Consider the following 55,356-nt stretch of genomic DNA (forward strand, 5'->3'; position numbering starts at 1 on the left):
GCGACGCCGAGATCCTCTCGGGCGGGTCGCTCTATTGGGTCATCAAGGGCGAGATCGCCGCGCGCGAAAAGATCATCGGCATCGAGCCGTTCCGCGACAAGGACGGCATCGGGCGCTGCCGGATCGTGATGCAGCCGAAGGTGATCCCGGTCTCGCCGCGGCCGATGCGCCCGTTCCAGGGCTGGCGCTATCTCGCGGACGATTCCGTACCGCCCGATCTCGGCAAGTCCGCCGCCGGCACGATCGCGGCGATGCCGGAGCCGATGCGGCGCGAGCTGCGCGATCTCGGATTGCTCTAGACCTCGATATTGTCGATCAGCCGGGTCGTGCCGAGCTTGGCTGCGACCAGGATCCGCAAGGGGCCGTCCTTGCGCGAGGTGACCTGTGCCAGCGTCTCGGCGTGGCGGGCCTCGAAATAGTCGAGCACGAAGCCGGCCGCCTTGATGGTCGCGGCGCCGCGCGCCATCGCCGACGCGATGGCCTCGCCGGCGCGAATGCGGCCGGCGCTGTCCTTCATGGCGCGGTAGAGCGTGGTCGCGGTCTGCCGCTCCTGCGGTGAGAGATAGACGTTGCGCGATGACATCGCGAGCCCGTCGCGCTCGCGCACGGTGCGGGAGCCGATCACCTTGACGCCGAGATCGAGGTCCCGCGCCATCTGCGTCACCACCCGCAGTTGCTGAAAGTCTTTCTCGCCGAAGATCGCAAAGTCCGGCCGGCATTGCGTGAACAGCTTGCCGACGACGATGGCGACGCCACCGAAAAAGTGGGGCCGGAAGCGATCCTCGAGGCCGGCCAGGGCCGGACCCTCCGGCACGATTCGGGTCGCAAAGCCCTCCGGATACATGGCCTCGACGCCCGGGTGCCAGACGATGTCGACGTCCTCGGCCGCGAGCTTGGCGATGTCGGCCTTCCAGGTTCGGGGATAGGCGCCGAAATCCTCGGTCGGGGCGAATTGAGTCGGGTTGACGAAGATCGAGACTACGACGCGGCTGGCGCGCCGCTTGGCGAGGCGCACCAGCGACACATGCCCGTCATGGAGCGCCCCCATGGTCGGGACCAGCGCGATCGTGGCCTTTCGCTTGCGAAGATTGTCGGCGGCGCGTCGGAGCGCAGGGACCGTGCGGGCGATCAGAGGGCTTCGTGACATCAGGACTCAGGGGGCTTGGGGATAGGTTGGGCGCGGCGTGCAGCCGGCTAACCTTAACAAGCAGCGATCGTGGACGCCATGCATCCGGATGCGGCACAGCATCCCGCGTAATGCCGCGCACGACGTCGCGACATTGTGGGCTGAATCGCAGACGCGAGGCGGCGACGCAATTCATGATGAAGACTAACGCACTGTGATTTCGCTATCCTGTCACGCATTTCACTTGACCGCAGACGCGGCCAACTTGAAGATATTGCTTAGGGGTGTTGAGGATCACCATGCTTGTGCAGGCTAGCCAAGGCCAATCCGGCTCGGCGCACGTCGTTGTGCTGGGCAACGAGAAGGGCGGCTCCGGCAAATCGACCACTGCCTTGCACATCGCGGTCGCGCTCCTGAAGGCCGGTCAGCGCGTTGCCACCATCGACCTCGACTGCCGCCAGCAAAGCTTCACCCACTACATCAACAACCGCGCCGCCTGGGCCCGTCGCACCAAGCTCGATCTCGAGCTGCCGGTGCATCGCTGCATCAAGCTCGGCGAGACCATGCAGATTGCCGAGAACGAGAACTCCGAGTTCCAGCAGTTCATGGAGGCGGTCTCTGCGGTCGAGAGCAGTTTCGATTTCATCGTCATCGATACGCCCGGCACCGACAGCTACCTGATGCGGCTCGCCCATTCGATGGCCGACACGCTGGTCACGCCGATCAACGACAGCTTCCTCGATTTCGACGTGCTCGGCACCGTCGACCCCGCCAACTATGCGGTCACCGGCGAGAGCCACTATGCCGAGATGGTGCGGGATACCCGCCGCAAGCGTCGCCAGCTCGACGGCTCGAGCACCGACTGGATCGTGGTGCGCAACCGCCTGTCCATGCTCGGCTCCCGCAACAAGCAGCTTGTCGCCGACGGCTTGAAGGATTTGTCGCTGCGGCTCGGCTTCCGCTACATCGACGGTTTCGCCGAGCGCGTCGTCTACCGCGAATTCTTCCCGCGCGGCCTCACTGCGCTCGACGAGATCGACGAGGCGACGCTCGGCATGCGGCCCAATCTCGGCCATCTCACCGCGCGGGAAGAGGTGACGAGCCTGCTCCGCCAGCTCAAGCTGCCGCTCGACGAGCGCGGCCGCCGCCGCGCGGCCAACCGCGCCGAGTGGTTCAGCCAGGTCGACAAGCCGCTCGAGGTCCACGACATCCTCGGCGCCTGATTTAGCGGTATATCGCTACTGCCAGCGGCCTGATAAGCCGGTCCCCCGCAGGAACTGAGCCCGCCCTCGGCCGTTTTCACTCTACGTTTACTGCGAAATTGAACCCAATCGAGACCGGTTGCATCGGATGGTGATCTGCACCCTGACGTAGCCGTATGAGAGGAGGATGCCCAAGAAACGTGTGCGGCGCACAATGAAAGGGCTGCCAGTTCACAATATTTGGCCTTCCTGTCACGCGGCTGTGACATATATTAGCGAATAGGCGACCAGGGGCCGAAGAGCCCCGGAAGAACACGATTTTCAACAGGGATTCAGGCCGCAAGAGCCTGAGGCTGAGGACGAAAATGAAGCGTGGAATTGCCGTTCTGGTTTCGGTCAGTGCCCTCTGCGGCATCGCCTATTTCACGGCGAGCAAGTGGGCCATCAGGCACGAGACCATCACCTTCTACGACGCTTCGCGCGACAACCGTCCCGTGCCCGTCGATATCGCGATCCGTCGCGACAAGGAAATGCAGGCCAATGCCGGCATGATCACGATGCCTGTCGCCGTGATCAACCATGGCAATACCGTCAAGAACACCGAGTACGGCTTCCTTGCTAACATTTTCGCTGCGCGCGGCTACCTCGTCGTGAGCCCGCAGCATGATTTGCCGACCGATCCTCCGATGGTGACCAAGCCCGGCGAGCTCTATGTCGGCCGGTTGCCGCAGATCCTGCGCGGCGTGGCCAATATCCACCTGGCGATGCAGGAGATGAAGAAGGTTCAGCCCAACGCCGACTACGAGAAGGTGACGATGGTCGGCCACTCCATGGGCGGCGACATCACGATGTACTTCGCCAAGCAGTATCCGGATGAGGTCAAGAAGGTCGTCACGTTGGACAATCTGCGCGTGCCGTTCGTGACCGCCGGCAAGTTCAAGATCCTGTCGTTCCGCTCCACCGATCCGCAGTTCAAGACCGATGCGGGCGTGATCCCGAGCGACGAGGAATGCGAGAAGGCCGGCATCCAGGTCGTGAAGACCGAATTCCAGCACAACGACATGCGCGACACCGGTCCGGATGTGGCCAAGAACTCGATCCAAGGCATGCTCGACAAATTCCTGAGCGCGACTGACAGCGAGGTAGGGCCGGTCGATACGCAATCGTCTCCACCTAAGATTCTCGAGCCCGGTCCGGTCGCTCTGATGGCGCCTGCCAAGAGCTGACGTTTCATCATAGTCAGAAACGACTTTCAAAGCCTCCGCCGGCGCTCGCCCGCGGAGGCTTTGCACATTGACCGGGCTGCACCCGCTAACCACATTAGCCGTTCACGCAGGGCCAAGGCATGTCGGGCGAACCCATCAAACCGCGCGGCCGCGATGCCGTCTCGCCGCAAGCAGGCGGCGCGGTGCCGCAGGCCGGGACGTCGACCTCGGACGATATCGCCGCCTTTGTCGCCAAGGCGCGTGCGCTGTCACCGCATGCTCCCGGCGCGAAAGGCCGGCTGATCTTCGCGCTGGATGCGACGATGAGCCGGCAGCCGACCTGGGACATGGCCTGCGCGCTCCAGGCCGACATGTTTCGCGAGACCGCGGCGCTCGGCAGTCTCGACATCCGGCTGGTCTACTATCGCGGCTTCAACGAGTGCCGTGCCACGGGGTGGATCTCCGACAGCGCCAGGCTCGCAACGCTGATGAGCAAGATCGATTGCCGCGGCGGCGACACCCAGATCGGCAAGGTGCTGAGCGAGGCGCGGCGCGAGGCGGTCGCATCGGGCGTGCGGGCCGTGGTCTTCGTCGGCGATGCGATGGAGGAGAAGGTTGACGAGCTCTGCGCCAAGGCCGGCGAACTCGGCATGCTCAAGGTGCCTGTCTTCGTGTTCCAGGAAGGCCATGACCCGGTGGCCGAGCAGGCGTTTCGCGAGATCGCGCGCCTGACCGGCGGCGCCTGGTGCCGTTTTGATCCCGGCGCGGCGGCACAGCTGCGCGAGCTGTTGCGGGCAGCCGCGGCCTATGCCGCCGGCGGGCGCGAGGCGCTGCTGAAATTGGCCAAGAGCGCGAGCGGTGCGGCCCAGTTGATCGGCCAGATGAAGTAGCAGGTTACGCTGGCGCGGCTTGCGTTGGCGGCGGCGCTGCGACCGGCGGCAGCAGGCGTCCCTGCAGGATCAGGCGCAGCGTGCCCAGCCCGATCAATCCGACCACGATGTTGGCGGCTCCGAACAGCCATGGCGCGAGCAGCGCGATCGCACCGGTGTCGCCGTGGCCGGCCATGCGGATCGGTGCGATCGCAAGCGCGGTGGCGCCGAAGGTGAAGCCCCAATACGACACCGAGAACGGCTGCTCCATGATCCACGGCAGCAGGCGAAGCAGCAGCAGCGCCATCATCAGTCCGTAGCCGACGAGGACATGCGCGACCATGTCGGGCACGCCGCCATTGATCGCGAGATAGGCGACGGCACCGACCGCGGGCGGCGCCAGCTGGATGCCGAGCGTCGGCCGCAGTGCGACTGGAAGTGTCGCGACCGTGTAGAGCCGATGCAGCAGCACGGATTCAATCGCGAGCCAGGAAAACAGCGCGATGCCGAAGGCAAGCTGTCCCCAATCGGGGTAGCCGAGCACCGAAGAAACCGCCGCGGTGACGAAGCCGCCGGCAACGGTCGGCAGATACAGGACCGGTGTCGTCGCGGTGTGATCGCGATTGCCGCGCCACAACAACCCCGTCCGCCACAGCGCGAAGCCGAGCGTGAACGCCGCGCCAAGGCCGAACAGGATTTCGGCGGCAAGGTGCGAGTAGGGCTCCGCCGCGATCGCGATCAGCATGGTGGAGACGCCGGCGAGACCAATAAAGCAGCATTGTACCGGATGATGGGCTTCACTGAGCGACTCGGCGCGCGCGAGGATCCAGCGCAGGATGAAGAGAACGAGCAGCAGCGCCCAGACGATGGAGGCGAGGGCGAGCAGGATCTCGCCGACGATCGCCGGCAAATGCCAGACCTGATGCGCGGCGCGCCAGGCATTGCCGAGGCCGGCAAGGCCAAGCACGATGCCGAAGAAGGCGGCCGGCACGATCGGCGGCTTGAATCCGCTACGCATTGTCTCCCTCAATCGTCGCGCCGGACTATCGGGCAAGCCGGCGTCCCATGTCATCTGCCAATTGCCGACGGGCGAAAGGACGCCATGCTTTTTGACAACAGGGCGCCTATATTCCGCCCATGACCCTGATCGCTGGCGCTGTCGCCGTTATCACGCTGTATCTGTTGCTTCAGATGTTCCGCGCCGCTAACCCGGCGGTGCTGGCGCGCACCATCAAGTTCGGCGGCGGCGTGGTGGCGCTGGCGGTCGCGGCCTTCACGGGCTTGCGGGGCGAGCTGGCCGTCGCGATCCCGCTCGGGATTTTCGGCGCCGGGCTGCTCGGCTGGACGCCGCTGACGAACGCCGGCTTCGGCAATATCGGCGGGCTGTTCGGTGGCGGCGCGGCGCCCGCGTCCGGGCAGGCCTCGCGCGTGCGTTCGCAATTCCTCGACATGCGGCTCGACCACGATTCCGGCCGGCTCGGCGGCCAGATCGTTGCCGGGCCTCACGCCGGGCGCGATCTCGACGAGTTCGATCTCGCCGGCCTACTGGCGATGATCCCGGCGTTCGACGCCGAGAGCGTGGCCTTACTTGAAAGCTATCTGGACCGCCGGTTTCCCGCCTGGCGTCAGCACGCGCAGGGCGATGCGGCAGGGGGGCAGCGCCGCACGGCGGCGAGCGGCAAAATGACGACGGAGGAGGCCTATCAGATCCTTGGCTTGCAGCCGGGAGCGGGGCGCGACGACATCAGCCGGGCCCACAAGTCCCTGATGAAGAAACTCCATCCCGACCAGGGGGGCTCGACGTATCTCGCTGCCCGGGTAAACGAGGCCAAGGATACTCTGCTTCGCACGCATAACGGCTAACTCCGGCACTACGCTACAAACGCCCGTACCGCGTGATCTCCGTTGGCTCTGTCTGTCGTCGCCCCGATGCCCGCCATTTCAGCGTGGCCGATCTCTTGAGTAAAAATTTAACCGTAAAACGTTGACGAGAGGTTGTCGCGGAACCGACTTTGGCTGGCCGCATGCCGAAAACAAAAATGCCCGCGCAAGGCGCGGGCATTTTTCGGAACGGTGCGGGAGATCAGTTGCGGACGGTGATGCAGGAGATGTCGGCGCGCTTCAGGGCGCGGCAGACGGCTTCGGCCTGATCCCGCTCAAGCCCGGCGAAGCGGGCGCGGTAGAGCTTGCGATTGTCCTTGGCGACGACAGGCTCGGTGAACGGATCGGCCTTGCTGAGCAGGCCGCGGGCCGAGCTGCGGGCGGCGTCGATGCGCTGCTGGGCTTCGTTCTCGCTCTCGAGCGCGCCGACCTGGACGATCCAGCCGCTGTGCGTGACGACCGGCTTGGTGGTGGCGCTCATCTGGATCGGCTGCGGCGCCGGGTCGGCGGAGGCGAGCTTCGGAGCGGCCGGGGCGGGCGCGGTCGCAGCCGGCAGCACGCCGAGGACGCCGTTGCCGGTGCCGAAGCCGGCCGGCTGGCGTGGCAGCTCGGTGCGGGCGACTTCCGCCTTCGGCGCTTCCGGTTGGCTCTGGATCTCGGGCTTGTTGATCAGATCGGCCCGGGCGACGACGGCGCCGGAGGTTTCCGCGACGTCGGAGCGGGAGGCAACCGTGTTGGTAATCTGCGGCGCGACCTGCGACGGGGCGGCGGAGGCGACCTTCACGGTGCCGGCCTTGACCTGCACCGTCTTGACCCGGACCGGCTTCATCGGTTCGGACGAGCCCGGGATGATCGAGAGCGGCTGGCTGGAGATCACGCCATTGGTGAGCGGCGCGGGCTCGATCTTGGATTCAGTCGGCCGAGCTTCAGGCTTGGGCTGAGCGGGTGGCATTGCGGCGGTGGCGGCCGCAAGCGTGGACAGGCGCGAGGCGAGACGCGACGGGGCTGCTTCGGGAGCAGGGGCGGCCGCGGCCTGGACCTGCGGAGCGGTGCGGGCCGGGGTATCCGACGCATCGGCGACCTCGGCAGCGGCGTCAGCGCCGCTACGCTCGGTAACCGCGGCGACGGTGTGGCTGGTCGCGCCCTTGTCGAGGTTCTCCGCGAGCAGGTTTCGCATGATGGCGTCGCGCGAACCGCCGCTGCGGCCGCCCAGCACCACGCCGATCAGGTGGCGGTTGCCGCGGCGCATCGAGGTCACGAGGTTGAAGCCGGAGGCGCGGGTGTAGCCGGTCTTGATGCCGTCCACGCCCTCGACGCTGCCGAGCAGGTGGTTATGGTTCCGGATCGACTGGCCGCGCCAGTTGAACGTCGAGGTCGCGAAATAGCGGTAGTAGCGCGGGAAGCGCTCCTGGATGGCGCGGCCGAGCGTGGCCTGATCGCGCGCGGTCGTGACCTGCTCGTCGTTGGGAAGGCCGTTGGCGTTCCGGTAGACCGTCTTGGACATGCCGAGCGAACGCGCCTTGCGCGTCATCATCTGGGCGAAGTCGTCCTCGTCGCCGGCGATCGCTTCCGCGATCACCACGGCTGCGTCGTTGGCGGAGCGGGTGACGAGACCCTTGATCGCGTCCTCGACACGGATGGTCTGGCCGGCACGCAGGTTCAGCTTGGTCGGATCCTGATCGGCGGCGTGCTGCGACACCGGCATCTCGGTGTCGAGCTTCATCTTGCCGGACTCGAGACGCTCGAACAGCAGATAGAGCGTCATGATCTTGGTCAGCGACGCCGGATGGCGAATCCCGTCGGGGCTCGTTGCCTGGAGCACGGAGCCGGAATTGCCGTCGACGATGATCGACGCGAATTTCGGGCTGGAGCTCTCGGACACGTCGCGCTGCACCCGGTGGTGCGCGTAGTGGCGGCGGTGACGCCGCGCCTCGGCGGCATCGGTGGTGAAGATGACCGCGGTGGTGACCGTAAGAAGCCCGAAAACCCCGACCCGCGCCAAGCGCGAGGAAGACAAGTTTTTACGAAGCATGAAACCCCGTCCCCGTTTCTGACTTGATCACCGGCCCGTGAGGCGAAATTGTGCCCAATGGACCCGGGATCATTACCTGCCCAGGCTGCCCCTCCGCTGGTGCTCGCCGCGGGGGACGTTGAACCTGAGCCGCTATTCTGGCTAAGGTGATGTTCTCAAACGGCTTTTGGCCGCTTGCGGAAGCTGAACACGTCCAGGGAATCAAGGTAGGGGTCCGCGGTTTCCAAAAGGTTAAGGAACCCTTGCGGGAAACCCCGGGAATCTCTTCGGTTTGGATCTAGTTTTTGTGCGACGCACAAGATTCTTGACTTTTTTGTGCGTTGCACTAATTGTGGGCAGAGTCAGGGAGCCGGGGCTTCCCGACGCGAGCCAGGGAAAAGGATTCCGAAATGTTCAAGGTTGAAGACTTTCAGAGCTACGGGAAAGAGCAGTTCGAGCAGTGCGTCGCCTCCGCGACCTCGGTGCAGCACGGCCTCCAGGCAATCGCCAGCGCCTACGGCGACTACACCAAGAAGTCGTTCGAAGACACCAAGTCCTTCGTCGAGAAGCTTTCCGGCGTGAAGTCGCTGGACAAGGCGATGGAAGCGCAGACCGACTTCGCCCGTTCCGCCTACGAGACCTTCGTCGCGGAATCGCAGAAGATTGCCGGCCTCTACAGCGACCTCGCCAAGCAGGCGTTCAAGCCGGTCGAGACCATCGTGTCGAAGTTCACCCCGGCCGCCAACTAACTTTTCCCGGACATCCTGGAAGCAAGAAGCCCGGCTGAACCAGCCGGGCTTTTTTGTTGTCGCGACCGATCCGTGCCAGAGCGCGGTCGGGTTCGCCGGCGGGACCAAGCAGAATTTGCCGGTGCTGCTCGCGCGATATTGCAGCACGCTTGGGGGCAGGGCGCTGCCGGTGTTCGCCGGCATGGTGTGGATCGGATGCTCACCCGCTCGATGCGCACAGCACGAATGAACGGCGCGTTGAATTGGGTCCGCGCCTCGCTGCTGATCTGCGAGGTGATGGTGGTGCCGGACGCGTCGAGCGATGCGGCTGACACAGGGCAGGGCGGACGCAGCACGGCCATCCTCGAAATTTGCGATTTTGCTCGATTTCGCGCCAAGCGATTGAACAGCAGGTACCGTAGAAGACCGGAGACGATCCCGCGCGAAACCGTCGCGGTCGCGTTAACGGCTAGGTTCCTGGTCAACCTGTTTCTAGACCGGCGCGGCGGAAATTTTTGTCAAACCGGTCCGGATTGATTAACCTTGGTCAGGATCGCCCGGATCGGGAATCGGGCCCGCCATAGCCGGACTTTTGCACGCTTGCGGCGAGGCGGGGGCAAGCCCATATTCCTGCAATCGATCTGGTTTGGACCGGACCGGTTGGAAGCGGCGATCCAAAAGCGCGGTGCGCCAGTGCGAAGCTCCGAAAGGCGGGGCCGCGCGGCGGGCCGTCATACGCTTCCGTGGGGAATTTGAACGCCTGAGCCATGTCGCAATTGACTTCCAGCCTTGACCTGTCTGCGGCCGCCGCCGCCCGCGCTCCCCGGATGAGCAACGACGAGAACCGTTCCGGCAGCCCGACGGGTCCGAACACCTCCGTCATCACCAAGGTCAAGCCGAAGACCAAGCGGCCGAACCTGTATCGCGTTCTGATCCTGAACGACGACTACACGCCGATGGAGTTCGTGGTCCACGTGCTGGAGAAGTTCTTCCAGAAGGACGTCGAGGCGGCGACCAAGATCATGCTGCACGTCCATCATCACGGTATCGGCGAGTGTGGCGTGTTCACCTACGAGATCGCCGAAACCAAGGTGACGCAGGTGATGGACTTCGCCCGCAAGCACCAGCATCCGCTGCAATGCGTGATGGAAAAGAAATAAGTCACCCCACGGCGCGTTCGTAGCCGGCTCTTGCTTGTGTATGTCGCAGTGTGATCGCCGCGTGATGCCTGCGCGCGATCTCCATCGCAGCCGGCAAAACTACGGAATTCTGCACCGGCGCCGATCCCGCCCAAATCGGAACGGGTTTTGCATCGAAAAATACCGCAGGTGGCTAGCTGCCGAGTCGCGGAACCGGTCTTTCGCCGCGGTCTTGTATAACTATATGTGACAAAGGTTGTTGTTGCCTGACCGGGCGAGGACGATCATGATGGTGGGGGCCATAGAGGACGCGAATGCCGACTTTTTCTCAAAGCCTTGAACAATCCCTGCATCGTGCGCTGGCGATCGCAAACGAGCGTCATCACCAATACGCGACGCTCGAGCATCTCTTGCTCTCCCTGATCGACGACTCCGATGCAGCCGCCGTCATGCGCGCCTGTAGCGTCGATCTCGACAAGCTCCGCACGAGCCTCGTCAACTATCTTGAGACCGAATTCGAGAACCTGGTGACGGATGGCGCCGACGATGCCAAGCCGACCGCCGGTTTCCAGCGCGTGATCCAGCGCGCGGTGATCCACGTGCAATCCTCCGGTCGCGAAGAGGTGACCGGTGCCAACGTGCTGATCGCGATCTTCGCCGAGCGCGAGAGCCACGCCGCATACTTCCTGCAAGAGCAGGACATGACGCGCTACGACGCCGTCAACTACATCAGCCACGGCATCGCCAAGCGGCCGGGCGTCTCCGAGGCCCGCCCCGTGCGCGGCGTCGACGAGGAGACCGAGACCAAGGGCAGCGACGACGCCAAGAAGAAGGGCGAAGCGCTCGAGACCTATTGCGTCAACCTCAACAAGAAGGCGCGCGACGGCAAGATCGATCCGGTGATCGGACGCAATTCCGAGATCAACCGCGCGATCCAGGTGCTGTGCCGCCGGCAGAAGAACAACCCGCTGTTCGTGGGCGAAGCCGGCGTCGGCAAGACCGCGATCGCGGAGGGCCTCGCCAAGCGCATCGTCGACAGCGAGGTGCCGGAGGTGCTGGCGGCTGCCACCGTGTTCTCGCTGGACATGGGCACGCTGCTTGCGGGCACGCGCTATCGCGGCGACTTCGAGGAGCGCCTGAAGCAGGTGCTGAAGGAGCTCGAGGCGCATCCCAACGCCATCCTGTTCATCGACGAGATCCACACCGTGATCGGTGCGGGCGCGACGTCGGGCGGGGCGATGGATGCCTCGAACCTGCTCAAGCCGGCGCTTGCCTCGGGCACGATCCGTTGCATGGGCTCGACCACCTACAAGGAATACCGCCAGCACTTCGAGAAGGACCGCGCGCTGGTGCGGCGCTTCCAGAAGATCGACATCAACGAGCCGACGGTGGAGGACGCGATCGCGATCCTCAAGGGCCTCAAGCCGTATTTCGAGGACTACCACCGGCTGAAGTACACCAATGAGGCGATCGAGGCTGCGGTGCAGCTCTCCTCGCGCTACATCCACGACCGCAAGCTGCCCGACAAGGCGATCGACGTGATCGACGAATCCGGTGCGGCGCAGATGCTGGTCGCCGAGAACAAGCGCAAGAAGACCATCGGCATCAAGGAGATCGAAACCACGATCGCCTCGATGGCGCGGATCCCGCCCAAGAGCGTGTCGAAGGACGATGCCGAGGTGCTCAAGCATCTCGAGCAGACGCTGAAGCGCACCGTGTTCGGCCAGGACAAGGCGATCGAGTCGCTCGCCGCTTCGATCAAGCTGGCGCGTGCCGGCCTGCGCGAGCCGGAGAAGCCGATCGGCTGCTACCTGTTCTCCGGGCCCACCGGCGTCGGCAAGACCGAGGTCGCAAAGCAGCTCGCGGCGTCGCTCGGCGTCGAGCTGCTGCGCTTCGACATGTCCGAATACATGGAGCGGCATACCGTGTCGCGCCTGATCGGCGCGCCTCCGGGCTATGTCGGCTTCGACCAGGGCGGCCTGCTCACCGACGGCGTCGACCAGCATCCGCATTGCGTGGTGCTGCTCGACGAGATCGAGAAGGCACATCCCGACCTCTACAACGTGCTGCTCCAGATCATGGATCACGGCCGGCTCACCGACCACAACGGCAAGCAGGTCAATTTCCGCAACGTGATCCTGATCATGACCACGAATGCGGGTGCTTCGGATCTGGCCAAGCAGGCGTTTGGCTTCACCCGCTCGAAGCGGGAAGGCGACGACCACGAGGCGATCAACCGGCAGTTCGCGCCGGAATTCCGCAACCGCCTCGATGCCATCGTCTCGTTCAGCCATCTCAGCGTCGAGGTGATCGGCACGGTGGTCGAGAAGTTCGTGCTCCAGCTCGAGGCTCAGCTCGGCGACCGCGACGTCACCATCGAGCTGTCCGAGCCCGCCAAGGCCTGGCTGGTTCAGCACGGCTATGACGAGCAGATGGGCGCGCGGCCGATGGCCCGCGTGATCCAGGAGCACATCAAGAAGCCGCTGGCCGACGAGGTGCTGTTCGGCAAGCTCAAGAGCGGTGGCCACGTCCGCGTCGTCCTGGTCAAGGACGAGGCCGACGAGACCAAGGAGAAGATCGGCTTCGAGTTCGTCGAAGGCCCGGTCACGCCGAAGCAGGAAAAGTTGCCCGGCGCCCGCAAGCGCCCGCCGGGCAAGCCCAAGCCGGGCGGCCCCGGCGGCTCGAAGGGGCCGACCTCCAAGGGGCCGCTGGTCAAGGCTTGATCGGCGCGTGATGAAATCGAAAAGGCCGGCTGTTCAGCCGGCCTTTTTGTTTGTGTCGCAGTGCGGGGCTTTAAGTGCCGGTGTCAGGCGCGGGTGCCGCAGGCGGCCGCGGTTTCTTCGGCGCGGTTGGCCGTGCGCGGGCGGGAGCGGACGGCTGCATCGTGACGATGACCGGATTCGGCTTGTGATCGGTTGCCGCGCCCGTCGCGGCATCGACCCCCATGCCGACGACACCGCCCAGCAAGAGATTGCCGGCAAAGCCGGCGGCGCCGCCGGTCTGTATGTCGCGGCTGAGCGGGACGATCTGCGGCTCGTAGCCGTCCTTCTGGAAGGTGATGGAGATGTCGGCGTTCCGCTTGACGACCACGGAGCAGGGCGTCGTGCAGGTGGTCGGAACCTCCATTCCGCTAACGACGGCTTCAACGCCTGAAGGTGTCGATGAAATGCTGATATTCTCGGTCGTGCCGCGCGTGACAGACGCGCAGCCGCCCAGCATGACGCTGAGCGCCACAATTCCAATTGAACGCATGAAATGCCCCTTGTCCCGTCCGCAGTGAAGCGCAACCAGGGCGGGAGGGCAATACGTCATTGGTCCAGATAGTTAAGCCACGCACCGGTTGTGCGGAGAAGGGGGGCGAACCTGCGCGTGGGCCGGTCTATTCGCCGCGCAGGCGCTGGTCGTCCTGCACGCGGACTTGCTCGGCGCCGCGCGCGCCTGCGGGCGAGAGCCGCAGCATGCTCAGCACCGCGCCGCAGAGCGCAAATCCGACGCCAGCGAGGAGCGCGACTCGGGTTCCGTCAATTGGATAGAGGCCGAGGAACAGCGCCACCAGCGCCGCGCCGGTGGTCTGGCCGAGCAGCCGCGCCGTGCCCAGCATGCCGCTGGCGCCGCCGGCGCGCTCGCGCGGGGCGGCTGCGATCATGGTGCGGTTGTTGGGGGTCTGGAACAGGCCGAAGCCGGCGCCGGCCAGCGCCATCCGCCAGATCACGTCGAGCGGCGTTGGCGCGGCAGGCAGGAGGGCCAGCGCGCCGAGCCCGCAGGCGAACAGCGTGAGGCCGATGCCGCCGAGCAGGCCCGCCGGATAATGCTCGACCAGGCGGCCGGCGAGGGGGGCCGTGAAGGCGATCGCGATCGGCCACGGCGTGATCAAGAGGCCCATATGCACGGCGGAATAGCCGAAGCGGCTCTGGAGATAGAACGGGATCGCGACGAAGGCCAGCATCTGCCCGCAGAACGACGCGATCGAGGTCGCGATCGACAGTGCGAACACCGGGATGCGCAAGAGGTCGACCGGCAGCAGCGGCGAGGCCATGTGTGTCTCGCGGTAGATCAGCAGCGCACCGGCGACGAGAGCGATGGCGAACTGGACGAGGCAGGTGAGCGCGGCCTCGCCATGGCCGACGCTGTCGATCGCGGCAATGCCGACGCCGAAGGTGATCGCGGAGAGACCCGCGCTCTGCCAGTCGAAGGAATGGCTCGCGGGCTTGGTGTGCGGCAGGCTGCGCAGGCCGAGCACCAGCGTCACCGCGCCGAGCGGCACGTTGATGGCAAACAGCCAGGGCCAGCTTCCGACCGCGAGGATGCCGGCCGCGAGCGTCGGGCCGACCGCGGCCGAGCAAGCGACGACAAGAGCATTGAGCCCGATGCCGCGGCCGAGCAGACTGCGCGGATAGGTGAAGCGCACCAGCGCCGCGTTGACGCTCATGATGCCGGCCGCGCCAAAGCCCTGGACGATGCGTGCGACCGTCAGCAGCGGCAGCGTATGCGCCAGCGCGCAGAAGGCGGATGCGAGCGTGAACAGCACGAGCCCGACCAGATAGACGCGGCGATAGCCGACGATCTCGCCGAGCGAAGCCAGAGGCAGCAGCGAGATGGTGATCGCGAGCTGGTAGCCGTTGACGATCCAGATCGAGAAGGCCGGGCTCGCGTCGAGGTCGGCCGCGATCGTCGGCAGCGCGACGTTGGCGATGGCGCTGTCGACCACCGCCATGATGATGCCGAGCGCAATGGTCAGGATCGCCTGGTTGCGCTGGGGCTGCGGCAGGCCGTCGGCATGCACTGTTGGGGCGGACGACATGGTAATCGTGTTCGGTTGAGGCGCAGTTGCTCGTTCGCAACTTGATCCGACCCGGGATGGTTCCAGCCAAAGCCGATGGCTATTTCGGCTTCTGCGGCTCCTGAATCGCTCTGAGGTAGTTTACCACGGCCTCGGCGTCGTCGCGGCCGAATCGAAACGTCGGCATGAAGCGGTGAATGCTGCTGTAGCCGTCCTGAAGGCGCTGCATGAAATCGGGATCGTAGAGCTTGTTCTCGCCGAGGCGGCGAAACGGCGGCGCTACCTTGTTCGGGCTCGTGCCGGTCTTGCCGACCGCGTGGCACCGCGAGCACATCCGCTGCAACAGTGCTTCAGCGTGCCGCTGCTCGAAGTCCGTGGCTTGACTACCGGTGCTCCATAGCACGGCAACGGCCAGCAGGGCCGGCGCGAACCTCTTCATCGAGCATTCCCCGTCATTCTCAGCGCGAGTTTGCCTTGCTCCAGACGTAGAGTGCGATCAAAACGATCGTTACCACTGTCGAGAAGATCAGAATGCGGCGATCCCAATCGATCCTCTCTCTCTCACCCTTTCTGAAAGTGAGGGCCGTAAACAGGGCCTTCATGGCAAATCGGCGCATCGGAAGCCTCGCGAGGGCCGTACGATGCCACGGCCGACGCGAGCGGGCTTGATGCAGCTCAAGCCCGGGCGCCCTACACTGCCGGCGGATTGCGGTCGGTGAAGGTCGTGCGCTGGTGCCAGTAGGGATAGGGCAGCGTCACCTTGCTCGCGGCATCGAGCTTTGCGACCTGGTCCTTGGTCAACGACCAGCCGACCGCGCCGAGATTTTCGCGCAGTTGCGTCTCGTTGCGCGCGCCGATGATCAGCGTCGAGACCGTCGGACGCTGGAGCAGCCAGTTCAGCGCAATCTGCGAGACGCTCTTTCCCGTCTCCCTGGCGACCTCGTCGATCGCGTCGACCACACGATAGACGTGCTCGTCCGGCACGGGCGGGCCGAAATCGGCAGTCTTGGGCAGGCGGCTGACCTCGGGCTTCGGCTGCCCCCGGCGGATCTTTCCAGTGAGGCGTCCCCATCCGAGCGGCGACCAGACCACGGCGCCGATCCCCTGGTCGAGGCCGAGCGGCATCAGCTCCCACTCATAGTCGCGGCCGATCAATGAATAGTAGGTCTGATTGGCGACGTAGCGCGGGAAGCCGTGCTTGTCGGCGACGGAGAGCGACTTCATCAGGTGCCAGCCTGAAAAGTTCGAAACGCCGACATAGCGGATCTTGCCGGCGCGCACGAGCACGTCGAGGGTGGCGAGCACCTCTTCAGGCGGGGTGAAGGCGTCGAAGCCATGGAGCTGGAACAGGTCGATGTAGTCGGTGCCGAGCCGGGCGAGCGAGCCGTCGATGGCCGCGAGCAGATGCTGCCGTGACGAGCCGATATCGTTGGGCCCGTCGCCGAAGCGGAACGTCGCCTTGGTCGAGATCAAAACCTTGTCGCGGCGGCCCTTGATGGCTTCGCCGAGAACACGCTCGGACTCGCCGAGCGAATAGACGTCGGCGGTGTCGAACATCGACACGCCGGCCTCGAGACAGATATCGAGAAGGCGGCGGGCTTCGCTCGCGTCCGTGGTGCCCCACGCAGCGAGGCGGCCGACGCCGCCGAAGGTGCCGGTTCCAAGACTCAGAGCGGGCACCATGAGGCCTGACCGGCCCAAGCGTCGGTATTCCATCGATATGCTCCTCGGCTGGCCGCTGGTTGATCGATGCGGCCTTGGCGCCGAAGTTAGCGCAAGCGAGCGCCTTGTCCTATCGCGCAGTCACATACCGGCCTTGCTCGGGAACGCTCTAGTCGTGCCGAAGCATGTCGTCGAACGCGGCATCGACGACGCGCGGGCCGACGGTTTCCACTGAAGCCTGCGTCTTGATTGCTGCTGCGACAGAGGGCGTGCAGGCGAGCTCAACGGTGCGCGCCTGCCGCGGCAGGAGCGCAAGGCTCCAGCCCACCACGACCAGCGCCGCGAGCCGGATCGCGATCATGCCCAGCAACAGTTCGGATCCGCTTGTCGTGGCGTGAGTCCTCATGCGAGCCAGCGTGATGCAGGCTGCCAACCAAGACAATCTGGAATTGCCGAGCGCTGCCTTCGCTCAGGACGAAGGCTTGCGGTGATGGCGGACCGGGATGGGCGTCCTACGCCAGGCAATGGCCGAGCAAGTCCGGATGCGCGGCACAGATGTGATGCGCGCCGGCGTCCCGCAGCTCGGCCTCGCTGCCATAGCCATAGAGCACGCCGATCGCGGTCATGCCGTTGGTGCGGGCGCCGACCACGTCATGGCTGCGGTCGCCGATCATGATCGCACTGGTGGGATCGACCCTGGCCTCGTCGAGGGCGTGGCGGAGCAGGTCGCGCTTGTCGACGCGCGTGCCGTCGAGCTCGGAGCCGAACACGCGTTCGAAATAGGGCTTCAGGCCGAAATGATCGACGATACGCGTGGCGTAGACCGCGGGCTTGCTGGTGGCGACGAACATGCGCGGTGTTGTCGCGGCCAGCGTCGCCAAGGTGTCCGTGATGCCGGCATAGGCCTCGTTTTCGAACAGGCCGATATCGGCAAAGCGCTCACGATAGAGCAGCAGCGCCCGGTCGGCGAGCTCGTCGGTGCCCGTCAGCTTTTTCAGGCTGGCATGCAGCGGAGGCCCGATGCACCAGGTCAGCTTGTCCTCGCTCGGCACCGCGAGGTTCAAGCGCTCAAGCGCGTATTGGATCGAGCGGGTGATCCCAGGCTTCGGGTTGGTCAGGGTGCCGTCGAGATCGAAATAGATTGTCATCATCAATGCGGAACCGGCGTGGAGACTGCCGCCCGTTGCTAATTGGATCAGGCCTCAAGTCAAGACCCTTGCATCATGCCGTCGTGCGCATTCGACGATCAGAATGCAGCGCGACCAAGCTGAATAATGCCTGGCGGCGCTGAGCTTGTTCCGGACAATGCAATCTCCCGGTATGCGTCGGTCGGCACAGGCTGCGGAGAGGTTCAGGAAGGCGGCGCTCGCGGACAGATTTGGCGAGGAAACCAGGAGCAATCTCGGATCCGGCGCCGTCAGCCGTCTTGTTGCCGCGGCATTTCAGACAATTCGAAATGGTTGGTCCGTCGAAATCGCGTTCACTGATGTCGCGCCCCGTTATAAAGCTCGCTATTGGCGGGACGTAAGCGTAGAGTCGCGTCATCACCGCCCTTCCCACGGCTTCCATCGGTGACTGAGGGTCACGAGCGCTCCCGCCGAACGAGGAAGAGCGTGCATGCCTCGATTTCGTCTGGCCGACTGGATCGTACCGCCGGTGATCGTCCCGATGTTTCTACTGCTTCTGGTGGCTGCGGCGGCTTTTCTGCGTGGATAGGACGCCACTGCAATATCTGGTGAGCGCGCGCGATCAAAGCGGCTACGTCAGCTTGGGTCGCACCACAACGGCTGCCGCTTTGAAGAAGGCGAGGGAGCTGTTGCAGGAAGGCTATCTCGACGTGCGGATATGCACACCGCAAGGCCGGATTCTGCTCTCCGATGAGTTCGACCAGTTCGAGGCATGAGGTGACGCCTGCGGTTCGTCACATGGCGCGCCCGGGTCCATCGCAAGAGAATGCCTCGTGTGAACGCCGCCCCGGAAAGGTATCTGGATGAAAACGCTCCTTGTCGTATTGACGCTCGGCGCATTCGCGCAAGGCGCTATCGCCGGTGAATCTGACTGCCGCGAGATCGAAAGCACGAGCGGACGGCTCGCCTGTTACGACGCCGCGTTTCCTCCGAAGGTGAAGAAGTCCATTGCCGTGGAAATCGACATATCTCGGGCCCCATACAAGGATCCATTCGTTGCGGAAGAGGCCCGAACCGCGGCGAAGCTGAAGAATATCTGTCGCGGTTGTTGAGGCTTGTAACCAGGCAGCGCGGGCGTGGCAGCGGGCTGACGGCGTGAACAAGCGCCATTAACGGGAGGATCTGTCATGTCACTTACACAATTTGGCGTCGATGACGGGCCACATACCATGGACGGGCTGCGACTGAGCGCGCGGGATGGCGCTAAGCCGGTCGAGGCGTTCATTGGCCGCAAGGTGATGGATATCTGGGTTGCCTCGGTCGCGCATCGTGTCGGCAAACAAAGCCTGTTCCGTGGTCAGTACAATGCGCTCGGCAAACTGAATCTTGCGTCGATCGAGCGCATCGTCAGTGCAAAGTACCAGCTTGGAGTCACGCTCAACCGCCAACACCCGTTTGTCGAGGTTCTGGTCTCGGACATTGAGGAAAGTGGTGAGGCCCTTGATCTGAGCGAGCTCGTGCGCGAGCCGTTGCCGCCGGCATTCCATCGGCTGGCTTGAGCCGGACAGGATGACCATCGAGCATGCCGCCGTCGAGATCGCCCGCAAACCCTGGGGCCGCGTCGATCTGCGTCCCTGGAGCAGCATCGACGCTTCGGCTGATCCGGTCGGTGAGTTGCGGCTTGGGCGTATCGACAAGCGTGCGCCCAGCCCGGCGCTCCTGCTCAAGCTGCTGTTCACCAGCCAGCCCTTGTCGATCCAGGTTCACCCGAATGACGAATTCGCACACGCCATCGGCTTGCCGAACGGGAAGACCGAGGCGTGGTACATCCTGTCGGCGCCGCCGGGCGCGCGGGTTGCGCTGGGGTTGAAGCGGAAACTCACGCCGCAGGCATTGCGCGCGGCAATCAGGGACGGCTCGATTGCGGGCCAAGTGCAATGGCGTCCTGCCGCGCCAGGCGACGTCATCTTCGTTCCCGGCGGCACGATCCACGCCATCGGCGCCAATATCGTGCTCGCCGAGATTCAGCAGCAGAGCGATACGACGTTCCGTCTGTTCGATTTTGGCCGGCAGCGCGAGCTGCATGAGGACAGTGCCGTGGCCGCCTCCGATGCCCGGCCGTCGCCAACGCAATTGCCTCCGCGGCGTCTCACCGACGGTCGTACGGTTCTCGTCGCGAGCTCGCCTTTCGTTCTCGAGCGGATCGATCTTCAAGCCAATTCGCATTGGGAGCTCGATACCGATCTGGAAGCCTGGCTCCTCGTCATCGACGGGAAGGGGCGCATCGGACGGGCGAACGTGACCGTCGGAGAGGCCATCTTCATTGAGGCCGACAGCGCCGGCATCGACATTGGCCCGAGCGGGATGAGCATCCTGCTCGCCTATCCGGGACCGGATCCCATCGCATCCTTGCTGCAGGATTGTACGGGACTGACGAAAAATTCCGCCGCCGCCCAGGCGCCGACATCAAGTGAAATCATCGAGGTACCGACATGACGCCGCTCCACCGTATCGCCGTCATCGGCAACTCGCTGCCTCGCCGATGCGGAATTGCAACCTTCACGACCGACTTGCACAAGGCGATCTCGATGTCGCGTGCGGATCTGGAGACCAGCATCGTGGCGATGACCGATCCCGGTCAGGCCTACGACTATCCTCCGGCGGTCGCTTTTCAGATCAAGGACGGCCATATCGACGACTACATGCGCGCCGCTGATTTCCTCAATGCCGGCCGGTTCGACATCGTGTGCCTCCAGCACGAATTCGGGATTTTCGGCGGCGAGGCCGGCGCCCATATCCTGGTGCTGTTGTCGCGCCTCACCATGCCGGTCGTGACGACGTTCCATACCGTGCTGGCGCGTCCGACGGCCAAGCAACGCGCCGTCGTGGAGCGTATCGTCGACGCGTCGTCGAAGGTCGTGGTGATGGCCAACAAGGGCCGGGAGCTGTTGCGTGACGTCTACCTGGTGCCGGACGACAAGATCGAGGTAATTGCGCACGGCATTCCCGATGTCGCATTCGTCGGGTCCGATGCAGCGAAAGCCAGGCTCGGATTTGCGGGAAAGTCGGTCATTCTGACCTTCGGCCTGCTATCGCCCAACAAGGGCATCGAGGTCATGATCGACGCCATGCCGTCGATCATGAAGCGCTGCACGGACGCAGTCTACGTCGTGCTCGGCGCAACGCACCCGAATCTGGTTCGAGACCAGGGCGAGGCCTATCGCGAGGGCCTGATGGCGCGGGTGCGTGAACTTGGCATCCAGGATCACGTGGTGTTCCTCGATCGGTTCGTCGATTTGGCAACGTTGCTCGAATTCATTTCGATGTGCGACGCCTATGTCACGCCCTATCTCAACGAGGCCCAGATGACGTCGGGGACGCTAGCCTACAGCTTTGGGCTGGGGAAGCCGGTGGTCTCGACGCCGTACTGGCACGCCCGCGAGTTGCTCACTGAGGGATGCGGAGTCCTGGTGCCGTTCGGCGATGCCGCCGCGATCGGCGGCGAAATCGCAAACTTGCTCACCGACGACGTGCGACGGCAGGCGATGTCTCGGCGCGCCTATGCCGCGAGCCGAATGATGACGTGGGAATGCACGGCCGAGCGTTACATGTCGGTCTTCGAGACGGCACGGCACGGTCACCGGCCCAGGGTGTTTGCGCGCTCCGACATGGGCTTGCCGGGACTGCGTGGCCCCGCGCCGCCGGATATGCAGATCGGCCACTTCCTGTCGATGTGCGACGATGTCGGCCTGTTCCAGCATGCGGTGCACTCGGTGCCCGATCGCGCACACGGCTATTGCGTCGACGACAACGCCAGGGCGTTGCTGCTGGCCTGCGCCCTCAACAATCCGGGCGAGCAACCGCTGTCGGAGGTCCTGACGGCCCGCTTTGCCGCCTTTGTGCAGCACGCGTGGAACCCCGACACCGGGCAGTTTCGCAACTTCATGGGCTTCAATCGCACCTGGCTTGAAGACAGGGGCTCCGAGGACAGTCACGGGCGAACCCTCTGGGCCTTGGGTGAGGCGGCGCGCACGGACGCGAGCCCGGCGCGGCGCCGGTGGGCTGCGGCCTTGTTCGCGCAGGCATTGTCGATCGCGGAGAGCTTTCGTTCGCCCCGCGCGTGGGCCTTCATGCTGCTGGGTTTGGACGCCTACTGCGCCGTGGCGCCGGACGATCTCCATGCCAGGGAAGTCCGGCATTCCCTTGCCGACAGGTTGATGTCCTGTCTGGCGTCGGTGGAGACGCCGGACTGGGTGTGGTTCGAGGAGGGGCTGGCCTATGACAACGCGCGATTGCCGCAGGCCCTGATGCTCGCGGGCATGGCGACGCAAACGCCTCAATATATCGATGCGGGATTGCGGTCGTTGCGCTGGCTCATGACGCAACAGACGACCGCGGCAGGTCAATTCCGGCCGGTCGGCACCTCTGGCTTCGGCGAGCAGCGGCAGCATCCCCGTGCCTTCGACCAGCAGCCGGTGGAAGCAACGGCGACGATTGCGGCCTGCCTCGCGGCGTGGCGTGCGGATGGCGATGCCGAATGGAAGGCCATGGCAACGCGAGCCTTCGCCTGGTTTCTCGGCAGCAATGATCTCTCGGTGGCGCTGGTCGATCCGCTCACCGGCAGTTGCCGCGATGGCTTGCACCCCGATCGCGCCAACGAAAACCGCGGGGGCGAGTCGGTCGTTTGCTATCTCCTCGGCCTTGCCGAGATGCGCCAGCTTGCGCGCGTCAACGCGAGCCTGACAAGGCCGATCGCGTTGCGCGCCGTGGGCGCCTGAACTTCACCTTCCCACCTAGCGAGCCGAGGATACCGTGTCACAACCTTCCTTCCTGAACCGGCAGGGACTTCATCTGCGCCCCGATCCAGCGCGGGTCATCGTGCGGCCGTTCAAGCCGGCGACCGAACCGCGCGATCTCAATCCGACCGACAAGATGCGCGCAAATCATATCGTCGAGCGGGTTCTCGCACTTAATTCGGAAGCCGTTGCGGCCCAGCTCGCGGACGTCCTCGATAATTTCGAGGGCCGACATCGCAATCTCCTGGAGAGGTTCGAGGCCCGCGCCGACGATATGGAGGATGCTTTCGCAACGCACGGTATCTTCTCGAAAGCCCAGCGCCAGCTGATCGGCGCCTATTTTCTCAGCGAGTATTCGTTCGAGGCCTCAGCCTTGTTCAATCCGAGCATCGTACCGCACCCCGATCAATCCGGTAGCCCGGAGGGCGGCAAACGCTTCATCCTCAGTCTCCGGGCGATCGGCGAAGGGCATGTGTCGTCGCTGACGTTTCGAACCGGAACGATCGCGGCTGACGGGAGCCTGACCGTCGATCCGACGGCTCGCCTTGCCTCGGTCCCGCGGATCAGCCATCGCGCATCCGGCCCGGACGGCGACCGGGTCGAGCTGACGTTCAGGCCCGAGGAGGATCTCAGCGAGCGTGTCATCTTTCCCGTGACCGAATCCCAATCGAACGGCATCGAGGATGCGCGCTTTGTCCAATTCAGCGACGGCGATCGGAAGACCTATTACGCGACCTACACGGCCTACAGCGGGCGGGCGATCCGGTCCGAATTGATCGAGACCAGCGATTTCATGTCGTTTCGACTGACGCCTTTGCGGGGCGCTGCGGCCCACAACAAGGGCATGGCGCTGTTCCCGCGCAAGATCGGCGGCAGCTATGCCATGATCGCGCGACAGGACAATGAGAACCTGTATCTGGTCTATTCGGACGACCTCTCCACATGGGAAGGCGGCCGGGCCCTTCTGAAACCGCAGTTTCCCTGGGAGTTCGTCCAGATCGGCAATTGTGGGTCGCCGATCGAACTCGACGAAGGCTGGCTGCTGCTGACGCATGGTGTCGGCCCTATCCGGAAATACTCGATCGGAGCGGCGCTGCTCGACAAGCACGATCCATCCAGGGTGCTGGCGCGTTCGAGCGAGCCGCTGTTGCGGCCTGAACCGTCCGAGCGCGAAGGGTATGTCCCCAACGTCGTCTATACCTGCGGCGCGATGAGGCACAATGACCAGATCATCCTGCCATATGCCGTGTCGGACACCTTCTCCAGTTTCGCAACGATCAGGATTTCCGCGCTCATGGATGCGATGCGACGCTGAGCGTTCGCAGTCGTTGACGTCACTTCCGTTTGCCAACAGGGTCAGAGGAGCCGTCATGGTTCGCCAAACAACCTACGTCGTGCAGGCGTTCAATGCCGGCAAGGGCGGGAATCTCAAGGCCGACTCTCCGATCGTCTGCAAATCGGAGAGCGGCGCGCTGCGAACGGCGGAGAGACTGGCCTTGAGCAAGCTCGGCGTCGTTGCGTTCTCGTCCAGCGGCGATGCCGAAATGGGTGACTATGACGATGAGCCGACGGTGTTTTTCCGGAAAGGCGAGCTTCCGGCCGGCTTCGACTAAAGTCCCTGGTTGCGATCGAGAAGATATTTTTCAGAGGAGCCTACATGAGCGAGCGACTTGAAACCCTGAAGAAGGCCCGCGATCGCATGATCGAGGACAGAGACGCGCATGCGAAAGTGCTGGCCGCTCCCTTTGTGCGCGACACGGCCGAGCGGGCGCGCAACAAGTTCGTCGAGATTCAGGCGCTGATCGACGCCCTCGACCGCGCCATCAGCGGCGAAAGCCTGGTGCCCGTCAAGAACTGAGGCAGCGCAACGGGAAATCAGCCGACATCTCGTCGCAGGGGAGCGGTCGCATGCCGATGGCTGCGACCCCTTATTGCTGTCTCGCCCATTCGACGATCGCCGCCGCATCCGCGCCGGCCTGGGTCTCCCAGGTGGCGATCGCGTCCGTCGCGGCGTTGCGGAGTGCGGTGACGAGGGACGGCGGCGCGGGCTCGGCGATGTTGACGCCGTTGTCGCGCATGCGCGCATAATTCTCGGTCGTGCGATGGGCCAGCAGCGCGAACTGGCTCTGCTCGGTCTCGGCCGCAGCCGCCATCACCTCGCGTTGCATCGGCTCGGACAGCTCCGCGAACGCCTCGCTGCGGACGAAGGCGATCGAGACCGGCATAGCATAGTTGATGGCCGTGAAATGCGGCAGGAAGTCCCAGAGCTTGCGTCCCGCGCCGCCGTCGCCGGAGGTGAGGAACGCGTTCAGCTGGTGCTCCTTCAATCCGGCGAGCGCTTTGTCCATCGGCAGGAACTGCGCATTGGCCCCGGCCGCGCGCATCACCGCGCTGGAACTGGCGTCATAGGCCCGCAGGTTCAGCTTTGGCAGATCGTCGGCGCCTGCGAGCGCATGATCCGACCAGAGGCCCGTCGCCGGCCAGATCGTCAGATAGAGCAGCTTGAGACCGCGGGCGGCGAACGCCTTTTCGTAGAGTGGGCGTGCCCGCGCATTGGTGGCGCGAGCGACGTCGACCGATTGCACCAGGAAGGGCAGGGTAGAAAGGGCGAGCACCGGGTCGAGGCCGGACAGTGCGCCCGCAAAGGCATCGCCGCCGGCGATCCGGCCCTCCAGCGCCGCGCGCGGCATCTCGCCCGAATTGATCTTGAGCTCGTTGTCGAAGGCGTTGGCCACGGTCACGAAACCGTTAGTGCGCACCGCGACGCGGTCGGCGAAAGTGGTGAGGCCAATCCCGGAAATGTTGTTTTGCGGATATTCCGTGGTCATCCGCCAGTTGACCTGCGCTATGGCCGGCGCGGCGGACAGGACCAGGGCGGCGAGGGCAAGGATCGCGCGGATCCGTTTGGCGGGGGAACGCATTGGGAGAAGCAGGGCAGGCAGCATATACTGGCAACTCGTCGAACCATGGCACGATGCCACAAGATGGCGGATCAGCTTCTCGCATGCCGCGCCGGCGTGCGCCACAGCGATGCTTGGGCAGCGTTGGCGAGAATTGCATCACTCGCCGTTGCCGTGCTGCTGACCTCTGCGACAGAGGTCGCGGCAGGGGACAACTCGCCCGCGGGGACCGACGTCGCGGTGCCGAGCGTCGAGGAGCTGGCGACGCCGCCGCAGAAGCCAGCGGATGCGCGCGAGAGCGACACGCGGGAGTCCATCTGCCTGATCGTCGAGGCGGCCGCGCGGGACGCCAACCTGCCGCTGGAATTCTTCGCCCGCGTGATCTGGCAGGAGAGCCGCTTCCAGGCCGATGCGGTGGGTCCGATGACCCGTAGCGGCGAGCATGCGCAGGGGATCGCGCAGTTCATGCCGGGCACCGCGAGCGAGCGTGGGCTGCTTGACCCGTTCAATCCGGTTCAGGCCTTGCCGAAGTCGGCCGAATTCCTGAACGAGTTGCGCAATCAGTTCGGCAATCTCGGCCTGGCGGCCGCCGCCTACAATGCCGGCCCGCGCCGCGTCCAGGAATGGCTGGCCGGTACCGGCCCGATGCCGGAGCAGACCCGCAATTACGTCTATGCCATCACCGGTGCGACGGTGGATGCCTGGGCGAAGGCCGGCGGTACCGGCAAGGGCCCGCCGAGCGCGCCGCCGACGAGCTGCCGCGATCTCATGGCCCTGTTGAAGCGCGCGCCGAATCCGTTCGTCGCCGAGCTCGAGCAGCATGTAGAGCTGGCCGCCGCGAAGATCTGGGGCGTGCAGCTCGCCGCCGGCTTCGACCGCAACAGGGCATTGGCGATGTATTCCCGCGCGGTCACGCGGCTGAGCGCGGTGATCGGCGAGCGCGACCCGAGCCTGCTGAGTTCGGTGATGCGCAGCCGCGGCACGCGCGCGTTCTACCAGGTGCGCATCGGCGCGGATACGCGCAGCGAGGCGGATGATCTCTGCAACCGCATCCGCAAGGCTGGCGGCGCCTGCTTCGTGCTGAAGAACCGCGGTGTGAGCGGGTAGGGCAACTCTCTCCCGCCGTCATTCCGGGGGCGCGCCCCTTGGCGCGAACCCGGAATCCATTGTTCAACAATCTCTGCGGCCTGATGGATTCTCAGATGCGCAATTGCGCATCATAGCTCGCGACTTCGTCGCGCCCCGGAATGACGGCGGCGGGTGTTGGCCGTGCGCATGCCAGCTCCGCCGCGCGGTTCCTTGACGCGGACCGCCGCATTGCCCGTTATGCAGGCACGATTCCGCAACCCCAGCCGGCCGTCCCGTGGCGCTTCCTCCGCTCGATTCACCTCAATGGCAAAGTCACTGGCGCGCCTTTGCGTGGGGGCTGCGCTCGATCACGCAGACGATCCTCACCATCGTGCTGTTCGTGACCTATCTCGGCATCGGCGCGCTCGCCCACGACACCCATTTCAGCCTGCTCTGGGCGCTCTGCTCGACGCTGTTCGTCTGGGCAGGCCCCGCGCAGATCATCCTGATCACGACGCTCGGCTCGGGCGCGACCATCATCCAATCGGCGATCGCGGTGACGGTCAGCGCGATCCGCCTGTTTCCGATGGTGGTCTCGGTGCTACCGCTGATGCGCACGCCGAAGACGAAACGGCGCGAGCTGGTCTTCGCCGCGCATCTCACCGCCGTGACGCTCTGGGTCGAATGCCACCGCTTCCTGCCGCAGGTGCCGCGCGAGCGGCGCATCGCCTTTGTCCACGGGCTCGGCTGTGGCCTGGTCTCGGTGTGCCTCACCGCCAACACGGTCGGCTATTTCCTCGCCGCCAACCTGACGCAGACGCTTGGCGCCGCGATCCTGCTGCTGACGCCGCTGTCCTTCCTGTTCTCGACCGCGCGCAACAGCCGCGAGGTCGCCGACGTGGTCGCGCTGGCGCTCGGGATTCTGCTCTACCCGCTGGCGGCGAAGATGAACTCCGGCCTCGACATCCTCGTCAGCGGCGTGGTGGCCGGATCGATCGCCTACGGCGTGCATTGGTGGCGGGAGGTGCGCGCATGAGTTTCGCACAGCTCATCGGCGACTGGCATGCGCTCGCAGTCCTGTTCGTCGCCGGCGTCGTGCCCAACCAGATCTGGCGCATGCTCGGCCTGTGGTTCGGCGGCGGCATCGACGAGGGTTCCGAGCTGCTGGTCTGGGTGAGGGCGGTCGCCACCGCGATCCTGGCCGGCGTCATCGCCCAGATTGTGGTCGAGCCGCCGGGCGCATTGGCAAGCGTGCCCGCTGTCCTGCGCTACGGCGCGGTCGGCGCCGGCCTCGTTGTCTTCCTGCTGACCCGCCGTTCGATCTTCGCGGGCGTTGTCACGGGCGAAGTCTTCATGCTGGCCGGCACGTGGTGGTTGGGCTAAAACCTTCGCGAACAGCAAGGAACTGGAAATATGGTTCGCGAAAACGAGCTCCGCGAGGGCGAGGTCGCCATCGAGCTGCCACCCGCAGGGGATGCCGGCCTCGTCTTCATCGGCCGCATCCGCACGCCCTGGACGTCGCGGCTGGAGACGCCGCGGCAGGGGCGGCACGACGGCCCGATCTGCCGCCTCGAGATCTTCGAGCCGTTCGTGCCGGCCATCAAGGGCGTCGACTTCTACAGCAATCTCGAAGTGCTCTACTGGCTCGACAAGTCGCGCCGCGACATCATCCTGCAAAGCCCGAAGAACAACGAGAAGACCCGCGGCACGTTCTCGCTGCGCTCGCCGGTCAGGCCCAACCCGATCGGCACCTCGATCGTCAAGCTGGTTGGCATCGAGGGCAATGCCATTCTGGTGCGCGGGCTCGATTGTCTCGACAACACGCCGCTGATCGACATCAAGCCCGACCGCTGCGAGTTCACGCCACTGGCCGCGCCGCAGGCGGGGGATTTCCAGACGGAGTAGTCGTCATTCCGGGGCGACGCGAAGCGTCGAGCCCGGAATCCATCGGGCCGCAGAGATCGTCGTGAAATGGATTCCGGGCTCGCGCCAAGAGGCGCGCCCCGGAATGACGATGTGGCGAAAGTCAGCCCGCCTTCAGTGCCGCGATCAGCTTGGTCGCGTTCTCTTCCAGCACCTTGACGTCTTCCTTGCGGCTCGCGGGCGGCAGCATCGCCACCCCGTCGTGGCGCGGCAAGACGTGCATGTGCAGGTGAAACACCACCTGTCCGCCGGCTGGCTCGTTGAACTGTTGCACGGTGATGCCGTCGGCCTTGAACGCCTTCATCGCCGCGGCGGCGATCCTGTGCGCGCCGCGGGCGACGTGAGCGTAGTCGTCGGGCTTGATGTCGAGGATGTTGCGAGCAGGGGCCTTCGGGATCACCAGCGTATGGCCCGGTACCCGCGGCATGATATCGAGGAAGGCGAAGACGTGCTCGTCCTCATAGACCTTGTGGCAGGGAAACTCGCCGCGCAGGATCTTTGCGAAGATGTTGTTGGTGTCGTAGGCGGTCATGGCAGCTCCTCGGCGGCTCCTCGGAATTTTGCGCTTACTGTCACCAGCCGCATCGAACCGTCAAGGCGCCTCGTCGGCGCCTTTCCGGAACGGGCCGAGCTCGGCCAGCTCCCGTCCGGCCTCGGCGACATAGGCGCGCTCGCGCTTGAGGTAATCGTCGATGGCGCGGCGCAGGCCCGGATCGGCAATGAAGTGGGCGGAATGGGTCGTCTTCGGCAGGTAGCCGCGCGCGATCTTGTGCTCGCCTTGCGCGCCGGCCTCGACGTGTGTGAGGCCGCGCGTGATCGCGAAATCGATCGCCTGATAGTAGCAGACCTCGAAATGCAGGAACGGATGGTGCTCGACCGCGCCCCAGTTGCGGCCGAACAGCGTGTCCGAGCCGATGAAATTGATCGCGCCCGCGATCCAGCGGCCATTGCGGCGCGCCATCACCAGCAGCACGTCCTCGCTCATTGTCTCGCCGATCAGCGAGAAGAACTCGCGCGTCAGATACGGACGGCCCCATTTGCGCGAGCCGGTCTCCATGTAGAATTCGAAGAAGGCGTCCCAGGCCTCCTCGGTGATGTCTTTTCCGGTGAGCCAGTGGATCGTGATGCCGGACGCGAGCGCGTCGCGGCGTTCGCGCTTGATCGATTTGCGGTGGCGCGAGTTCAGGGTGGCGAGGAAGCCGTCGAAGCTTGCAAAACCCTCGTTGTGCCAGTGGAACTGCTGGTCGGTGCGCTGGAGGAAGCCGTGCCCGGCGAGCAGCTTCCACTCCGCCTCCCGCGCGAAGGTGACGTGCACAGAGGAGGCCTTGCTGACCCCGCACAGCGCCACCAGCCCGCTCGCCAGCGCCTCCATGATGCGCTCGCGGTCGACACCGTCGCGGACCAGCAGCCGCGGCCCGGTCGCCGGGGTGAAGGGAACCGAGACCTGGAGCTTGGGATAGTAGCGCCCGCCGGCCCGCTCGTAGGCGTCAGCCCAGCCGCGGTCGAAGACGTATTCGCCCTGCGAATGCGATTTCAGATAGCAGGGCACGACGCCGGCAACGCGGCCGTCGATCTTGGCGACCAGATGCCGGGGTCCCCATCCTGTGCGGATCGTTGCCGAACCCGATTTCTCGACGGCGGAGAGAAACGCGTGCGAGACGAACGGGTTATAGGCAGGCTTTAAGAGACCGGCCGAATCGCCTGGAAGCCCGGATGAGGATCCCTTGCCATGCCCGTTGCAAGCCTTTTCGATAAGAGCCTTGCCGGGATTTGCGCAGGCGTCCCAATCTTCGGGCGACACTTCGCCAATAGACGGTACGGCCTCGAGCGTGATTTCGGTTGATGCCATCGTGCCCAAGATCGTGCATTGCAGCAGCGACTTCAAGAGGGCGGGAACTGAGGTGTAGATGCAAACGCGGTATCAGCGATTGCGCAAAGATCTATCCCGAGTCGTCCTGGCGATAGCCAGGACCCATACCCACAGAATTTGGTTTGGCGATGACTCGGAGTTGCAGCTTCGGGCCACGACTCCTCCCTGGGGTAATGGGTCCTGGCTTTCGCCAGGACGACCCTAGGGCTACGGCACGAACCCCTCGAAGATCATCTGGTCCGCGTATTGTCCGACTCGCGTCCGCTGCTCCGGCGTCCGCACGGTCCAGCCGAGCAGGGCGCAGCCGAACACATTGCGGGCGATCCAGGGGGCGGGTGCCGGGAGGTGGTCGACCTTGAAGGCGACGAAATGCGGCTGGGTCTGGAAGCCGTGGCGCAGGTACAGCATGCTGTCGCGCTGCGTCTCGGTCAGCTTGGCCCAGTACTCGTCTTTATAGCTCCGCTGCGCGACGATACCGCGCGGGCGGGAGGGCAGCAGTTCGCGCAGCGCCAGCACCTGGTCGGGATCGAAGGACATGCCGACCGCGGGGCCCTGATAGGACGCCAGCACCTCGGCCATCCGCTTCACCAGCTTGCGGTCGCCGCCAAAATGGCTCTTCACCTCGATCACCAGCGGCACCCGGCCGCCGACCATGGCGCAGAGGTCGGACAGCGACATCATCCGCTCGTCCGTGTCCTTGAACCTGATCGCCCGCAGCTCCGCCGCCGTCCTCTCGACCACCTCGCCGGTCGCCTCGGTGAGGCGGCCGAGCGCATGGTCGTGATGGACCATGGCCTCGCCGTCGGCCGAGAGCTGGATGTCGACCTCGATCGAGAAATTGCCTGCGATCGCAGCCTGGACCGCGCCCGGCATGTTCTCGACGATTCCGCGGGAAATGTCGTGCAGGCCGCGATGGGCGACCGGCCGGGCTGTCAGCCAATCAGGGGCGCGCATTCGCGTCAGGCGACCTCGAACACACCCTCGACCTCCACCGCCGCATCCGCGGGCAGCGAGGCGACGCCGACGGTGGTGCGGGCATGGCGGCCCTTGTCACCGAAGGCGGCAACCATCAGGTCGGAGGCACCATTGAGCACCTTCGGCCCGTCGAGGAAGTCCGGCGCCGAGTTGATGAAGCCGCCGAGGCGTACCACGCGCACGACCTTGTCGAGGTCGCCGAGGGCCGCCTTGACCTGGGCCAGCAGGTTGACGGCGCAGCCGCGCGCGGCCGCGGCGCCTTCTTCGATCGAGACGCCGGCACCCAGCTTCCCCTTGGCGATCAGCTTGCCGGCGGGATCGAAGCAGACCTGGCCGGAGACGAACAGCAGATTGCCGGTGCGCACGAACGGCACGTAGTTGGCCACGGGGGTGGGCGCATCGTGCAGCTTGATGCCCTGTTCCGCCAGTTTCTGCTCGACCGTGCCCGCCATCTTCGACCTCGTTGTCCAAAAATCATCCACCCCGGGCGCGTCCCATCGGCGGCCCGGGCGCGCCCTGTTTCGCCCATCGTGCCGCCACATGCAAGCAACCCCGGCGGGCTGCGTTTTGTTGAGGCAGGGCAGGAGGTTCAGGGCGAGGGCCGCAACTTTACGTGAAACGGCCTCAGTTGCGACGCAATGGAACGGTCATTAAAATGTCGAATCTGCGCTTCCCAAGGACGCATCTTCAAGGAACAGACATGATGCACCTTTTCCGGACTTCGCTCGGTGTGATGGCGCTCGCGGCGGCCGCTTGTGGCCCCGGCGGCGGGGCGCTGGCCGCCAACGGTCCGTTCCTCGCGCATCAGGCGCTCTATGACCTCAGCCTCGTCAAATCGCGCTCCAATTCGGTCAACAGCGCGCGCGGCCGCATCCTCTACAATTTCACCGGAAGCTCCTGCGAAGGCTACACCTCCGAATTCCGCCAGGTCTCCGAGCTCGACAGCGGCGAGGGCAAGATCACGCTCAGCGACCTCCGCTCCAACTCCTGGGAGGACGCCGCGGGAAAAAGCTACCGCTTCAAGATCGAGACGCGGATGAACGAGGCCGACGCCGGACGGGTCGACGGCTCGGCAGAGCGCGACGGCGACCACATCAACGTCAAGCTCAAGCTGCCGGCGCCGAAGAGCTTTACGCTCGACGGCAAGATCGTGTTCCCGACCGAGCAGATCCAGCGCATCATCGCCGCCGCCAAGGACGGCAAGTCGCTGCTCGAGCTGTCCGTCTATGACGGCTCCGACGACGGCCAGAAAGTCTACAACACGCTGACCGTGATCGGCCAGCCGATCCCCGCCGACCGTGCCTCCTCGACCGATCCGTCCACCACGGACGAGCACATGAAATCGCTCAAGCGCTGGCCCGTCACCGTCAGCTATTTCGACCGCGACGCCCAGCAGAAGGAGGGCGAGCAGACGCCGATCTATGCAATGGCGTTCGAGCTCTATGAGAACGGCGTCTCGCGCCAGCTCGTGCTCGATTACAATGATTTCGTCATCTCGGGCGCGATGGGCAAGTTCGACGTGAAGGACAGCAAGCCCTGTAATTGAGCGTCGATCGTCATTCCGGGGCTCGCGAAGCGAGAACTATGGTGCGCAATTGCGCACCTGAGAATCTCGAGATTCCGGGTTCGGTCCTGCGGACCGCCCCGGAAGGACGGCGAGAGTTGTTTGTCGGCTCTCACTCGGTGTCGTCATTGCGAGCGCAGCGAAGCAATCCAGAATCTCTCCGAGGAACGATTCTGGATTGCTTCGTCGCAAGAGCTCCTCGCAATGACGGGCTGGCCCTCAGCTCCCTCTCCCGCTACGCTCTCCCCCAACCACAAACTTCGGGAGCCAGCCCCATGCCCAAGCTCGACCATCTCCGCCCCAGCGGCCTGCACCACAATCCGGCCTATTCCCACGTCGTCACCGCCACGGGCGCGCGGACGATCTACATCTCGGGCCAGGTCTCGACCGACGAGGAGGGGCGGATCGTCGGCGAGGGCGATATCGCCGCGCAGACGACGCAGGTGATGCAGAATCTCGGCCTGGCGCTGAAGGCTGCCGGCGCGAGCTACGCCAACATCGTCAAGATCACGACCTTCGTGGTGAACTACAAGCCGGAACTGCGCCCGATCATCGGCAAGGCCCGCTCCGCCTTCTTCGAAGGCATGGAGCCGCCGGCCTCCACCCTCGTCGGTGTCTCCGCGCTCGCCGCGCCGGAATGGCTGATCGAGATCGAGGCGGTGGCGGTCGCGGATTGAGGTGCGGACGGAATGACTTTGCAGAATTCCATTCGGATCGCTGCTGCATTGATGAGCAGGAGCGATGGGCGCGTCCTGCTGGTCAGGAAGAAGGCTACCGAAAGCTTCATGCAGCCCGGAGGAAAGATCGAGATCGGCGAGCATCCGCAGGACGCGCTGAGGCGCGAATTGTCGGAGGAGCTCGGGATCGATATCGATCCGAGCGAGATGACCTATGTCGGGCGATACACTGCGCCTGCCGCGAATGAGCCGGGCCGGCAGGTCGATGCGGAGGTTTTCCGCATCGTCATTGCGCATCCGGTCGCTCCGGGAGCCGAGATCGAGGAGATTCTCTGGCTCGATCCGTCCACGCCCGGAGCTGTCAAACTCGCGCCTTTGACGCGGGACAACCTACTTCCGCTGTGTTCGTGAATCCCGTAGCCCGGATTGCGCTTCGCTCCACCCGGGCTACGAGTGCCTTGCTTTGGACATCTCCCGCAGAACGGCCATCGCCTCATCGGCCTGGTCGACAGCCACAAAGAGATGGTCGTGGTGGAAGGCCGAAACGGCATTCACGCTGATGCCGGCTTTGGCCAGTCGCGCCGTGATAGCCGCCAGAAAACCCACCGCATCGAGTGCGGAGTGAACTGTCAGCGTGATCAGGCGCGATGCAAACGCGTAGCGTAAGCCTGATGCCTCGGCTTCTTCGCGTGGGATCACCAGCGTCGTTCCTTCCTGCTCGCGGAACGTCAGCAGTGGGTTGACCGCTGCGGGAATGGGCTCGTTGGGCGGGATCGTGCAAAACACGAAGGCGCCGGGCTGCATCTCCGGCTTCATGTTTCTCAACAGCACGCTGAGGTCGCGTTCGCCTGTCACGGTGCCAGCTCCTGGGCGGGCGGGATCGTTTGAGCCCTTGGGAAGCTATCGGCGCCGGAAGCCGTTGGAGTCACGGTCAACATACCTTTGTATATCTCTTCCAATCCTTCTCATACGCTGACCTTACGCTGGTACAATTGAGCGACGGCGGGAGATTCTTACAATTTGAGTCCACTCGGGTCACTGCGAGGAAGCTCAAATGAACGTCATCATTCGAAAGCTCAACGGCCTGTGGCACCTCGTCGTCGGGTCTTGTCAGATCCGAACTCCGTTCCTGGAGACTCAGGATCGGCAGTTGGTCGTTCAGTATGCCCGGCGCGTCTATCCGGGTGCGCGGATCTTCGAACGCGACTGAATTGAGCAGGACTAGATCACTCCTGCTGTCCTGTTTCGGGACCATCATACGCGATGCCACGAATGACGGCGGAGTTGCCGAACTTCTTGCGCAGACTGTCCACCGCGCGCTCGGCGTGGGCGGCGCGGCGGTCGAGCATGTCGGTGTCGTCGGCGGGCGAGCCTTCGCGCAGCGCGCTGACGCCGGCGCCCATCAGGCGGAAGGCGGTGCCGTCGATTTCCTTGGCCAGCATCTCGCGGCAGATCGAAAAGATCTTTGCGGCGAGCTGCGTTGGCGCTGCGATCGACTGCGAGCGCGTGCGCTGGCGGAAGTCGGCGGTCTTCAGCTTCAGCGTGACGGTCGAGCCGGCGAGTTCGCTGCTCTTGAGCCGCGACGACGTCTTCTCGCAGAGCCGCCAGAGAATCTTCTCCAGCGTCGCGAAATCGCGGATGTCGGTCTCGAAGGTGGTTTCGCTGGAAATCGTCTTGGCGCCCCGATCGGGCTCGACGCGGCGGTCGTCGATGCCGCGGGCAAGCCGCCACAGCCGGCGGCCGTCGCTCGGAAATTGCCGCATCATCTCGATCTCGTCGACCTTCTGAAGGTCGGCGATGATGCGGAAGCCGCGCTGCACCAGGCGTTCCTGCGTCGCAGGACCGACGCCGAAGATGAAGCCGACCGGCCTCGAAGCCAGCATCAAACGCGCTTCCTCCTGATCGAGTGCGGCAAAGCCGCGCGGCTTGTCGAGGTCGGAGGCGATCTTGGCCAGGAACTTGTTGCAGGAGAGGCCGACCGAGACGCTGATGCCGATGTCGCGCTCGATGTTGCGCGCAAACCGCGCCAGCACCTTGGCCGGGATCATGCCGTGGACCCGCTCGGTGCCGGAGAGATCGAGGAAGGCCTCGTCGATCGAGAGCGGCTCGACCAGCGGCGTCAGCGCCTGCATGGCCTGGCGTACCTCGCGGCCGACGCGGACGTATTTCGCCATGTCGGGACGGATCACGATCGCGTGCGGGCAGGCATCGAGCGCCTTGAACATCGGCATCGCCGAGCGCACGCCATAGGTGCGTGCGATGTAGCAGGCGGCCGACACGACGCCGCGCTTGCCCCCGCCGATGATGACGGGCTTGTCGGCGATGTCAGGATTGTCGCGCTTCTCGACTGTCGCATAGAAGGCGTCGCAGTCGATATGGGCGATGGTCAGGCTTGAGAGCGCGCGGTGGCGGACGAGGCGAGGGGAACCGCAAGCCGAGCAGCGTCGCACGCCCATATCCTGATCGGCCAGACAATCCCGGCAGAAGCAGCGGGGCCCGGCCGGGTCGGAGACGGTCACGGCACGTCGCGCTCCCAGGTCCGGTCGCCGAGCGCGTCGCCCAGCACCTGCCGCGCTGCGGCAACGTTGGTCGGATGCAGCTCCGAGGCCGTGGCAAAGGCCTTCACGGTCGCGTCATCGCGCAGCACGAAATCGAGTACGCTGAGGAGGAAATTGGGGTCCGAGGCGGCGTTCCGAAGGGTCTCCGGGCCGACACCTGTCTCGGCCAGAAACAGGCCCAGCCGCTCGGGCTCGCCCGCGACAAAGGACAATGCCTGAATCGCAACGATTTCAGCGACTTCGCGGGGGTTGTGAACAGGCTTTTTCAAGGGCCCAGTTTGCCTTTCCGTTAACTTTCAGTGTCTACTTTGGAATATGCCCGAGTCTCGCGCCTGAGTCTTGCGACGCCCGACAAGCAACTGGAAACCACATCGCAGAAAGTGGCCCCTCGGGTTTAACGAAACTAGAGCGAATCTGAGGCTAGTTTGAATCCAGTTTTCGAAGCGCCGGGGAGCGGCGCCTGAGGCGTCACATGTATCGGGCTTCGTGCCAATCAGGAGGACGGGATGGCTAAGACCGTCCTGATCGTGGAAGACAACGAGCTCAACATGAAGCTCTTCCGCGACCTGTTGGAGGCGCACGGTTACCAGACCACGGGCACCAGCAACGGCTACGAGGCGCTGGATCTCGTTCGGAAGATGCGGCCCGACCTAGTGTTGATGGATATCCAATTGCCGCAGGTCTCGGGCCTGGAGGTGACGCGCTGGATCAAGGACGATCCGGAGTTGCGCTCCATTCCCGTCGTCGCGGTCACGGCCTTCGCGATGAAGGGCGACGAAGAGCGCATCCGCGAGGGCGGCTGCGAAGCCTATTTGTCCAAGCCGATTTCGGTCGGCAAGTTCATTGAGACGGTCCGGCGTTTTATCGGATAGGAAGTGAGTTCAAAGTGTCCGCGCGTATCCTGGTTGTCGATGACGTTCCTGCCAACGTCAAACTCCTCGAGGCCCGGCTTTCCGCCGAATATTTCGACGTGATGACCGCCTCGAACGGCACCGAGGCGCTGGCGATCTCCCGCCGCGCCGAATGCGACATCATCCTGCTCGACGTGATGATGCCCGACATGGACGGCTTCGAGGTCTGCCGCCGCCTGAAGACCGATCCGGCGACGCACCACATCCCCGTCGTGATGGTGACGGCGCTCGACAGCCCGTCCGACCGCAACCGCGGGCTGGAAGCGGGCGCCGACGATTTCCTGACCAAACCCGTCTCCGACGTCGTGCTGATCGCGCGCGTGCGCTCGCTGACGCGGCTGAAGATGATGACCGACGAGCTGCGCATGCGCGCCATCACCTCGCTCGAGATCGGCATGCAGGCGCCGGAGCGCACTGCGGTCGCCGACACCGGCAAGGGCGGCCGCATCCTCCTGGTCGACGACCGCCAGTCCTCCTATGAGCGGCTGGCGAGCCTGCTCGCGGCCGAGCACACCGTCGATGTCGAGCCGAACCCGACCGAAGCGCTGTTCCACGCCGCCGAGGGCAATTACGACCTGCTGATCGTCTCGCTCGACCTCAACAATTTCGATGGCCTGCGGCTCTGCAGCCAGGCGCGCTCGCTGGAGCGCACGCGCCATGTGCCGATCCTGGCGATCGCGGACCCCGAGAATTCGACCCGGCTGCTCCGCGGCCTCGAGATCGGCGTCAACGACTATCTGCTGCGACCAATCGACAAGACCGAACTCTTGGCCCGCGCCCGCACCCAGATCCGTCGCCGCCGCTACACCGATCATCTGCGCGACAACGTGCAGAACTCGATCGAGATGGCGATCACCGACGCGCTCACCGGCCTGCACAATCGCCGCTACATGGAGAGCCATCTGGCGACGCTCGCCGAGCAGGCCGCAACCCGCGGCAAGCCGCTGGCGCTGATGATCCTGGACATCGACTATTTCAAGTCGATCAACGACAATTACGGCCACGATGCCGGCGACGACGTGCTTCGCGAATTCGCGGTGCGCGTGCGCAAGTCGATCCGCGGCATTGACCTCGCCTGCCGCTATGGCGGCGAGGAGTTCGTCATCGTGATGCCGGAGACCGATCTCCACGTCGCCGGCATGGTCGCCGAGCGCCTGCGCCGCTCGATCGCGGGCGAGCCGTTCGCGATCCACAAGGGCACCAAGCGCATCGAGGTCACGATCTCGATCGGCCTCACAACGCTGGAGCAGAAGGGCGAGGCGGTCGCCGACGTCCTCAAGCGCGCCGACACTGCGCTGTATCGCGCCAAGCACGACGGCCGCAATCGCGTGGTCTCGCAGGCGGCGTGAGGGCGGCTCGCACAAAAGTTGTGAAAACAACCCCATGCACAGTAGCCGGCGCTAGTCGGATCAAGGGCTTACGCGGGTAGCAAGACGGCTTGCGCTGGCGATAGCGCCGTTTGGCTCGTCGGGCAAAACAGGGGCATTTTGTTAGGATCGCGGCGGTCCTACAAACTCCGCTGTCATTCCCCGCGAAGGCGGGGAATCCAGTACGCCGCGGCCTCTCGGTTCAATCACAACCGCCTCTGGAATACTGGATCACCCGCTTTCGCGGGTGATGACAGCGAGCGATACGGCGACAATGGTTAGTCTGGCGGGCGCTTGTGCCCCTTCGCGGGCTTCGCCGCACCATCCCCCACATCCACCCCCGCATTCCGCAGCAGCACCTTCGCCGCTTCCTTCGCGGCGCGCGCCATCGCGGGGTCGTCGCGGACGAGGTCCTGGGCGATCGAGCCGTCGACCAGCAGCACGAGCTGCGTTGCCAGCGCGTCCGCATTCGCAACGCCGAGCTCGTTGAGCCGCTCGCGAAACCAGACGCGGCGGCTTTCCTTGAAGGCGACCGCGATCTTCCTCACCGCGCGGTCCTTTGGGCCGAGCTCGGCCACCGCATTCACGAACGGGCAGCCGCGAAAATCCTTCGCCGCAAAACGGCGCTCCAGCGAATCGAAGGTGGCGAGGATCTGCTCGGCCGGCGGCTTGTCGGAGGGGCGCGGAGCTACGAAACGGCGCTCAAGGTAAGCCGCGATCAGCGCGTCCTTGGAGGGGAAGTGGTTGTACAGCGTGCGCTTGGAGATGCCGATCTCGGCCGCGATGGTGTCGACGCCGATGGCGCGAATGCCTTGCAGATAGAACAGCTTGTCGGCGGTCTCGAGGATCCGCTCCTTCATCGTCTGTGGGGTCGTCGGGGGAGCCATGCAGCAGCGCGCGTCCTGTTCGCTTGACAGCGTGCACCTTTTCATAGCCTAAGTACACAGGTCTGTGTAACCAAAATCAACTGATATTGCAGACGTCGGCGCTCGCGCCGCGCCCACGAGGGAGAAGAAAAATGCCCCTGTTGCAGGTCCTGCGGCCGACATTGCCCATCCTGATCGGCGCCTCGATCATGCTGACGCTAAGCATGGGGTTGCGGCAGAGCCTCGGCATCTTCATGCAGCCGCTGACTCACGACATCCACATTTCGATCTCGGATTTCACGCTGGCGCTCGCCGTGCAGAACCTCGCCTGGGGCTTTCTCCAGCCGCTCGCCGGCGCGATGACGGTGCGCTACGGCTTCCGCCCGATCATGATCGTCGGCTCGCTGATGTACATCGCAGGCCTCATTCTGATGGCGACCGCGGGCGGGCTCGTCAGCATCATGATCGGCGCCGGCGTGCTGATCGGCACCTCGCTCGCCTGCACCGCGGCGGCGATCGCGATGTCGGTGGCCGCGCGCGCTGTGCCCGAGACCGTCCGGTCCACCGTGCTCGGCATCGTCTCCGGCGCGGGCTCGCTCGGCGCGCTGCTGTCCGCGCCGATCGGGCAGTTGCTCAACGAAGGCTTTGGCTGGCGCATCGGGCTCGCCGGCTTCGTCATCATGTCGGTGCTGATGATCCCTGCGGCCTGGTATGCGGGGCGTGTCGACAAGGTCCCGCTGCCGAAGCCGGCCGCCGACGATATCGGCGACGCCACGGCCGCATCGGTGGCGACGGCCGCGTTCGGCAACGCCTCCTTCGCGGTGATGACCTGCGCCTATCTCGTCTGCGGCATGCAGCTCGTGTTTCTCACGACGCACCTGCCGTCCTACCTCGCGATCTGCGGCCTCGATCCGATGCTGAGCGCGCAGACGCTCGGCATGATCGGCGGCTTCAACGTGCTGGGCTCGCTGTTCTTCGGCTGGGCCGGCCAGCGCTGGAATAAGCTCGCGCTGTTAGGGGGCATCTACATCCTGCGCTCGCTGGCGCTCGCCTGGTACTTCATGCTGCCGGCGACGTCGTTCTCGACGCTGCTGTTCGGCGCCATCATGGGCTTCCTGTGGATGGGCGTAGGGCCGCTGGTGGCAGGCGCAGTCGCCGAGATGTTCGGCCTGCGCTGGCAGGCGATGATCCAGGGCCTCGCCTTCATGAGCCACCAGATCGGCAGCTTCCTCGGCGCCTACGGCGGAGGGGTGCTCTACGACGCGCTCGGCTCCTACACCATGGCCTGGCGCATCGGCGTCGCGCTCGGTCTTGCCGGCGGCATCGTGCAGGTGGCGTTCGCGCTGATCCGGCCGTCGCAGCCGCCGGTGCTGCGGACGGCGTAGCCGGAGCGGGGACTCGTGAGCGACGGTTTGGGGGGATGCGGATGTCGCCGCTCGCAACCCGAAGCCGACACAACGGCGCAAGCCGAGGGGCTGTCGGTTCGGCGCCTCTGAGGATCTCACGGAAATGAGCTGTAGCTGCGCAACCGATTGCAGCGCCTGCAGGGCGATTGCTGCTTAACGGAGACGTCGCCGCCAGTCGCTCGGTGTCACGCCGGCGAGCTTTCTGAACGCCGCGGCAAAGGCGGTTTGGGAGGCGTACCCGAGCGCCGCTGCGATCGAGACGACCGAATCGTCAGTATCGCGCAGCATGTTCATGGCTTGCTCGAGTCGGTACTGGCGGAGCCAGGCATGCGGCGAGAGCCCTGTGCTTTCCTTGAAGGCACGACAGAAATGGAAGCGTGACAGGCCGGCATCCGAAGCGAGCATCGCGAGAGAGACATCGGAATCGCTCTCCGAGCGCAGGCGATCGATCGCGCGGCGGAGGGCTGTTGGCGACAGCCCGCCGATCAGTGCCTGGATCGCGGTAGGCGAACCGACGTGCGCGGCCAAGATGCGGGTGGCCAGGAGATCTGTCAGTTGATGTCTGAACAAGGCATCCAGGGCCGCATTGCCGTCCAGTGCATCCGCTGCACTCAGCAGCAGGCGGGATGTGATGGGATCGGGATGCCCCGTTCGCTCCATGAGGTCGCCAGGTGCAGCCGCGCGGGCTTCCCGGGCGACACGATCGAGCGTCGTGTGGGGGAGGTAGAGCTGAACGACATTGATGTCCCCGGCAATGTCCCATCGGGCGCTTGAGCCTGCCGGAATGATCGTCACCACGCCGGAACGGGCCGTTCCGATCGCGACCGACTTGCCGGCGCGCCGCTCAAGTCGCTGCACGCCGCACGGGTAAGTCATGACGACATGATTGGCCATGGGTTCAACGACGTCATGCAGGGCGCCATGTTTCCAATGGGCGATGGCGCCGCCCAACGGATCGGAGGCCATACGAATTGGCGCGGTCTTGAGCACCCGCGCCATCTCCACATCGGCCGGGCGGAGCTCGGGAACCGGAACGTCCCTCGGGTGCGCCGCCGGCGAGAACAGAGCCGCCAAGGGATCGTGCAAGATGGTTTTGTTCATGGGCTTGTGCTCGACATTGTCGTGCGCCGTCCTATCCGATGGCGAACAAGCTAAGCCCAACCGTCGCGAATGGCCCGTCATGCGTTGTGAAATGTTGTTAGGAGGCGTCAGTCCTTCGCCCTTGGTAGTGTGAGGACTGCACGGCAATTTCCCGACCGTTGGCCTGACGCGGGACCTTGGCCTAAAATGTGGTCCGGAGCATGGGCACAATGCGACGGTTCCAATGACGACGCACGGCAAGGAAGTCCTGTCGTTCGGGCCGTTTCGCCTGACTGCAAGCGAACGGTTGCTCACCAAAGACGGAGTTCCCGTCGACTTGGGCGCACGCGCCTACGAAATTTTGACCGCTCTTGTCTCCACGCCGAATGAAGTCATCAGCAAGAAAGACCTTCTGTCGCTGGTCTGGCCCAACGTCACGGTCGAAGAGGGCAGCCTGCGCGGTCAAATGGCCAGCCTGCGCAAGATGCTCGGCGACGGAAAAGACGGCGCGCGATACATAACGACCGTGGCCGGTCGAGGCTACTGCTTCGTAGCGCCAGTCTCACGGTCGCTCGGGGAGCCCGAGGCGGCATCAGCTGCCGCTGAGAGCTTTCGAAACGCCAACCTGCCTGTCCGTCCCGCAGGATTGATCGACCGGGAAGATGATCTGCAAAGGGTCGCCGCCCAACTGGAAGTGGCGCGCTTCGTCACGGTGGTCGGCCTCGGAGGCGTCGGCAAGACCACGCTCGCGACCGCGCTCGGGCACCACCTGATTGAGGCATTCGGGGGCGCGGTGCTGTTTGTCGATCTGAGCATGTTGAGCGATTCACGGCTGGTGACGAGTACCGTCGCATCCATGCTGGGACTATCGGTGCGATCGGACGACGCTACGCCGAACCTGATCGCCTATCTTCGGGACAAGCGGGTCCTGTTGATCCTCGACACCTGCGAACATCTGATCGAGTCGGTAGCGACCTTCGCGTCGTGCGTCTTCAGAGAGACCCCGCAAGTCCACATACTCGCGACCAGCAGAGAAGCGCTACAGGTTGATGGGGAGCAGATCTATCGACTGGAGCCGTTGGCATGCCCGCCAGACGACGCGATGCCAACGGCGGCAATTGCGCGATCGTTCCCAGCCACGCAGCTGTTCGTCGAACGCGCAGCGGCGAGCGGCGCCCGGTTGGATCTCGACGATGCAGACGCGCCAATCGTGGTCGGTATCTGCCGGAAGCTGGACGGCGTGGCATTGGCCATAGAGCTGGCAGCAAGGCGCGTCGAGGCCTATGGATTGCGCGATACGGCGGCTCTGCTCGACCAGCGCTTGACCTTGTTGTGGCTGGGTTCGCGCACCGCGCCGCCGCGTCATAAGACTTTGCAGGCAACGTTGGACTGGAGCTACCGGTTGCTTTCCAGCGTCGAGCGGCTGGTACTTCGCCGGCTGGCCGTGTTCGTCGGACATTTCACGCTGGACGCAATGCTCGCGGTGGTCACAAGCGTCAACCTCGACCAGACCGCCGTCCTTGGCGCGATCGACAGCCTCATTGCCAAGTCGATGGTTACGACCCGCCCGATCGGAGCCATGATGCGCTATCGGCTGCTTGACACGACGCGCACTTACATTCTCGGGACGGAAATCACCGATCCGGAGGCTGCCGATTTGGCCGTGCGCCACGCAAACTACTTTCGGCGCTGGTCGGAGCAGGCGGGAAGGGAATGGGCAGCGTTGTCGAGCGGCGCTGAAAGGGAGGCGCACCTTGCCGACCTCAACAATGTCCGGGCGGCGTTGGAATGGTGTTTTGGCGAGGGCGGCGATCCCGAAATCGGGATCAAGCTGGCGGCAGCCGCAGCGCCTGTCCTTTTGGCGATGTCGCTGTTGTCCGAATGCTATCGCTGGTCGCAGCACGCAATCGTCGCGCTGGAAGGCAGGACCCGCGGCGAACCGGAGGAGATGCAGCTCCAGGCAAACCTCGGGGTTGCGTCAATGCACATGAACGGGCCGAGCGACGCAGCGCGTGCGGCGTTGGACCGAAGCCTCGCGATTGCGGAGGCAGGCGGCAACGTGCTCAGCCAAGTTGGAATTCTCGGCACGCTGTCGATGTTCTGCACGCGCGACGGCGAATTCAAGACTGCGCTGGATCATGCAAGGCGCGCGCGGACGGTTGCCGGGGCCGCCGAGGACCCTCACGCGATGGCCCTGGCCCAATCGGCCGTGGGCAGGGCGCTCCACTTCATCGGTGAGCACTGCAGCGCCCGGTCGGAGCTCGAGGCTGCGCTCCAGCATTGGTCGCACGCCCAGCGGGCCTATCTTGGGTTCGATGACCGCATCCTGGTTGGCCTCGGCCTTGCGCGGGGCCTATGGGTGCAGGGGCATCCCACCAAGGCCGCGGTCCGCGCGCGCGAGACAATCAAAGACGCGGAATCCAGCACCAATCCCGCATCGCTTGCTGTCGCTCTTGCCTGGGCTCCGGACGTATTCGTCTGGAACGGCGATCTCGCAAGCGCCGAAGCACATGCTGACCGCCTGGTGGCGCATGCCCGGTCCCATTCCCTGGGCCCCTATCTTCATGTTGGCTACGGGTACAAAGGCATCCTCGCGATCCGTCGTGGCGATGCAAGGGGCGGCGTCGACACACTTCGCGGTTGCCTGAAGCACTGCCACGCGATGCACTACGAGGTGCGCAACACGGAGTTCAACATTCTCCTGGCGCAAGGGCTCCTCGCAATCGAACAGGTCGGCGAAGCCATAAGATTGGTCGATGACACGATCAGCCGGGCCGAGGAGAATGGAGATCTCTTCTTCATGCCAGAAGCGTTGCGTGTCAGGGGACGCGCCGTCCTGGCTATGCCGACCCGGGTTGACGATGCGGAACGCTGGTTCAAGCAGTCGCTCGAATTGAGCCGTCGCCAAGGCGCGCACGCCTGGGAGTTACGCACCGCAATCGATCTGGCTGCGCTGTTGGCGGGTCGAGGGCAACCTGACGATGCCTGCGGGCTGTTAAGGCCCGTGTTCGAGCAATTCACGGAAGGCCTGGAGACGGCAGATCTGGCAGCTGCCGGCCGCCTGTTGGCGTCCCTGGCCGGCAGGACGAACTCGTGATGGAGATGGCCGTTGGCGCCGACTGCTGGCGCCAACGTTGGAATCGGACGGCTTCAACGTGGCGACCCGCGGCAAGCGCGGGCCGACATCCGGGGCTGAGTTCAAGCGGACGGGACTAGCGCGGACGCCCCGACCGCTTGAGTTCTGCGACCTTAAACCTGTTGCCGGCGGCCAGGCTGCTGCAGAACCAGTGGGCTCTGTTTCGATTCTCGCCCAGGAACACCTTCGTCTCGACGCAATTCTCGTAGGACGTATGGGTGATGGTGTCTCGGCACGTTGGCGAGAAAGGTCCATAATCTATGTTGCCGCCCGACTCGCTACAGCCAATCCAGGGCTCCTTGCCGTGTGGGAAACTTGATGCACAGCCACCGTTGCAGCTGCTGGCGACTTTCTCCAGGCTGGCAATCCTCCCCATCACTGAACCCGGTGCATACGAAGGCGTCCGTGCGGTTGACGATGACGTTTGAACGGTTGACGCAGTCCGGCGCGATGATGCCCCGGTGTTTGCCGCCCGCTGCGGCGCCGGTGGCTTCGTCAATTGCTTCGGTGCATCGACCGTGACGGGGGGAAGTGTGGCGGCGGAGCCGGTCGGGATCTGCGACGCGGCGGGACCGCACACCAGGACGGTTGACAAGACAGCGACAGTTGAAGGCACGACAAGGCTTGATGACAATCTCATGACCATGTCCTTCCCAAATCCGGGACGGAAATGCCGTTCCGGTAAGTGCACGGTAACATACATTCCGGATCGGGCAACCGAGGGTTGAGCGGATGTCTGCCGGTGGCCCGCGGCCGAGATGGCAGCCATGCAGAACGCGGAATGCTCGCGCCGTCATTGCGAGCCACCGGCCGCGCAAAGCGCGGCGCGATGACAGGCTCCGCGAGGCAATCCAGGGTGCCTCTGCAGAACGACTGGATTGCTCCGCAATTTTGTCGCGAGCTCCTCGCAATGACGGCGTGGAGAAGGAGTAGCGCGTCAGCTTCAGTCTCGCGCTCCGGACCCAGCGCCACAGCGCCCGCGCGTTGCCGCGCGCCCGGGACACGACAGACAAAATAAAAACGGGGCCGTGAGGCCCCGTCAAAAGTCCGTAACGTATCCCGCGATCTTACTTGATCTTCTTACTTGATCTTGGCTTCGCGGAATTCGACGTGCTTGCGCGCGACCGGGTCGTACTTCTTCTTGACCAGCTTGTCGGTCATGGTGCGCGAATTCTTCTTGGCGACGTAGTAGAAGCCGGTGTCGGCCGAGGACACGAGCTTGACCTTGATGGTGACCGCTTTGGCCATGTTCAGAACCTCAGAAATGAAGGGAATCTGGAGCCGGCCAAACGGCCCGCGTTGGCCGGCAACCTAGCCAGAAACCGCCTGATGTCAAGGTTTTACACCCCGAAAACCACCCAAATCGGGCCCATTACGCCTCGAAGAACCGGTTTTTCGGCCGCGGCAGGCCCAGATTCTCCCTCAAAGTGGCCCCTTCATACTCTTTGCGGAAAATCCCGCGCCGCTGGAGCTCCGGGACCACCTTGTCGACGAAATCGTCGAGGCCGGCGGGCAGGAACGGGAACATGATGTTGAAGCCGTCGGAGCCGCGCCCGACCAGCCATTCCTCCATCTGGTCGGCGATGGTCTTGGCGGTGCCGACAAAGGCCAGCCCGCCATAGCCGCCGACGCGCTGGGCGAGCTGGCGGACGGTGAGCTTTTCGCGGGCAGCGAGGTCCACCATGCGCTGCCTGCCGCTCTTGCTGGCGTTGGTCTCGGGGATCTCCGGCAGAGGCCCGTCCGGGTCGAAGCCCGACGCATCGGTGCCGAGGATGACAGAGAGCGAGGCGATGGCGCTGTCGTAATGCACGCGGCTGTCGAGCAGCGCGCGCTTCTCCTTGGCTTCATCGACGCTGTCGCCGACCACGACGAAGGCGCCGGGGAGGATCTTGAGATGTCCAGGGTCGCGGCCGACTTTCGCCATGCGGCCCTTGATGTCGGCGTAGAGTTTTTGCCCGTCGGCGAGGCTGCCGCCGCCGGTGAACACGGCCTCCGCCGTCTCGGCCGCAAGCTGCCTGCCGTCCTCGGAGGCGCCGGCCTGCACGATCACCGGCCAGCCCTGCACCGGGCGGGCGATGTTGAGGGGGCCGCGCACTTTCAGGTATTTGCCGTTGTGGTCGAGCGTGTGCATCTTCGAGGGCTCGAAGAACAGCCCGCTCTCGACATCGCGCACGAAGGCGTCGTCGGCGAAGGAATCCCACAGGCCGGTGACGACGTCGTAGAACTCGCGGGCGCGCTTGTAGCGCTCGGCGTGCTCCATGTGATCTTCGAGCCCGAAATTCAGCGCGGCGTCCGGGTTCGAGGTGGTGACGATGTTCCAGCCCGCGCGGCCGCCGCTGAGATGGTCCAGCGAGGCGAAGCGGCGCGCGACGTGATAGGGCTCGTCGAAGGTGGTCGAGCCGGTCGCGATCAGGCCGATCCGCTCGGTGACCGCCGAGAGCGCCGACAGCAGCGTGAACGGCTCGAACGACGTCACGGTGTGGCTGCGCTTGAGCGCGTTGATCGGCATGTTCAGCACGGCGAGGTGATCGGCCATGAAGAAGGCGTCGAACTTGCCGGCCTCGAGCTTCCTGATCAGCGTCTTGATGTGGCCGAAATTGAAATTGGCGTCCGGCCAGGCCCCCGGATAGCGCCAGGCGCCGGTGTGGATGCTGATCGGGCGCATGAACGCGCCAAGCTTGAGTTGTCGTTGTGCCATCGCCCCGTATCCGTTCTGGGTGTCGTTGGGGAAAGACATAGGCATGAGTGGGAACTCCGCCATTGGGGGAGGCGGGAAGAATTTTTCGTATTTCGCGATCCACTCAGCACAATCCCGTCATTCCGGGGCGCCGCGTTAGCGGCGAGCCCGGAATGACGGTGAGGGAGTGGGCCGCCCATCGAACCAATCCGCCGCTCGCTCCGACCAAAGCCATGACCTCGTGAGGAGACCATCAATGGCAGGCGCGATGACAGTGGATGGCGGCATGGTCCGTATCGACCGGCCGATGCCCTGGGTTGGCCGGCTGCTGTCGTTGCCGCTGCTGGCGGCCAGCGGTTATCTGCTGTGGAATGTCGCGCTCGGCCTGCGCCAGGATTTCTCCGGCTTCGGCCGGCTCGCCGATGATCTCGTGCCGGTGCTGGTGTTCACCGGCCTCGGGCTGCTCGTCGGCATCCCCGGCCTGATCCTGCTCACCTTCCGCTATTTCGTCGTGCTCAACGAGACGCTGCGCCAGATCGTCATCACCAGCCAGTTCGGCCCGCTGAACATTCGCAGGCATCGCAATCTCGCCGACTATCATTTCATCAGCATCACCGACGACTACGATGCGGATCTGACGACCTATGACGTCAATCTCTGCGGCAACAAGGGCACCGAGCCGATCAACCTGATGAGCTTCACCAGGCGCGAGGAGGCGGACAAGCTCGCGGGCGAGATCGGCCGCGTCCTCAAGCTGCCGGCGCGCGACTATGTCGGCACCGAGCCGGATAGCGACGACGCATGATAAGAATACTCGATCGGCTTAGCCCGGTTCACCTCTCCCTACGGGAGAGGTGAGCAGTCAGCTCAAAATATCCTTCTGCATCTTGCCGCCGTAGAAATGGAAGAACGGCACCGGCGCGTCGTGGCGGAGCGGGCCGGTGGCAAGGCGCGTGTCGAGCTCGTTGAGCACGTTGCGCGTCATCGGATGCAGATCGGCGAGCGGCTTCGATCCGAGCTCGACCCAGACCAGCTCGACCAGCTCCGCATCCGCATGGATCACGCCCTCGACGCGATGGGTGATCGCGGAGGCATCCGCGGTGAAGAAGCGCGTGTCGAACCGCTTGACGCGACCCGGCGGGGTGATCGCGCGCGCGATCAGGAACAGGCCTGAGGGATCGGGCAGCAGGCTCGCATCAGCAAACGGCTTCCAGGCGCCGTCGAGCTTCGGCGCTTTCCCCTCGGCCTTGCGGCCGAGGCAGAGGCCGGTCTCCTCGCAGGCCTCGCGGATCGCGGCGACCGCCAGCGATTTTGCGCGTGAGGCCGGCGTCTTCGGGCTGCCCTTGGCGAGGTTGGCTTCCAGCTCGGAGGTGATGGGGGCCGCACACGGCACACGGTAGTCGGCCTTGTCGACGCGGCCGCCGGGGAAGACGAACTTGCCGGGCATGAACACCACCTTGTCGTGGCGCTTGCCGACCAGGACTTTCGGAACGGCGCCGCTGCGATCGACCAGGATCAGTGTCGCCGCATCCTTCGGGCGGAAATAGGGATGATGGTCGGCTTCCTTGCCCTCGTGGATCTTTGCCTTCTCGGCTGCCTGCAACGTGTCCGTCATGTCCTCACCCAAACCGCTTCTTGCTTATTGCTTACACCGGCGGAATACCATCCGGAGGGTTGTCGTCAAAGCCGTGCATGCGCAGAGCCCATTGCAATCCGACCACGGCGCCCTTGACCGGCTGGAGCAGCGCGAGCGAGGCGAAGAACGTGAAGGGCAGGTAGGCCGCGAAGCTGAGCCAGACCGGCGTCGTGTAGTTGGTCTCGATCCAGAGGATGCCGGGCACCACGATGTGGCCGACGATGACGATGACGAGATAGGCGGGCAAATCGTCGGCGCGATGCGGCGTGAAGTCGAGGCCGCACGCCGAGCAATGATCAGCGGTCTTCAGGAAGGCGCGGAACAGTTTTCCTTCGCCGCAACGCGGGCAGCGGCCGCGAAAGCCGCGCTTCATTGCCGTCCAGACATCGCGCTTCTCGACGAGGCCGGTCTCGCGCGTCCAGATTTTCGGGGCCGTGCTCATCGTCACCATGCCTTGCCCTTCTGGCCTTTGCCCTTGTTCTTCTTGCCCTTGCCGGGCTTCTTCGGCTTCGCCGGCTTGTGCTTCTTCGCCGGACTGCGTCCGGGATGCGCCTTGAACGAGGGGCGGCGTTGCGGACCGGATGCCCTGCGGCCCCGCGGCGCGGTCTCGCCGCTTGACGACAGCAGCTCGAAGCGCAGCGCGCCTGCGATCGGAGCTGCTTCTATCAGACGGACGTCGACCACGTCACCCAGCTGATGCATGGCGCCGCTGCGCGTGCCGACGAGGGCATGGCGGCTCTCGTCATAGTTGAAATATTCCGTGCCAAGGGATCGGATCGGGATCAGGCCGTCGGCGCCGGTCTCGCTCAGCTTGACGAACAGGCCGGCGCGCGTGACGCCGGAAACGCGGCCCTGGAAGCTGGAGCCGATGCGGTCGGCGAGATGGTGCGCGATCAGCCGGTCCACGGTCTCGCGCTCCGCCTTCATCGCGCGCCGCTCGGTCACCGAGATGTGGGCGGCGACCTCGCCGAGCGTTTCCGGTGTCTCGGTGTCGGGCAGCACACCTTCGCCAAGGCCGAGCGCGCGGACCAGCGCGCGGTGCACGACGAGGTCGGCGTAGCGGCGGATCGGCGAGGTGAAATGCGCGTACCGGCGCAGGTTCAGGCCGAAATGACCGTAGTTCTCGGCGGAATATTCGGCCTGCGCCTGAGCGCGGAGCACGACCTCGCTTACCAGCGGGAAGTGGTCGTGGCCCTCGAGCTGGGCCAGCACGCGGTTGAACAGGGCCGGGCGCAGCGCGCCTGATTTGGCGAAGGGAACGTCGAGCGTCTCCAGAAACTCCGCGAGCGCGTGGACCTTCTCCAGCGTCGGCTCGTCATGCACGCGGTAGATCAGCGGCAGCGACTTCTTCTCCAGCATCTCGGCCGCCGCGACGTTGGCGAGGATCATGAACTCCTCGATCAGCTTGTGCGCATCGAGACGCTCCGGAACGATGACGCGATCGACCGTGCCATCGCTCTTCAAGAGGATCTTGCGCTCGGGCAGATCGAGATTGAGCGGATCGCGCTCGTCTCTTGCGCGCTTGACGCAGGCATAGGCGGTGTAGAGCGGCCTCAGGATCGGATCGAGCAGGGGGCCGGTGGTGTCGTCAGGCCGGCCGTCGATCGCGGCCTGCGCCTGTGCGTAGTTCAGCTTCGCCGCCGAGCGCATCAGGATGCGGTGGAACGTATGCGAGCGCTTGCGGCCGTCGGGGCCGATCACCATGCGCACCGCCAGCGCGCCGCGCGGCTCGCCCGGCACCAGCGAGCAGAGATTGTTGGAGATGCGCTCCGGCAGCATCGGCACGACGCGGTCGGGGAAATAGACCGAATTGCCGCGGTCGAGCGCGTCGCGGTCGAGCGCGGTGCCCGGCCGCACGTAGAAGCTCACATCCGCAATGGCGACGTTGACGATGAAGCCGCCCTTGTTGTTGGGATCGTCGTCGGCCTGCGCATGCACCGCGTCGTCATGATCTTTCGCATCGGGCGGATCGATGGTGACGAGCGGGACGTCGCGCCAGTCCTCGCGCCCCTTCAGGTTCGCCGGCTCCGCCGCTTCGGCTTCACGCTCTGCCGCGGGGCGGAATTGCAGGGGAATGTCGTGCGCGTAGATCGCGATCAGGCTGATCGCCTTCTCCGACTTGACCGAGCCGAGCTTCTCCTTCACGCGGCCTGAGGCGAGGCCAAAGGCGCGTGAGCGGACGATGTCGACGCTGACGAGGTCGCCGTCCTGGGCGCCCTGCGTGTCGGCCGCGGCAATGTTCAGCTCGCGGTCGGCAGATTTCTTGTCGACGGGGACGAGCCGTCCGCCGCCTTCGGGAAGCTCGCGGAACACGCCGAGGATGCGGCTCTTGGCCTTGTCGAAGACCTTGATGATGTGGCCGCGATAGGCCGGGCCTTCGGTCTCGTCGATGCGCTCGACGCGCAGCAGGGCGCGGTCGCCGACGCCGGCGGCGGTGCCGGGCTTCGGCCGGCGCGGCATGACGATGAGGATTTTTGGCGGTTCGCCGCTTTCGACCTCGTCCCATTCGGTGGGGGAGGCGATCAGCTCGCCATCGGAGTCGCGGCCGGTGATGTCGGCGACCAGCGTCGACGGCAGGGTGTCCGGTTCCGAGACCTTGTGGCGCTTCTTCTTGATGGTCCCGTCGTCGGCGAGCTCGCGCAGCATGCGCTTGAGCTCGACGCGATCGGCGTTCTTCAGGCCGAACTCGCGCGCAATTTCGCGGGTGCCGACGTTTCCCTGATTTGCCTTGATGAAGGCGACGATGGCTTGCCTGTCGGGAAAGCCACGGTCATTCTTGCGTTTCACTTAACCTCTAATTCTTGCCGGCACTCTTCTTGGCCGGAGTGTTTGCAGGATTCTTGGTGGCGGCGGCCTTGGTCGGCGACGTCTTTGCAGTCGACGACACGGCGGCGCGCGCCTTGCTGGTGGATTCGGATTTGGCCGCGGCTTTCTTCGCGGCCGGTTTCTTGGGTTTGGGCGCGGCGTCATCGCCGCCGGCGGCCTTCGCCGCAGCCTTCTTGGCCTTGGCCGGCTTCGCCGCCTTCTTCGCCTTGGTCTTGCCGCCACCCTTGGCCGCGCGCTCGTCAATCAGTGCGATCGCCTGCGGCAGCGTGACGGTGTCCTTCTCGAACTCGGCCGGGATCGTCGCGTTGACGCCGCCGGCGGTGACATAGGCGCCGTAACGGCCGCTCTTCACGGTGACGGTGCCGAGCGTCGGATGATCGCCGATCGGCTTGCCGGGGTCGGCGCCGAAGCGGCGGCTCGGGCCCTTGGCGACCTTTTCCGCGATCAGCGTCACGGCGCGGTTGAGGCCGATGTCGAAGACCTCATCGCCGGCCTCGAGGCTGGCATAGGTCTTCTCGTGCTTCACGAACGGCCCGAAGCGGCCGAGGCCGGCGGTGATCGGCTGACCGGTCTCCGGATGCTTGCCGATTTCGCGCGGCAGCGACAGCAGTTTCAGCGCAAGCTCGAGCTCGACGTCGCCGGGCGAGGTGCCCTTCGGGATGCCCGCGCGCTTCGGCTTCTCGCCTTCCTCATAATCCTTCTGCTCGCCGAGCTGGATGTACGGGCCGAAGCGGCCAGCCTTGACCCAGACGTCGCGACCGGTGTCGGGATCCTGGCCGAGCGAACGGTCGGCCGTCGCCTCGCTGTCGGCGGCGAGCTGGCGGGTGTAGCGGCACTCCGGATAGTTCGAGCAACCAACGAAGGCGCCGAACTTGCCGGCCTTGAGATTGAGCCGGCCGTTGCCGCAGCTCGGGCACTGCCTGATGTCGCCGCCGTCGGCGCGGGGCGGATAGATGTGCTGTCCGAGCATGTCGTCGAGCACGTCCAGCACCTGCGCCACGCGCAAATCCTTGATCTCGTCGACGGCGCCGATGAAGCCGCTCCAGAAATCCTTCAGCACCTGCTGCCAGGAGATCTCGTTGTTGGAGATGCGATCGAGCTGCTCTTCCAGGTTGGCGGTGAAGTCGTATTCGACGTAGCGGCTGAAGAAGCTTTCGAGGAACGCGACCACGACGCGGCCCTTGTCCTCGCCGTGCAGGCGCTTCTTCTCCAGCTTGACGTAGCCGCGGTCCTTCAGGACCTGGAGGATCGAGGCATAGGTCGAGGGCCGGCCGATGCCGAGCTCCTCCATGCGCTTGACCAGCGAGGCCTCGGAGAAGCGCGGCGGCGGCTCGGTGAAATGCTGGGTGACGGCGAGCGACTGCCGCTTCAGGCCGTCGCCGGCGCTCATCGCGGGCAGGCGGCGGGAATCCTCGTCTTCCTCGTCGTCGCGGCCTTCCTGGTAGAGCGCGAGGAAGCCGTCGAACTTGACGACCTGGCCGGTGGCGCGCAGCTCCAGCGTACGGCCGCCGGCCTTCGCCGTGATGTCGACGGTGGTGCGCTCGAGCTCGGCGGCTTCCATCTGGCTCGCAATGGTGCGCTTCCAGATCAGCTCGTAGAGCCGCGCCTGATCGGAATCGAGCTTGCGGCTCATGCTGTCCGGGCGGCGGGACATGTCGGTCGGGCGGATCGCTTCGTGCGCTTCCTGGGCGTTCTTGGCCTTGGCCTGGTACTGGCGCGGGGCCTCCGGCACGTAGGCGTTGCCGTAATCCTCGCCGATCACCTTGCGCGCCTGGGTGATCGCGGACGGATCGATCTGCACGCCGTCGGTACGCATATAAGTAATGAGTCCGGTGGTCTCGCCGCCGATGTCGATGCCTTCATAGAGGCGCTGGGCGATGCGCATCGTGTGCGCGGGCGCAAAGCCGTATTTGCGGCTGGCTTCCTGCTGCAGCGTGGAGGTGGTGAAGGGCGCCTGCGGATTGCGCCGGGCGGGTTTTGCATCGACCGCGGTGACCGCGTAGGCGGCGGCTTCCAGCGCCTTCTTGAAGTCTTCGGCTTCCGCGCCGGTGCCGATGTCGAGGCGCTGGATCTTCTTGCCGTCGGCGCCGACGAGACGCGCCTCGAACGCATCGCCGCGCGGGGTGAGCAGGGTCGCGACCAGCGACCAGTATTCGCGGGCGACGAACTTCTCGATCTCGAGCTCGCGGTCGCAGACGAGGCGCAGCGCCACCGACTGCACGCGGCCGGCCGAGCGGGCGCCCGGCAGCTTGCGCCACAGCACGGGGGAGAGGGTGAAGCCGACCAGATAGTCCAGCGCGCGGCGCGCCATATAGGCGTCGACCAGCGCGCCGTCGATCTGGCGCGGATGCTTCATCGCGTCCGTGACGGCCTGCTTGGTGATGGCGTTGAACACCACGCGCTCGATCTTCTGATCCTTGAGCGCGCGCTTCTCCTTCAACACCTCCAGCACGTGCCAGGAGATGGCCTCGCCCTCGCGATCAGGGTCGGTGGCGAGAATCAGGCGGTCGGCGTTCTTCAGAGACTTGGCGATATCGTTGAGCCGGCCGGCCGCCTTGGGATCGACCTCCCAGATCATCTTGAAATTGGCGTCCGGATCGACGGAACCGTTCTTCGCCGGGAGGTCGCGGACATGGCCGAACGAGGCCAGAACCTCATAGGACGAGCCCAAATACTTGTTGATCGTCTTGGCTTTCGCCGGCGACTCCACAATGACGATATTCATGTAGTTCCAGTAACTTACGGGGAAATTCTAGGCCGAATTCGACGAGATTCGGGTCGGCCGTTTCGAACCGAACATGGGTGGTGAGGCCGTCGCTGTCAAATCGAGGGGTGTAGAAAGCCGCCGCGATGGGAAAAGTTTCATATCGAGAAAGTTGCAAAATACCACCTTGGAGTTGCGGTCGATGTGGGCGTAATGTTCCCGTGGGCATGGATTCGGGGTGGGGTCTGGTGACTAGGCCAGGAAAGAAACGGGCGCGCGCCGCATCAGGCGCGCGGGAAGGCTCGCGCCACGAGGAACCCGGGGAAGGCGGGGCCGATGAGGCGGTTGCCTTCATCGCCGAGCAGGTGGCGGTGTTGCGCAAGCTCGCCGAGCGCCACAGGCTCGACGTGCTGCATTATCTCTTAGGCATGACGCAGCTGGAGGCCGACGAGCATCTGCGGCTGCGCACCAAGCGCAAGCTGTCGTGAGGCTGGCGTTTCCATCGGTCCCGTCATCCTGAGGTGCGAGCGATGGGGTGCGAAGCGCCCCATCGGGAGCCTCGAAGGATGAACGGCCGGGATGCAAGCCGGGCCGTCGCCCTTCGAGGCTCGCAGGGTGACGGGGAAAGACTTGAGCACGCAACATCGCGATGACGACGTGATTAGCCGTTGCGGCTTGCCATTCTG

Annotated in this window: 58 protein-coding genes (2 of these 58 running past the window's edge); 31 read left to right on the forward strand and 27 right to left on the reverse strand. The window is 64.8% G+C overall.

Translation table 11 applies throughout. The annotated features are described in order from the left end of the window. Positions 1 to 299 carry the 3' portion of a DUF1489 family protein gene (locus tag EI171_RS21720; RefSeq protein ID WP_011087921.1) on the forward strand. The gene continues 142 nt to the left of window position 1, outside the view, so 299 of the gene's 441 nt are visible here — the last part of the coding sequence; the start codon falls outside the window, past its left edge; its stop codon occupies positions 297 to 299. Here EI171_RS21720 and panC read toward each other — a convergent pair. Beyond that, positions 296 to 1,147: a pantoate--beta-alanine ligase gene (gene panC, locus EI171_RS21725; protein WP_161534641.1), complete on the reverse strand. Its 852-nt coding sequence runs from the start codon at positions 1,145 to 1,147 to the stop codon at positions 296 to 298. The two genes, EI171_RS21720 and panC, sit on opposite strands and share 4 nt — an antisense overlap. Positions 1,148 to 1,425: 278 nt before the next feature. Between panC and EI171_RS21730 the strand changes: the two genes are divergently transcribed. From EI171_RS21730 to EI171_RS21740, 3 genes are all read left to right on the forward strand, one after another. Beyond that, positions 1,426 to 2,349 (forward strand): division plane positioning ATPase MipZ, encoded by a 924-nt coding sequence (locus EI171_RS21730; RefSeq protein WP_011087919.1) that lies wholly within the window; start codon positions 1,426 to 1,428, stop codon positions 2,347 to 2,349. Between the two features lie 344 nt (positions 2,350 to 2,693). Further along, positions 2,694 to 3,554: an alpha/beta fold hydrolase gene (locus EI171_RS21735; RefSeq protein WP_011087918.1), complete on the forward strand. Its 861-nt coding sequence runs from the start codon at positions 2,694 to 2,696 to the stop codon at positions 3,552 to 3,554. Positions 3,555 to 3,673: 119 nt separating this feature from the next. Next, positions 3,674 to 4,423 carry a hypothetical protein gene (locus tag EI171_RS21740; protein WP_011087917.1) on the forward strand — a complete coding sequence of 250 codons (750 nt, stop codon included), beginning with the start codon at positions 3,674 to 3,676 and terminating at the stop codon, positions 4,421 to 4,423. 4 nt (positions 4,424 to 4,427) lie between these two features. On the opposite strand, the gene tehA is transcribed toward EI171_RS21740, so the two are convergent. Further along, entirely contained in the window at positions 4,428 to 5,420 is a 993-nt protein-coding gene (tehA, locus tag EI171_RS21745) for a dicarboxylate transporter/tellurite-resistance protein TehA (protein WP_202633172.1), read from the reverse strand. A 119-nt stretch (positions 5,421 to 5,539) separates the two neighbouring features. Between tehA and EI171_RS21750 the strand changes: the two genes are divergently transcribed. Then, a complete protein-coding gene (locus tag EI171_RS21750) occupies positions 5,540 to 6,265 on the forward strand; it encodes a DnaJ domain-containing protein (RefSeq protein ID WP_161534643.1) in 726 nt (241 codons plus the stop codon). A gap of 220 nt (positions 6,266 to 6,485) precedes the next feature. Here EI171_RS21750 and EI171_RS21755 read toward each other — a convergent pair whose 3' ends face one another. Then, entirely contained in the window at positions 6,486 to 8,315 is a 1,830-nt protein-coding gene (locus tag EI171_RS21755; RefSeq protein WP_161534644.1) for a D-alanyl-D-alanine carboxypeptidase, read from the reverse strand. A 389-nt stretch (positions 8,316 to 8,704) separates the two neighbouring features. On the opposite strand from EI171_RS21755, the gene EI171_RS21760 reads away from it, so the two are divergent. From EI171_RS21760 to clpA, 4 genes are all read left to right on the forward strand, one after another. After that, entirely contained in the window at positions 8,705 to 9,043 is a 339-nt protein-coding gene (locus EI171_RS21760; protein ID WP_011087913.1) for a phasin family protein, read from the forward strand. A 195-nt stretch (positions 9,044 to 9,238) separates the two neighbouring features. Further along, positions 9,239 to 9,559 carry a hypothetical protein gene (locus tag EI171_RS21765; protein WP_161534645.1) on the forward strand — a complete coding sequence of 107 codons (321 nt, stop codon included), beginning with the start codon at positions 9,239 to 9,241 and terminating at the stop codon, positions 9,557 to 9,559. A gap of 290 nt (positions 9,560 to 9,849) precedes the next feature. Further along, positions 9,850 to 10,182, forward strand: a complete 333-nt coding sequence (clpS, locus tag EI171_RS21770; RefSeq protein ID WP_027548135.1) for an ATP-dependent Clp protease adapter ClpS — start codon at positions 9,850 to 9,852, stop codon at positions 10,180 to 10,182. A gap of 293 nt (positions 10,183 to 10,475) precedes the next feature. After that, a complete protein-coding gene (gene clpA / locus EI171_RS21775; protein WP_011087911.1) occupies positions 10,476 to 12,884 on the forward strand; it encodes an ATP-dependent Clp protease ATP-binding subunit ClpA in 2,409 nt (802 codons plus the stop codon). A gap of 70 nt (positions 12,885 to 12,954) precedes the next feature. Here clpA and EI171_RS21780 read toward each other — a convergent pair whose 3' ends face one another. The 7 genes from EI171_RS21780 to EI171_RS21810 form a co-directional block, all read right to left on the reverse strand. Beyond that, complete coding sequence (locus tag EI171_RS21780; protein ID WP_028171539.1) at positions 12,955 to 13,413, reverse strand: PEGA domain-containing protein; 459 nt, start codon at positions 13,411 to 13,413, stop codon at positions 12,955 to 12,957. Positions 13,414 to 13,540: 127 nt separating this feature from the next. Next, a complete protein-coding gene (locus EI171_RS21785) occupies positions 13,541 to 14,962 on the reverse strand; it encodes an MFS transporter (RefSeq protein ID WP_161534646.1) in 1,422 nt (473 codons plus the stop codon). 79 nt (positions 14,963 to 15,041) lie between these two features. After that, complete coding sequence (locus EI171_RS21790; protein WP_161534647.1) at positions 15,042 to 15,380, reverse strand: c-type cytochrome; 339 nt, start codon at positions 15,378 to 15,380, stop codon at positions 15,042 to 15,044. A 251-nt stretch (positions 15,381 to 15,631) separates the two neighbouring features. Then, positions 15,632 to 16,657 (reverse strand): aldo/keto reductase, encoded by a 1,026-nt coding sequence (locus EI171_RS21795; protein WP_161534648.1) that lies wholly within the window; start codon positions 16,655 to 16,657, stop codon positions 15,632 to 15,634. A 115-nt stretch (positions 16,658 to 16,772) separates the two neighbouring features. Continuing rightward, positions 16,773 to 16,964, reverse strand: a complete 192-nt coding sequence (locus EI171_RS21800) for a hypothetical protein (RefSeq protein ID WP_246740638.1) — start codon at positions 16,962 to 16,964, stop codon at positions 16,773 to 16,775. A gap of 151 nt (positions 16,965 to 17,115) precedes the next feature. After that, positions 17,116 to 17,754, reverse strand: a complete 639-nt coding sequence (locus EI171_RS21805) for an HAD family hydrolase (protein WP_060913133.1) — start codon at positions 17,752 to 17,754, stop codon at positions 17,116 to 17,118. 70 nt (positions 17,755 to 17,824) lie between these two features. Further along, positions 17,825 to 18,148 (reverse strand): hypothetical protein, encoded by a 324-nt coding sequence (locus tag EI171_RS21810; RefSeq protein WP_131234181.1) that lies wholly within the window; start codon positions 18,146 to 18,148, stop codon positions 17,825 to 17,827. A 163-nt stretch (positions 18,149 to 18,311) separates the two neighbouring features. Between EI171_RS21810 and EI171_RS21815 the strand changes: the two genes are divergently transcribed. The 8 genes from EI171_RS21815 (at position 18,312) to EI171_RS21850 (ending at position 24,384) form a co-directional block, all read left to right on the forward strand. Further along, positions 18,312 to 18,506: a hypothetical protein gene (locus tag EI171_RS21815; RefSeq protein ID WP_135177275.1), complete on the forward strand. Its 195-nt coding sequence runs from the start codon at positions 18,312 to 18,314 to the stop codon at positions 18,504 to 18,506. An 87-nt stretch (positions 18,507 to 18,593) separates the two neighbouring features. Continuing rightward, a complete protein-coding gene (locus EI171_RS21820) occupies positions 18,594 to 18,842 on the forward strand; it encodes a hypothetical protein (protein ID WP_028171546.1) in 249 nt (82 codons plus the stop codon). Between the two features lie 75 nt (positions 18,843 to 18,917). Continuing rightward, positions 18,918 to 19,289 carry a signal transduction histidine kinase gene (locus EI171_RS21825; protein WP_161534650.1) on the forward strand — a complete coding sequence of 124 codons (372 nt, stop codon included), beginning with the start codon at positions 18,918 to 18,920 and terminating at the stop codon, positions 19,287 to 19,289. Between the two features lie 10 nt (positions 19,290 to 19,299). Next, positions 19,300 to 20,226 (forward strand): class I mannose-6-phosphate isomerase, encoded by a 927-nt coding sequence (locus EI171_RS21830; RefSeq protein ID WP_110116296.1) that lies wholly within the window; start codon positions 19,300 to 19,302, stop codon positions 20,224 to 20,226. Further along, entirely contained in the window at positions 20,223 to 22,508 is a 2,286-nt protein-coding gene (locus EI171_RS21835; protein ID WP_161534651.1) for a glycosyltransferase family 4 protein, read from the forward strand. Before EI171_RS21830 ends, EI171_RS21835 begins: the two co-directional genes overlap by 4 nt. Before the next feature lie 34 nt (positions 22,509 to 22,542). Next, entirely contained in the window at positions 22,543 to 23,841 is a 1,299-nt protein-coding gene (locus EI171_RS21840; protein ID WP_110116294.1) for a glycoside hydrolase family 130 protein, read from the forward strand. Positions 23,842 to 23,896: 55 nt separating this feature from the next. Further along, positions 23,897 to 24,139 (forward strand): hypothetical protein, encoded by a 243-nt coding sequence (locus EI171_RS21845; RefSeq protein ID WP_027548121.1) that lies wholly within the window; start codon positions 23,897 to 23,899, stop codon positions 24,137 to 24,139. Positions 24,140 to 24,183: 44 nt separating this feature from the next. Further along, positions 24,184 to 24,384: a hypothetical protein gene (locus EI171_RS21850; RefSeq protein ID WP_011087899.1), complete on the forward strand. Its 201-nt coding sequence runs from the start codon at positions 24,184 to 24,186 to the stop codon at positions 24,382 to 24,384. Between the two features lie 70 nt (positions 24,385 to 24,454). Here EI171_RS21850 and EI171_RS21855 read toward each other — a convergent pair whose 3' ends face one another. Continuing rightward, positions 24,455 to 25,471 (reverse strand): TRAP transporter substrate-binding protein, encoded by a 1,017-nt coding sequence (locus EI171_RS21855; RefSeq protein WP_161534652.1) that lies wholly within the window; start codon positions 25,469 to 25,471, stop codon positions 24,455 to 24,457. A gap of 39 nt (positions 25,472 to 25,510) precedes the next feature. On the opposite strand from EI171_RS21855, the gene EI171_RS21860 reads away from it, so the two are divergent. From EI171_RS21860 to tsaA, 4 genes are all read left to right on the forward strand, one after another. Then, positions 25,511 to 26,533, forward strand: a complete 1,023-nt coding sequence (locus EI171_RS21860; protein ID WP_246740598.1) for a lytic transglycosylase domain-containing protein — start codon at positions 25,511 to 25,513, stop codon at positions 26,531 to 26,533. A 256-nt stretch (positions 26,534 to 26,789) separates the two neighbouring features. Further along, on the forward strand, positions 26,790 to 27,530 hold the full coding sequence (locus tag EI171_RS21865; protein ID WP_161534653.1) for an AzlC family ABC transporter permease: 741 nt from the start codon (positions 26,790 to 26,792) through the stop codon (positions 27,528 to 27,530). Beyond that, positions 27,527 to 27,877 (forward strand): AzlD domain-containing protein, encoded by a 351-nt coding sequence (locus EI171_RS21870; protein WP_161534654.1) that lies wholly within the window; start codon positions 27,527 to 27,529, stop codon positions 27,875 to 27,877. Before EI171_RS21865 ends, EI171_RS21870 begins: the two co-directional genes overlap by 4 nt. A 30-nt stretch (positions 27,878 to 27,907) precedes the next feature. Next, positions 27,908 to 28,399, forward strand: a complete 492-nt coding sequence (gene tsaA / locus EI171_RS21875) for a tRNA (N6-threonylcarbamoyladenosine(37)-N6)-methyltransferase TrmO (protein ID WP_161534655.1) — start codon at positions 27,908 to 27,910, stop codon at positions 28,397 to 28,399. A gap of 121 nt (positions 28,400 to 28,520) precedes the next feature. On the opposite strand, the gene EI171_RS21880 is transcribed toward tsaA, so the two are convergent. From EI171_RS21880 to EI171_RS21895, 4 genes are all read right to left on the reverse strand, one after another. Beyond that, entirely contained in the window at positions 28,521 to 28,949 is a 429-nt protein-coding gene (locus EI171_RS21880; RefSeq protein ID WP_060912520.1) for an HIT family protein, read from the reverse strand. Positions 28,950 to 29,009: 60 nt separating this feature from the next. Continuing rightward, positions 29,010 to 30,266, reverse strand: coding sequence for a GNAT family N-acetyltransferase (locus EI171_RS21885; RefSeq protein ID WP_161534656.1), 1,257 nt, complete (start codon positions 30,264 to 30,266; stop codon positions 29,010 to 29,012). Between the two features lie 228 nt (positions 30,267 to 30,494). Further along, the gene (locus tag EI171_RS21890; protein ID WP_161534657.1) at positions 30,495 to 31,241 is read right to left on the reverse strand and encodes a glycerophosphodiester phosphodiesterase; all 747 of its coding nucleotides are present in this window, start codon (positions 31,239 to 31,241) and stop codon (positions 30,495 to 30,497) included. Between the two features lie 5 nt (positions 31,242 to 31,246). Continuing rightward, a complete protein-coding gene (locus EI171_RS21895; protein ID WP_161534658.1) occupies positions 31,247 to 31,714 on the reverse strand; it encodes a RidA family protein in 468 nt (155 codons plus the stop codon). A 248-nt stretch (positions 31,715 to 31,962) separates the two neighbouring features. On the opposite strand from EI171_RS21895, the gene EI171_RS21900 reads away from it, so the two are divergent. From EI171_RS21900 to EI171_RS21910, 3 genes are all read left to right on the forward strand, one after another. Further along, positions 31,963 to 32,808, forward strand: coding sequence for a cell envelope integrity EipB family protein (locus EI171_RS21900; protein WP_028171560.1), 846 nt, complete (start codon positions 31,963 to 31,965; stop codon positions 32,806 to 32,808). A gap of 293 nt (positions 32,809 to 33,101) precedes the next feature. Continuing rightward, complete coding sequence (locus tag EI171_RS21905; protein ID WP_028171561.1) at positions 33,102 to 33,503, forward strand: RidA family protein; 402 nt, start codon at positions 33,102 to 33,104, stop codon at positions 33,501 to 33,503. Positions 33,504 to 33,515: 12 nt separating this feature from the next. Further along, on the forward strand, positions 33,516 to 33,914 hold the full coding sequence (locus EI171_RS21910) for an NUDIX domain-containing protein (RefSeq protein WP_110116289.1): 399 nt from the start codon (positions 33,516 to 33,518) through the stop codon (positions 33,912 to 33,914). Positions 33,915 to 33,950: 36 nt separating this feature from the next. Here the strand turns inward: EI171_RS21910 and EI171_RS21915 are convergent, their stop codons facing one another. Continuing rightward, complete coding sequence (locus EI171_RS21915) at positions 33,951 to 34,358, reverse strand: ACT domain-containing protein (RefSeq protein ID WP_161534659.1); 408 nt, start codon at positions 34,356 to 34,358, stop codon at positions 33,951 to 33,953. A gap of 199 nt (positions 34,359 to 34,557) precedes the next feature. On the opposite strand from EI171_RS21915, the gene EI171_RS44835 reads away from it, so the two are divergent. Continuing rightward, positions 34,558 to 34,713 carry a hypothetical protein gene (locus EI171_RS44835; protein ID WP_165448163.1) on the forward strand — a complete coding sequence of 52 codons (156 nt, stop codon included), beginning with the start codon at positions 34,558 to 34,560 and terminating at the stop codon, positions 34,711 to 34,713. A gap of 16 nt (positions 34,714 to 34,729) precedes the next feature. Here EI171_RS44835 and EI171_RS21920 read toward each other — a convergent pair whose 3' ends face one another. Both EI171_RS21920 and EI171_RS21925 read right to left on the reverse strand, forming a co-directional pair. Continuing rightward, the gene (locus tag EI171_RS21920; protein WP_161534660.1) at positions 34,730 to 36,022 is read right to left on the reverse strand and encodes a DNA polymerase IV; all 1,293 of its coding nucleotides are present in this window, start codon (positions 36,020 to 36,022) and stop codon (positions 34,730 to 34,732) included. Continuing rightward, a complete protein-coding gene (locus tag EI171_RS21925) occupies positions 36,019 to 36,330 on the reverse strand; it encodes a DUF3572 domain-containing protein (protein WP_011087883.1) in 312 nt (103 codons plus the stop codon). Before EI171_RS21925 ends, EI171_RS21920 begins: the two co-directional genes overlap by 4 nt. 237 nt (positions 36,331 to 36,567) lie before the next feature. On the opposite strand from EI171_RS21925, the gene EI171_RS21930 reads away from it, so the two are divergent. Further along, positions 36,568 to 36,933, forward strand: a complete 366-nt coding sequence (locus EI171_RS21930) for a response regulator (RefSeq protein WP_007603272.1) — start codon at positions 36,568 to 36,570, stop codon at positions 36,931 to 36,933. Positions 36,934 to 36,947: 14 nt separating this feature from the next. After that, the gene (locus EI171_RS21935; protein ID WP_028171565.1) at positions 36,948 to 38,321 is read left to right on the forward strand and encodes a PleD family two-component system response regulator; all 1,374 of its coding nucleotides are present in this window, start codon (positions 36,948 to 36,950) and stop codon (positions 38,319 to 38,321) included. A gap of 296 nt (positions 38,322 to 38,617) precedes the next feature. Here EI171_RS21935 and EI171_RS21940 read toward each other — a convergent pair whose 3' ends face one another. Then, positions 38,618 to 39,226 (reverse strand): TetR/AcrR family transcriptional regulator, encoded by a 609-nt coding sequence (locus EI171_RS21940; protein ID WP_028171566.1) that lies wholly within the window; start codon positions 39,224 to 39,226, stop codon positions 38,618 to 38,620. 131 nt (positions 39,227 to 39,357) lie between these two features. Here EI171_RS21940 and EI171_RS21945 point away from each other — a divergent pair, with 131 nt between their 5' ends. Continuing rightward, positions 39,358 to 40,590 (forward strand): MFS transporter, encoded by a 1,233-nt coding sequence (locus EI171_RS21945; protein WP_011087880.1) that lies wholly within the window; start codon positions 39,358 to 39,360, stop codon positions 40,588 to 40,590. A 174-nt stretch (positions 40,591 to 40,764) separates the two neighbouring features. Here EI171_RS21945 and EI171_RS21950 read toward each other — a convergent pair whose 3' ends face one another. Beyond that, positions 40,765 to 41,712, reverse strand: coding sequence for an AraC family transcriptional regulator (locus EI171_RS21950; RefSeq protein WP_028171568.1), 948 nt, complete (start codon positions 41,710 to 41,712; stop codon positions 40,765 to 40,767). A 223-nt stretch (positions 41,713 to 41,935) separates the two neighbouring features. On the opposite strand from EI171_RS21950, the gene EI171_RS21955 reads away from it, so the two are divergent. Then, on the forward strand, positions 41,936 to 44,788 hold the full coding sequence (locus EI171_RS21955; RefSeq protein WP_161534661.1) for a winged helix-turn-helix domain-containing protein: 2,853 nt from the start codon (positions 41,936 to 41,938) through the stop codon (positions 44,786 to 44,788). A gap of 1,119 nt (positions 44,789 to 45,907) precedes the next feature. On the opposite strand, the gene rpmG is transcribed toward EI171_RS21955, so the two are convergent. After that, the gene (gene rpmG, locus EI171_RS21960) at positions 45,908 to 46,075 is read right to left on the reverse strand and encodes a 50S ribosomal protein L33 (RefSeq protein ID WP_007603295.1); all 168 of its coding nucleotides are present in this window, start codon (positions 46,073 to 46,075) and stop codon (positions 45,908 to 45,910) included. Positions 46,076 to 46,199: 124 nt separating this feature from the next. Beyond that, positions 46,200 to 47,525 (reverse strand): LLM class flavin-dependent oxidoreductase, encoded by a 1,326-nt coding sequence (locus tag EI171_RS21965; protein ID WP_161534662.1) that lies wholly within the window; start codon positions 47,523 to 47,525, stop codon positions 46,200 to 46,202. A gap of 235 nt (positions 47,526 to 47,760) precedes the next feature. Between EI171_RS21965 and EI171_RS21970 the strand changes: the two genes are divergently transcribed. Continuing rightward, complete coding sequence (locus EI171_RS21970) at positions 47,761 to 48,309, forward strand: hypothetical protein (RefSeq protein ID WP_161534663.1); 549 nt, start codon at positions 47,761 to 47,763, stop codon at positions 48,307 to 48,309. Between the two features lie 57 nt (positions 48,310 to 48,366). On the opposite strand, the gene EI171_RS21975 is transcribed toward EI171_RS21970, so the two are convergent. The 4 genes from EI171_RS21975 to topA are packed head-to-tail and all read right to left on the reverse strand — an operon-like array spanning position 48,367 to position 54,691. Then, positions 48,367 to 49,119 carry an NUDIX domain-containing protein gene (locus EI171_RS21975; protein WP_161534664.1) on the reverse strand — a complete coding sequence of 251 codons (753 nt, stop codon included), beginning with the start codon at positions 49,117 to 49,119 and terminating at the stop codon, positions 48,367 to 48,369. A gap of 31 nt (positions 49,120 to 49,150) precedes the next feature. Next, positions 49,151 to 49,591: a DUF983 domain-containing protein gene (locus EI171_RS21980; RefSeq protein ID WP_011087873.1), complete on the reverse strand. Its 441-nt coding sequence runs from the start codon at positions 49,589 to 49,591 to the stop codon at positions 49,151 to 49,153. Beyond that, the gene (rnr, locus tag EI171_RS21985) at positions 49,585 to 51,927 is read right to left on the reverse strand and encodes a ribonuclease R (protein WP_161534665.1); all 2,343 of its coding nucleotides are present in this window, start codon (positions 51,925 to 51,927) and stop codon (positions 49,585 to 49,587) included. The genes EI171_RS21980 and rnr overlap by 7 nt, the downstream gene beginning before the upstream one ends. 7 nt (positions 51,928 to 51,934) lie before the next feature. Next, positions 51,935 to 54,691, reverse strand: coding sequence for a type I DNA topoisomerase (gene topA, locus EI171_RS21990; protein WP_161534666.1), 2,757 nt, complete (start codon positions 54,689 to 54,691; stop codon positions 51,935 to 51,937). Positions 54,692 to 54,918: 227 nt separating this feature from the next. Here topA and EI171_RS21995 point away from each other — a divergent pair, with 227 nt between their 5' ends. Then, entirely contained in the window at positions 54,919 to 55,158 is a 240-nt protein-coding gene (locus EI171_RS21995; protein ID WP_028171576.1) for a hypothetical protein, read from the forward strand. A 173-nt stretch (positions 55,159 to 55,331) separates the two neighbouring features. Here EI171_RS21995 and EI171_RS22000 read toward each other — a convergent pair whose 3' ends face one another. Next, positions 55,332 to 55,356: the 3' end of a flavodoxin family protein gene (locus tag EI171_RS22000; protein ID WP_028171577.1), read on the reverse strand. It continues 530 nt past the right edge of the window; 25 of the gene's 555 nt are visible here — the last part of the coding sequence; its start codon lies beyond the right edge, outside the window; the stop codon is at positions 55,332 to 55,334.

Source organism: Bradyrhizobium sp. LCT2, assembly GCF_009931255.1.
GTDB classification, from domain to species: domain Bacteria; phylum Pseudomonadota; class Alphaproteobacteria; order Rhizobiales; family Xanthobacteraceae; genus Bradyrhizobium; species Bradyrhizobium diazoefficiens.

Bases quoted from the DNA above. Each gene is read 5' to 3' on its own strand.
- panC (WP_161534641.1), bottom strand. From the start codon at position 1,147: ATGTCACGAAGCCCTCTGATCGCCCGCACGGTCCCTGCGCTCCGACGC.
- EI171_RS21730 (WP_011087919.1), top strand. From the start codon at position 1,426: ATGCTTGTGCAGGCTAGCCAAGGCCAATCCGGCTCGGCGCACGTCGTT.
- EI171_RS21735 (WP_011087918.1), top strand. From the start codon at position 2,694: ATGAAGCGTGGAATTGCCGTTCTGGTTTCGGTCAGTGCCCTCTGCGGC.
- EI171_RS21740 (WP_011087917.1), top strand. From the start codon at position 3,674: ATGTCGGGCGAACCCATCAAACCGCGCGGCCGCGATGCCGTCTCGCCG.
- tehA (WP_202633172.1), bottom strand. From the start codon at position 5,420: ATGCGTAGCGGATTCAAGCCGCCGATCGTGCCGGCCGCCTTCTTCGGC.
- EI171_RS21750 (WP_161534643.1), top strand. From the start codon at position 5,540: ATGACCCTGATCGCTGGCGCTGTCGCCGTTATCACGCTGTATCTGTTG.
- EI171_RS21755 (WP_161534644.1), bottom strand. From the start codon at position 8,315: ATGCTTCGTAAAAACTTGTCTTCCTCGCGCTTGGCGCGGGTCGGGGTT.
- EI171_RS21760 (WP_011087913.1), top strand. From the start codon at position 8,705: ATGTTCAAGGTTGAAGACTTTCAGAGCTACGGGAAAGAGCAGTTCGAG.
- EI171_RS21765 (WP_161534645.1), top strand. From the start codon at position 9,239: ATGCTCACCCGCTCGATGCGCACAGCACGAATGAACGGCGCGTTGAAT.
- clpS (WP_027548135.1), top strand. From the start codon at position 9,850: ATGAGCAACGACGAGAACCGTTCCGGCAGCCCGACGGGTCCGAACACC.
- clpA (WP_011087911.1), top strand. From the start codon at position 10,476: ATGCCGACTTTTTCTCAAAGCCTTGAACAATCCCTGCATCGTGCGCTG.
- EI171_RS21780 (WP_028171539.1), bottom strand. From the start codon at position 13,413: ATGCGTTCAATTGGAATTGTGGCGCTCAGCGTCATGCTGGGCGGCTGC.
- EI171_RS21785 (WP_161534646.1), bottom strand. From the start codon at position 14,962: ATGTCGTCCGCCCCAACAGTGCATGCCGACGGCCTGCCGCAGCCCCAG.
- EI171_RS21790 (WP_161534647.1), bottom strand. From the start codon at position 15,380: ATGAAGAGGTTCGCGCCGGCCCTGCTGGCCGTTGCCGTGCTATGGAGC.
- EI171_RS21795 (WP_161534648.1), bottom strand. From the start codon at position 16,657: ATGGAATACCGACGCTTGGGCCGGTCAGGCCTCATGGTGCCCGCTCTG.
- EI171_RS21800 (WP_246740638.1), bottom strand. From the start codon at position 16,964: ATGATCGCGATCCGGCTCGCGGCGCTGGTCGTGGTGGGCTGGAGCCTT.
- EI171_RS21805 (WP_060913133.1), bottom strand. From the start codon at position 17,754: ATGATGACAATCTATTTCGATCTCGACGGCACCCTGACCAACCCGAAG.
- EI171_RS21810 (WP_131234181.1), bottom strand. From the start codon at position 18,148: ATGACGCGACTCTACGCTTACGTCCCGCCAATAGCGAGCTTTATAACG.
- EI171_RS21820 (WP_028171546.1), top strand. From the start codon at position 18,594: ATGAAAACGCTCCTTGTCGTATTGACGCTCGGCGCATTCGCGCAAGGC.
- EI171_RS21825 (WP_161534650.1), top strand. From the start codon at position 18,918: ATGTCACTTACACAATTTGGCGTCGATGACGGGCCACATACCATGGAC.
- EI171_RS21830 (WP_110116296.1), top strand. From the start codon at position 19,300: ATGACCATCGAGCATGCCGCCGTCGAGATCGCCCGCAAACCCTGGGGC.
- EI171_RS21835 (WP_161534651.1), top strand. From the start codon at position 20,223: ATGACGCCGCTCCACCGTATCGCCGTCATCGGCAACTCGCTGCCTCGC.
- EI171_RS21845 (WP_027548121.1), top strand. From the start codon at position 23,897: ATGGTTCGCCAAACAACCTACGTCGTGCAGGCGTTCAATGCCGGCAAG.
- EI171_RS21850 (WP_011087899.1), top strand. From the start codon at position 24,184: ATGAGCGAGCGACTTGAAACCCTGAAGAAGGCCCGCGATCGCATGATC.
- EI171_RS21855 (WP_161534652.1), bottom strand. From the start codon at position 25,471: ATGCTGCCTGCCCTGCTTCTCCCAATGCGTTCCCCCGCCAAACGGATC.
- EI171_RS21860 (WP_246740598.1), top strand. From the start codon at position 25,511: ATGGCGGATCAGCTTCTCGCATGCCGCGCCGGCGTGCGCCACAGCGAT.
- EI171_RS21870 (WP_161534654.1), top strand. From the start codon at position 27,527: ATGAGTTTCGCACAGCTCATCGGCGACTGGCATGCGCTCGCAGTCCTG.
- tsaA (WP_161534655.1), top strand. From the start codon at position 27,908: ATGGTTCGCGAAAACGAGCTCCGCGAGGGCGAGGTCGCCATCGAGCTG.
- EI171_RS21880 (WP_060912520.1), bottom strand. From the start codon at position 28,949: ATGACCGCCTACGACACCAACAACATCTTCGCAAAGATCCTGCGCGGC.
- EI171_RS21885 (WP_161534656.1), bottom strand. From the start codon at position 30,266: ATGGCATCAACCGAAATCACGCTCGAGGCCGTACCGTCTATTGGCGAA.
- EI171_RS21890 (WP_161534657.1), bottom strand. From the start codon at position 31,241: ATGCGCGCCCCTGATTGGCTGACAGCCCGGCCGGTCGCCCATCGCGGC.
- EI171_RS21895 (WP_161534658.1), bottom strand. From the start codon at position 31,714: ATGGCGGGCACGGTCGAGCAGAAACTGGCGGAACAGGGCATCAAGCTG.
- EI171_RS21900 (WP_028171560.1), top strand. From the start codon at position 31,963: ATGATGCACCTTTTCCGGACTTCGCTCGGTGTGATGGCGCTCGCGGCG.
- EI171_RS21905 (WP_028171561.1), top strand. From the start codon at position 33,102: ATGCCCAAGCTCGACCATCTCCGCCCCAGCGGCCTGCACCACAATCCG.
- EI171_RS21910 (WP_110116289.1), top strand. From the start codon at position 33,516: ATGACTTTGCAGAATTCCATTCGGATCGCTGCTGCATTGATGAGCAGG.
- EI171_RS44835 (WP_165448163.1), top strand. From the start codon at position 34,558: ATGAACGTCATCATTCGAAAGCTCAACGGCCTGTGGCACCTCGTCGTC.
- EI171_RS21930 (WP_007603272.1), top strand. From the start codon at position 36,568: ATGGCTAAGACCGTCCTGATCGTGGAAGACAACGAGCTCAACATGAAG.
- EI171_RS21940 (WP_028171566.1), bottom strand. From the start codon at position 39,226: ATGGCTCCCCCGACGACCCCACAGACGATGAAGGAGCGGATCCTCGAG.
- EI171_RS21945 (WP_011087880.1), top strand. From the start codon at position 39,358: ATGCCCCTGTTGCAGGTCCTGCGGCCGACATTGCCCATCCTGATCGGC.
- EI171_RS21950 (WP_028171568.1), bottom strand. From the start codon at position 41,712: ATGAACAAAACCATCTTGCACGATCCCTTGGCGGCTCTGTTCTCGCCG.
- EI171_RS21955 (WP_161534661.1), top strand. From the start codon at position 41,936: ATGACGACGCACGGCAAGGAAGTCCTGTCGTTCGGGCCGTTTCGCCTG.
- rpmG (WP_007603295.1), bottom strand. From the start codon at position 46,075: ATGGCCAAAGCGGTCACCATCAAGGTCAAGCTCGTGTCCTCGGCCGAC.
- EI171_RS21965 (WP_161534662.1), bottom strand. From the start codon at position 47,525: ATGGCACAACGACAACTCAAGCTTGGCGCGTTCATGCGCCCGATCAGC.
- EI171_RS21970 (WP_161534663.1), top strand. From the start codon at position 47,761: ATGGCAGGCGCGATGACAGTGGATGGCGGCATGGTCCGTATCGACCGG.
- EI171_RS21975 (WP_161534664.1), bottom strand. From the start codon at position 49,119: ATGACGGACACGTTGCAGGCAGCCGAGAAGGCAAAGATCCACGAGGGC.
- EI171_RS21980 (WP_011087873.1), bottom strand. From the start codon at position 49,591: ATGGTGACGATGAGCACGGCCCCGAAAATCTGGACGCGCGAGACCGGC.
- topA (WP_161534666.1), bottom strand. From the start codon at position 54,691: ATGAATATCGTCATTGTGGAGTCGCCGGCGAAAGCCAAGACGATCAAC.